General features: G+C 44.3%; 59 protein-coding genes and 3 tRNA genes (2 of these 62 only partly in view). 36 read left to right on the top strand and 26 right to left on the bottom strand.

Going from position 1 to position 56,190, the window contains the following annotated elements; translation table 11 throughout:
- Both LEP1GSC058_RS16405 and LEP1GSC058_RS16400 read left to right on the top strand, forming a co-directional pair.
- Positions 1-33: the 3' end of a PP2C family protein-serine/threonine phosphatase gene (locus LEP1GSC058_RS16405; RefSeq protein ID WP_016550102.1), read on the top strand. The gene continues 2,010 nt to the left of window position 1, outside the view; 33 of the gene's 2,043 nt are visible here — the last part of the coding sequence; the start codon falls outside the window, past its left edge; it ends in the stop codon at positions 31-33.
- Between the two features lie 115 nt (positions 34-148).
- Positions 149-1,381 carry a TCR/Tet family MFS transporter gene (locus LEP1GSC058_RS16400; RefSeq protein ID WP_016550545.1) on the top strand — a complete coding sequence of 411 codons (1,233 nt, stop codon included), beginning with the start codon at positions 149-151 and terminating at the stop codon, positions 1,379-1,381.
- Positions 1,382-1,437: 56 nt separating this feature from the next.
- Here the strand turns inward: LEP1GSC058_RS16400 and LEP1GSC058_RS16395 are convergent, their stop codons facing one another.
- On the bottom strand, positions 1,438-2,088 hold the full coding sequence (locus LEP1GSC058_RS16395; protein ID WP_016549779.1) for a hypothetical protein: 651 nt from the start codon (positions 2,086-2,088) through the stop codon (positions 1,438-1,440).
- A 144-nt stretch (positions 2,089-2,232) separates the two neighbouring features.
- Here LEP1GSC058_RS16395 and LEP1GSC058_RS16390 point away from each other — a divergent pair, with 144 nt between their 5' ends.
- The 10 genes from LEP1GSC058_RS16390 (at position 2,233) to LEP1GSC058_RS16345 (ending at position 12,306) form a co-directional block, all read left to right on the top strand.
- Entirely contained in the window at positions 2,233-3,237 is a 1,005-nt protein-coding gene (locus LEP1GSC058_RS16390) for a hypothetical protein (protein ID WP_016550361.1), read from the top strand.
- A 394-nt stretch (positions 3,238-3,631) separates the two neighbouring features.
- Entirely contained in the window at positions 3,632-5,032 is a 1,401-nt protein-coding gene (locus LEP1GSC058_RS16385) for an imelysin family protein (RefSeq protein ID WP_016550561.1), read from the top strand.
- 50 nt (positions 5,033-5,082) lie between these two features.
- The gene (locus LEP1GSC058_RS16380; protein ID WP_016550411.1) at positions 5,083-6,678 is read left to right on the top strand and encodes a di-heme oxidoreductase family protein; all 1,596 of its coding nucleotides are present in this window, start codon (positions 5,083-5,085) and stop codon (positions 6,676-6,678) included.
- 114 nt (positions 6,679-6,792) lie between these two features.
- Complete coding sequence (locus LEP1GSC058_RS16375) at positions 6,793-7,923, top strand: imelysin family protein (protein ID WP_016550942.1); 1,131 nt, start codon at positions 6,793-6,795, stop codon at positions 7,921-7,923.
- Between the two features lie 108 nt (positions 7,924-8,031).
- Positions 8,032-8,448 (top strand): MAPEG family protein, encoded by a 417-nt coding sequence (locus LEP1GSC058_RS16370; protein WP_039948474.1) that lies wholly within the window; start codon positions 8,032-8,034, stop codon positions 8,446-8,448.
- A gap of 211 nt (positions 8,449-8,659) precedes the next feature.
- Positions 8,660-9,382, top strand: coding sequence for a phosphate signaling complex PhoU family protein (locus LEP1GSC058_RS16365; RefSeq protein ID WP_039948472.1), 723 nt, complete (start codon positions 8,660-8,662; stop codon positions 9,380-9,382).
- A gap of 174 nt (positions 9,383-9,556) precedes the next feature.
- The gene (locus LEP1GSC058_RS16360; RefSeq protein WP_016550591.1) at positions 9,557-10,036 is read left to right on the top strand and encodes a group II truncated hemoglobin; all 480 of its coding nucleotides are present in this window, start codon (positions 9,557-9,559) and stop codon (positions 10,034-10,036) included.
- Position 10,037: 1 nt separating this feature from the next.
- The gene (locus LEP1GSC058_RS16355) at positions 10,038-11,048 is read left to right on the top strand and encodes a bestrophin family protein (RefSeq protein ID WP_016549605.1); all 1,011 of its coding nucleotides are present in this window, start codon (positions 10,038-10,040) and stop codon (positions 11,046-11,048) included.
- Between the two features lie 133 nt (positions 11,049-11,181).
- The gene (locus LEP1GSC058_RS16350) at positions 11,182-11,811 is read left to right on the top strand and encodes a CDGSH iron-sulfur domain-containing protein (protein WP_039948470.1); all 630 of its coding nucleotides are present in this window, start codon (positions 11,182-11,184) and stop codon (positions 11,809-11,811) included.
- Between the two features lie 129 nt (positions 11,812-11,940).
- Positions 11,941-12,306, top strand: coding sequence for a winged helix-turn-helix transcriptional regulator (locus LEP1GSC058_RS16345; RefSeq protein WP_039948468.1), 366 nt, complete (start codon positions 11,941-11,943; stop codon positions 12,304-12,306).
- Between the two features lie 27 nt (positions 12,307-12,333).
- Here the strand turns inward: LEP1GSC058_RS16345 and LEP1GSC058_RS16340 are convergent, their stop codons facing one another.
- Entirely contained in the window at positions 12,334-13,002 is a 669-nt protein-coding gene (locus LEP1GSC058_RS16340) for a hypothetical protein (protein ID WP_016550569.1), read from the bottom strand.
- A complete protein-coding gene (locus LEP1GSC058_RS16335) occupies positions 12,999-13,700 on the bottom strand; it encodes an alpha/beta hydrolase (protein ID WP_016550094.1) in 702 nt (233 codons plus the stop codon). The genes LEP1GSC058_RS16340 and LEP1GSC058_RS16335 overlap by 4 nt, the downstream gene beginning before the upstream one ends.
- Positions 13,701-14,051: 351 nt before the next feature.
- On the opposite strand from LEP1GSC058_RS16335, the gene LEP1GSC058_RS16325 reads away from it, so the two are divergent.
- The 6 genes from LEP1GSC058_RS16325 to LEP1GSC058_RS16300 all read left to right on the top strand — a co-directional run bounded on the left by LEP1GSC058_RS16325 (position 14,052) and on the right by LEP1GSC058_RS16300 (position 17,680).
- The gene (locus LEP1GSC058_RS16325) at positions 14,052-14,819 is read left to right on the top strand and encodes a glucose 1-dehydrogenase (RefSeq protein WP_010571944.1); all 768 of its coding nucleotides are present in this window, start codon (positions 14,052-14,054) and stop codon (positions 14,817-14,819) included.
- A 4-nt stretch (positions 14,820-14,823) separates the two neighbouring features.
- Entirely contained in the window at positions 14,824-15,987 is a 1,164-nt protein-coding gene (locus tag LEP1GSC058_RS16320) for a thiolase domain-containing protein (RefSeq protein ID WP_016549550.1), read from the top strand.
- 2 nt (positions 15,988-15,989) lie between these two features.
- Positions 15,990-16,349 carry a Zn-ribbon domain-containing OB-fold protein gene (locus LEP1GSC058_RS16315; protein ID WP_016550321.1) on the top strand — a complete coding sequence of 120 codons (360 nt, stop codon included), beginning with the start codon at positions 15,990-15,992 and terminating at the stop codon, positions 16,347-16,349.
- 183 nt (positions 16,350-16,532) lie between these two features.
- On the top strand, positions 16,533-16,946 hold the full coding sequence (locus LEP1GSC058_RS16310; RefSeq protein WP_039948730.1) for a c-type cytochrome: 414 nt from the start codon (positions 16,533-16,535) through the stop codon (positions 16,944-16,946).
- Between the two features lie 89 nt (positions 16,947-17,035).
- Positions 17,036-17,245 (top strand): hypothetical protein, encoded by a 210-nt coding sequence (locus tag LEP1GSC058_RS16305; RefSeq protein ID WP_016550786.1) that lies wholly within the window; start codon positions 17,036-17,038, stop codon positions 17,243-17,245.
- 96 nt (positions 17,246-17,341) lie between these two features.
- Positions 17,342-17,680: an STAS domain-containing protein gene (locus LEP1GSC058_RS16300; protein WP_010571939.1), complete on the top strand. Its 339-nt coding sequence runs from the start codon at positions 17,342-17,344 to the stop codon at positions 17,678-17,680.
- Between the two features lie 57 nt (positions 17,681-17,737).
- Here the strand turns inward: LEP1GSC058_RS16300 and kdsB are convergent, their stop codons facing one another.
- From kdsB to LEP1GSC058_RS16265, 7 genes are read right to left on the bottom strand one after another with little or no spacing between them, the layout of a single operon-like run.
- Positions 17,738-18,478, bottom strand: a complete 741-nt coding sequence (gene kdsB / locus LEP1GSC058_RS16295) for a 3-deoxy-manno-octulosonate cytidylyltransferase (protein WP_039948466.1) — start codon at positions 18,476-18,478, stop codon at positions 17,738-17,740.
- Positions 18,478-19,002 (bottom strand): flagellar basal body-associated FliL family protein, encoded by a 525-nt coding sequence (locus LEP1GSC058_RS16290; protein WP_010571937.1) that lies wholly within the window; start codon positions 19,000-19,002, stop codon positions 18,478-18,480. The genes kdsB and LEP1GSC058_RS16290 overlap by 1 nt, the downstream gene beginning before the upstream one ends.
- A 23-nt stretch (positions 19,003-19,025) precedes the next feature.
- Positions 19,026-19,853, bottom strand: a complete 828-nt coding sequence (motB, locus tag LEP1GSC058_RS16285) for a flagellar motor protein MotB (RefSeq protein WP_016549624.1) — start codon at positions 19,851-19,853, stop codon at positions 19,026-19,028.
- Between the two features lie 33 nt (positions 19,854-19,886).
- The gene (locus LEP1GSC058_RS16280; protein WP_010571936.1) at positions 19,887-20,669 is read right to left on the bottom strand and encodes a motility protein A; all 783 of its coding nucleotides are present in this window, start codon (positions 20,667-20,669) and stop codon (positions 19,887-19,889) included.
- A 6-nt stretch (positions 20,670-20,675) separates the two neighbouring features.
- Positions 20,676-20,900, bottom strand: coding sequence for a flagellar FlbD family protein (locus LEP1GSC058_RS16275; RefSeq protein WP_016549421.1), 225 nt, complete (start codon positions 20,898-20,900; stop codon positions 20,676-20,678).
- Positions 20,897-22,000, bottom strand: coding sequence for a glycosyltransferase (locus LEP1GSC058_RS16270; RefSeq protein ID WP_016551035.1), 1,104 nt, complete (start codon positions 21,998-22,000; stop codon positions 20,897-20,899). The genes LEP1GSC058_RS16275 and LEP1GSC058_RS16270 overlap by 4 nt, the downstream gene beginning before the upstream one ends.
- 47 nt (positions 22,001-22,047) lie before the next feature.
- The gene (locus LEP1GSC058_RS16265) at positions 22,048-22,851 is read right to left on the bottom strand and encodes an MlaD family protein (protein WP_039948729.1); all 804 of its coding nucleotides are present in this window, start codon (positions 22,849-22,851) and stop codon (positions 22,048-22,050) included.
- Positions 22,852-22,999: 148 nt separating this feature from the next.
- On the opposite strand from LEP1GSC058_RS16265, the gene LEP1GSC058_RS16260 reads away from it, so the two are divergent.
- The 3 genes from LEP1GSC058_RS16260 to ftsZ are packed head-to-tail and all read left to right on the top strand — an operon-like array spanning position 23,000 to position 26,227.
- Complete coding sequence (locus LEP1GSC058_RS16260; RefSeq protein WP_039948465.1) at positions 23,000-23,743, top strand: cell division protein FtsQ/DivIB; 744 nt, start codon at positions 23,000-23,002, stop codon at positions 23,741-23,743.
- 4 nt (positions 23,744-23,747) lie between these two features.
- Complete coding sequence (ftsA, locus tag LEP1GSC058_RS16255) at positions 23,748-24,974, top strand: cell division protein FtsA (protein WP_016550655.1); 1,227 nt, start codon at positions 23,748-23,750, stop codon at positions 24,972-24,974.
- A gap of 47 nt (positions 24,975-25,021) precedes the next feature.
- Positions 25,022-26,227, top strand: coding sequence for a cell division protein FtsZ (gene ftsZ / locus LEP1GSC058_RS16250; RefSeq protein WP_016550040.1), 1,206 nt, complete (start codon positions 25,022-25,024; stop codon positions 26,225-26,227).
- Positions 26,228-26,235: 8 nt separating this feature from the next.
- Here ftsZ and LEP1GSC058_RS16245 read toward each other — a convergent pair whose 3' ends face one another.
- The 4 genes from LEP1GSC058_RS16245 to LEP1GSC058_RS16230 all read right to left on the bottom strand — a co-directional run bounded on the left by LEP1GSC058_RS16245 (position 26,236) and on the right by LEP1GSC058_RS16230 (position 29,807).
- A complete protein-coding gene (locus LEP1GSC058_RS16245) occupies positions 26,236-27,306 on the bottom strand; it encodes a lipoprotein LipL41 (protein ID WP_016549536.1) in 1,071 nt (356 codons plus the stop codon).
- 159 nt (positions 27,307-27,465) lie between these two features.
- Entirely contained in the window at positions 27,466-28,320 is an 855-nt protein-coding gene (locus tag LEP1GSC058_RS16240) for a membrane protein (protein ID WP_016549532.1), read from the bottom strand.
- 23 nt (positions 28,321-28,343) lie between these two features.
- The gene (locus LEP1GSC058_RS16235) at positions 28,344-28,880 is read right to left on the bottom strand and encodes a hypothetical protein (protein ID WP_016550182.1); all 537 of its coding nucleotides are present in this window, start codon (positions 28,878-28,880) and stop codon (positions 28,344-28,346) included.
- Positions 28,881-29,138: 258 nt separating this feature from the next.
- Positions 29,139-29,807: a low molecular weight phosphatase family protein gene (locus LEP1GSC058_RS16230; protein ID WP_016550419.1), complete on the bottom strand. Its 669-nt coding sequence runs from the start codon at positions 29,805-29,807 to the stop codon at positions 29,139-29,141.
- A 127-nt stretch (positions 29,808-29,934) separates the two neighbouring features.
- Between LEP1GSC058_RS16230 and LEP1GSC058_RS16225 the strand changes: the two genes are divergently transcribed.
- Positions 29,935-31,086, top strand: a complete 1,152-nt coding sequence (locus LEP1GSC058_RS16225) for an IS481 family transposase (protein WP_016551039.1) — start codon at positions 29,935-29,937, stop codon at positions 31,084-31,086.
- Positions 31,087-31,344: 258 nt separating this feature from the next.
- Positions 31,345-32,175 (top strand): SDR family NAD(P)-dependent oxidoreductase, encoded by an 831-nt coding sequence (locus tag LEP1GSC058_RS16220; RefSeq protein ID WP_016549610.1) that lies wholly within the window; start codon positions 31,345-31,347, stop codon positions 32,173-32,175.
- Here LEP1GSC058_RS16220 and LEP1GSC058_RS16215 read toward each other — a convergent pair.
- From LEP1GSC058_RS16215 to LEP1GSC058_RS16190, 6 genes are all read right to left on the bottom strand, one after another.
- The gene (locus tag LEP1GSC058_RS16215; RefSeq protein WP_016549882.1) at positions 32,172-32,924 is read right to left on the bottom strand and encodes an amidohydrolase family protein; all 753 of its coding nucleotides are present in this window, start codon (positions 32,922-32,924) and stop codon (positions 32,172-32,174) included. The genes LEP1GSC058_RS16220 and LEP1GSC058_RS16215 overlap by 4 nt on opposite strands.
- Positions 32,925-33,094: 170 nt before the next feature.
- The gene (locus tag LEP1GSC058_RS16210) at positions 33,095-33,523 is read right to left on the bottom strand and encodes a DUF3995 domain-containing protein (protein ID WP_051133805.1); all 429 of its coding nucleotides are present in this window, start codon (positions 33,521-33,523) and stop codon (positions 33,095-33,097) included.
- 107 nt (positions 33,524-33,630) lie between these two features.
- Complete coding sequence (gene bla, locus LEP1GSC058_RS16205; protein WP_016550565.1) at positions 33,631-34,338, bottom strand: subclass B1 metallo-beta-lactamase; 708 nt, start codon at positions 34,336-34,338, stop codon at positions 33,631-33,633.
- Entirely contained in the window at positions 34,335-34,691 is a 357-nt protein-coding gene (locus LEP1GSC058_RS16200) for an MORN repeat-containing protein (protein ID WP_016550543.1), read from the bottom strand. Before LEP1GSC058_RS16200 ends, bla begins: the two co-directional genes overlap by 4 nt.
- Before the next feature lie 95 nt (positions 34,692-34,786).
- A complete protein-coding gene (locus LEP1GSC058_RS16195) occupies positions 34,787-35,245 on the bottom strand; it encodes a hypothetical protein (protein ID WP_016550618.1) in 459 nt (152 codons plus the stop codon).
- 88 nt (positions 35,246-35,333) lie between these two features.
- Complete coding sequence (locus tag LEP1GSC058_RS16190) at positions 35,334-36,497, bottom strand: Acg family FMN-binding oxidoreductase (protein WP_016549848.1); 1,164 nt, start codon at positions 36,495-36,497, stop codon at positions 35,334-35,336.
- A 138-nt stretch (positions 36,498-36,635) separates the two neighbouring features.
- On the opposite strand from LEP1GSC058_RS16190, the gene sppA reads away from it, so the two are divergent.
- From sppA to LEP1GSC058_RS16145, 8 genes are all read left to right on the top strand, one after another.
- Entirely contained in the window at positions 36,636-37,598 is a 963-nt protein-coding gene (gene sppA, locus LEP1GSC058_RS16185; RefSeq protein ID WP_016550958.1) for a signal peptide peptidase SppA, read from the top strand.
- A 6-nt stretch (positions 37,599-37,604) separates the two neighbouring features.
- The gene (locus LEP1GSC058_RS16180) at positions 37,605-38,207 is read left to right on the top strand and encodes a hypothetical protein (RefSeq protein ID WP_016550973.1); all 603 of its coding nucleotides are present in this window, start codon (positions 37,605-37,607) and stop codon (positions 38,205-38,207) included.
- A gap of 27 nt (positions 38,208-38,234) precedes the next feature.
- Positions 38,235-38,987, top strand: a complete 753-nt coding sequence (surE, locus tag LEP1GSC058_RS16175) for a 5'/3'-nucleotidase SurE (protein WP_016549333.1) — start codon at positions 38,235-38,237, stop codon at positions 38,985-38,987.
- 7 nt (positions 38,988-38,994) lie between these two features.
- On the top strand, positions 38,995-39,711 hold the full coding sequence (locus LEP1GSC058_RS16170; protein ID WP_016550314.1) for a tetratricopeptide repeat protein: 717 nt from the start codon (positions 38,995-38,997) through the stop codon (positions 39,709-39,711).
- A gap of 35 nt (positions 39,712-39,746) precedes the next feature.
- Positions 39,747-39,818: transfer RNA gene (locus tag LEP1GSC058_RS16165), tRNA-Pro, on the top strand.
- A gap of 16 nt (positions 39,819-39,834) precedes the next feature.
- Positions 39,835-39,908 (top strand) — tRNA-Arg (locus LEP1GSC058_RS16160).
- Between the two features lie 6 nt (positions 39,909-39,914).
- A tRNA-His gene (locus tag LEP1GSC058_RS16155) sits at positions 39,915-39,990 on the top strand.
- A 671-nt stretch (positions 39,991-40,661) separates the two neighbouring features.
- The gene (locus LEP1GSC058_RS16145) at positions 40,662-41,081 is read left to right on the top strand and encodes a DUF1801 domain-containing protein (protein ID WP_016549593.1); all 420 of its coding nucleotides are present in this window, start codon (positions 40,662-40,664) and stop codon (positions 41,079-41,081) included.
- A 170-nt stretch (positions 41,082-41,251) separates the two neighbouring features.
- Here the strand turns inward: LEP1GSC058_RS16145 and LEP1GSC058_RS16140 are convergent, their stop codons facing one another.
- On the bottom strand, positions 41,252-42,493 hold the full coding sequence (locus LEP1GSC058_RS16140; RefSeq protein WP_016551048.1) for an LA_0442/LA_0875 N-terminal domain-containing protein: 1,242 nt from the start codon (positions 42,491-42,493) through the stop codon (positions 41,252-41,254).
- A gap of 702 nt (positions 42,494-43,195) precedes the next feature.
- Positions 43,196-43,795 (bottom strand): hypothetical protein, encoded by a 600-nt coding sequence (locus tag LEP1GSC058_RS16135; RefSeq protein ID WP_016549789.1) that lies wholly within the window; start codon positions 43,793-43,795, stop codon positions 43,196-43,198.
- Between the two features lie 161 nt (positions 43,796-43,956).
- Between LEP1GSC058_RS16135 and LEP1GSC058_RS16130 the strand changes: the two genes are divergently transcribed.
- Both LEP1GSC058_RS16130 and trxA read left to right on the top strand, forming a co-directional pair.
- Complete coding sequence (locus LEP1GSC058_RS16130; RefSeq protein WP_016550752.1) at positions 43,957-44,868, top strand: TIGR01777 family oxidoreductase; 912 nt, start codon at positions 43,957-43,959, stop codon at positions 44,866-44,868.
- 70 nt (positions 44,869-44,938) lie between these two features.
- Complete coding sequence (gene trxA / locus LEP1GSC058_RS16125; protein ID WP_039948726.1) at positions 44,939-45,256, top strand: thioredoxin; 318 nt, start codon at positions 44,939-44,941, stop codon at positions 45,254-45,256.
- 112 nt (positions 45,257-45,368) lie between these two features.
- Here trxA and LEP1GSC058_RS16120 read toward each other — a convergent pair whose 3' ends face one another.
- The 4 genes from LEP1GSC058_RS16120 to metG form a co-directional block, all read right to left on the bottom strand.
- A complete protein-coding gene (locus LEP1GSC058_RS16120; protein WP_016550191.1) occupies positions 45,369-47,096 on the bottom strand; it encodes an acyl-CoA dehydrogenase family protein in 1,728 nt (575 codons plus the stop codon).
- Between the two features lie 231 nt (positions 47,097-47,327).
- Positions 47,328-49,049, bottom strand: a complete 1,722-nt coding sequence (locus tag LEP1GSC058_RS16115) for an alpha-glucosidase (protein ID WP_016550350.1) — start codon at positions 49,047-49,049, stop codon at positions 47,328-47,330.
- Between the two features lie 2 nt (positions 49,050-49,051).
- Positions 49,052-51,685: a [protein-PII] uridylyltransferase family protein gene (locus tag LEP1GSC058_RS16110; protein WP_039948460.1), complete on the bottom strand. Its 2,634-nt coding sequence runs from the start codon at positions 51,683-51,685 to the stop codon at positions 49,052-49,054.
- A gap of 5 nt (positions 51,686-51,690) precedes the next feature.
- A complete protein-coding gene (metG, locus tag LEP1GSC058_RS16105; RefSeq protein ID WP_016550161.1) occupies positions 51,691-53,730 on the bottom strand; it encodes a methionine--tRNA ligase in 2,040 nt (679 codons plus the stop codon).
- Positions 53,731-53,845: 115 nt separating this feature from the next.
- On the opposite strand from metG, the gene LEP1GSC058_RS16100 reads away from it, so the two are divergent.
- The 3 genes in view from LEP1GSC058_RS16100 to LEP1GSC058_RS16090 are tightly spaced (at most 22 nt apart) and all read left to right on the top strand, a layout consistent with a single transcriptional unit that may run on beyond the window.
- Entirely contained in the window at positions 53,846-54,355 is a 510-nt protein-coding gene (locus LEP1GSC058_RS16100) for a tellurite resistance TerB family protein (protein ID WP_016549561.1), read from the top strand.
- A 22-nt stretch (positions 54,356-54,377) separates the two neighbouring features.
- Entirely contained in the window at positions 54,378-55,316 is a 939-nt protein-coding gene (locus LEP1GSC058_RS16095) for a hypothetical protein (RefSeq protein WP_016550579.1), read from the top strand.
- Positions 55,317-55,327: 11 nt separating this feature from the next.
- Positions 55,328-56,190, top strand: partial view of a helix-turn-helix domain-containing protein gene (locus LEP1GSC058_RS16090; protein ID WP_016549446.1) — the 5' portion only. It continues 232 nt past the right edge of the window; 863 of the gene's 1,095 nt are visible here — the first part of the coding sequence; it begins with the start codon at positions 55,328-55,330; the stop codon falls past the right edge of the window.

Raw genomic sequence — 56,190 nt, 5'->3', positions numbered from 1 at the left:
GATATCAGTCTAATCGCAGTCGAAAGGGTGTAGCATTTTCGAAAATAGAATAAATGGCTTTACGAAAAACGAAAGCGAAATTCTCCTTATGACGGCATTTGCCAACCGTCGATCGAATTAATCTCAAACAAACTTTAAGGATCCTTTCATGACAGTCGCCAAAACGGGTGCCCTACGCTTTATTCTCATCACTCTACTGATCGATTTCACCGGATTCGGGATTATAATTCCAGTGGTCCCAAAACTCATCGAACAATTAATCGGTGGAGATCTAAGTCAGGCCTCTCTTCACGGAGGTTGGCTGACATTCGCATACGCGTTTACACAATTTATTTTTGCACCTATTTTAGGCGGCCTAAGCGATCGTTTCGGAAGACGACCCGTTTTACTTGCCTCCCTCTTAGGATTAGGAATCGATTATGTATTTTTGGCTTTAGCTCCGAACATTTGGTGGTTGTTTATCGGGAGAATCATAGCGGGACTTACCGGAGCTAGTTTCAGTACTGCGACGGCTTATATTGCCGATATCAGCACGCCCGACAAACGTTCCCAAAATTTCGGCTTAATCGGAGCGGCCTTCGGAATCGGTTTCATTATCGGCCCCGTTATCGGAGGGATTTTTAGTAAGTTCGGGCCGAGAGCCCCGTTCTTAGTCGCAGCCGCATTATCTCTTTTGAATTGGATTTACGGATATTTCGTACTGCCCGAGTCTTTGTCGAAAGAAAACAGAAGAAAATTCGAATGGAAACGGGCAAACCCAATCGGCTCTCTGTTTCAAGTGAATAAACTCCCCGGAGCGCTATCAGGATTATTACTTTCCATCGCCCTTCTATTCATCGCAAACCATTCTTCCGAATCGACCTGGACATATTTTACGATGGAGAAATTCCAATGGAATGAGGAGTTGGTAGGATACTCGCTTGGAGTCGTAGGAATCACGATCGTATTCGTACAAGGCGTTTTGCTTAGGGTTATCATTCCTAAGTTAGGTCAAAAGAACGCAGCCTACTTGGGAATCTTTGTCCGAATTTTCGTCAGCATTCTATTTGCCATATCCACACAAGGGTGGATGATGTACGCGTTGTTGGTCCCGTTCGCATTCAGCTTTCTCGCGACACCGGCGATTCAAGGTTACGTTTCCAACCATATACCGGCTAACGCGCAGGGCGAGCTACAGGGAATGATGGGAAGTATTATGAGTCTCACTTCCATCATAGGTCCGGTCGTCATGACGAACCTCTTTTCTTATTTTACGAAATCCGATTCGATCTTTTATTTTCCGGGAGCTCCGTTTATCATGAGCTCTTGTCTGGCGGTCGTGAGCGGCATCATCTGCGTGGCATGCTTCCGGGCGGAAAAAAGAAGAATTACGACAAGCTAATTCGTTTATTATTTCTAAATGTTGCGAACCGGGTGGTTCGACCTATTTAGAAATTATTAATCTTCTTCGTCCTCTTCCAGTCCTAAATAAAATAGTGCCCAGAGAGTATCGAAAAGAATCTGCATCAGAAGAGCGAATCGCTCTTCTTGATCTTCGATCGATTTATAATCTTCCAGGAGAAAGAAAACGAACGGTTCCAGTATGCTTCTTTCTTCTTCGTCGGAAATCGCCTTCAAACTATCCAAACTAAAGCTTTCGTCTACGGGAATTTCATACAAAGCGAGTCGAGTATTCAAAATCCGAATAGCAACTCCGATAAGATCGGAATCCGCCATCGTCTGAATCCCTGCGTCCTTTAGGCCGGCTAAGATTCCGGAAATTGCCTCGTCAGTCACGGCTTCCGCGCGCTCTTCATCTTCTTCGTTATAAGCTTCCGAAATCGCGACTAAGATTTCCGTAGATTGATCTAGAACGTTTGAGAGAGCTTCGTCAAAACGATACTCGTCTTCTTCCGTTAGTTCTCTCGTAAATCCGGCATCCAAATCGTCATAAAAAGATTCGGGATCGTCCGCCTCGCATGCCGCCGACGCGAACGTTCTGACTACGAGCCAAAACGGAGATTTCTCATGACCGATGCGGCGAATTTCTCCAGCGTAACCGGCTACTGCATTCTGCCAAGCTTCGGGGGAATAACGGGCGATTTCCATAATAAAACTACCCTACCTAATTCTTCGCCCCCGTCGAGTCGGAAATTCGAATAAGCTTCAAGAATTCTTAATCGATAATCGGCATAAATGAAGCGATCAGTATTCTGCTTGCGCGGTACGTAATTTCACATACCTTCAATCAGCATGAATCAAATTCGAACAAACTTTGACCAGCCGCGGTTTAATAGGGAATCTAAAAGCGGGCATTATGAAAGTTGGTTTGTACGAGCCAATCACCCCCATCGCCCATTAGCCATCTGGATTCGATATACGATATTCTCCCCTAGACAGCCTCTTCAATCCGCATTAGGAGAACTTTGGGCGATTTATTTTGACGGGGAATCCAATTCACATTCGAGTTTCAAATCCGAATTTCCTATTCAAGAATGCGAATTTAATGCGGATCCGTTCATTGTCAGAATCGGAGCGTCTTATCTCACAAAAGAAAGAGCGATAGGGCAAGCCGATTCGAAAGATCGGTCCCAAAAAATAGAATGGGACTTATCATTGAGTGAAGGAAGTTCTCCAGTATTCTTATTTCCCGAAAAATACTACGAGTCGAACTTTCCGAAAGCGAAAGTCTTAGTGGGTCGGCCCTTAGCCGTATTTAACGGAGTTTTAAAATTGCAAGGTAAGGAACTCCCTATAGAGAATTGGAAAGGCTCTCATAATCATAATTGGGGAAGCAGACATACGGATCGGTATGCCTGGGGACAGGTTTGCGGATTCGACGGTGAACCCGATTCGTTCTTAGAATTAGCGACTGCAAAACTGAAATTAGGCCCTTTTTGGACTCCGGGAATTACTCCTATCGTTCTTCGATTTAGAAATCTTGAATATAAATTAAACGACCCGCTAAAGTCTCTTTTTAGAGCTTCCTATTCCTACTTCGATTGGAAATTCTCCGCTTCGTCTTCCGAAATTAAAATCGAAGGAAGGATTCACGCAAATCGATCCGACTTCGCTTGCTTACGATACAATAATCCTCCGGGTGGTTGGAAATACTGTTTGAATACGAAACTAGGCAGGGCCGAACTTTTTGTCACTAGGCGCGGAGAAACGTCTCCTTTACGACTTTTCTCCTCTCGCTCTGCCGCGTTCGAAATTTTGACTGACGACTCGTCCCATGGCCTCGCGCCGGAAGTTTAAGCTTCGCAGAATCTTCTGAGCTTTGATAAAACTTTGCAAGTACCTAGGCTAAAAAATTGGATTGACAGTTTAATTGGCTAAATATTTCTGAGAATCATCCTCATTATCAAAAAAAGGACAAATGAACTCCCCCTTTGCTCCATAAGGATTCGCTAACAGAAGGATACAATTCGGCGAAAAGAGCGGAATCTTTATATGTCTGCCATTCTCGATAAGGAAGGTTAAAGGTAAAATTTTCTTGACATTTTTTGAGATTGATTCTCATCTGCATTATCAGGCCGGTTCCCAGCGGAGTCCGGAGGGAGTCATCCCACAGTTCAACTCTGGCCCCGTTAGGTGACGCCTCTCGGGGATTTTTCCGGAGAAATTTGAAATTATTTTAGGAGCGAAATTTATGCGTCGGACAATTAACTCTGGGTTCCCGATTCTATTCATCGGAATTCTTTTATCCTGCACGAACGGAAAGAAAGGCGATTCTTCCATGGCCTTAGCCGCGATTTTAGGTAACCAGCCTTCCGCCTCGAGACAGCAAGTCGTGAGTCGCTACGCCGACTTGGCTTACGAATCTTATAATAAAAATTACCAAGACTTAACCGTTCTTCAAACTGCGGTAAATACCTTCGTGACGACTCCGAGCGCGGCAAACCTAATCGCCGCTAAGAGCGCTTGGATCAAAGCCAGGGCTTCCTACTTACTTACCGAAGCGTTTCGATTTGCCGGAGGGCCGATCGACGTGGCCAGCATCTCAAGCATCAGCTGGCAAGGTTGCGGGGCAGGAACTAATTATGTCGGCGATACGACTTATGCTTGCGAGAGTCTCATCAACTCATGGCCGTTAGACGAAATAGCAATCGATAATTATGTTCAGGGCGGAAACAACACGACGAGTTTTGCCTCGATTTTAGCTAGAAACGGAGATATTTCCATCGGATCACCCGGGAATACCGACGATACGACCATTATTCTAACGGGATGGCATGCGATCGAATACCTCCTCTGGGGACAGGATAATTCCGGAAGTCCTCAGACTTACAATCAAGTAGCGGGGCTTGCCGATTACACTTGCTTTACAGGTTCTCCGACCACTTGCAATAGCAATGGACAAGGCGGAAATAACGGCGGAACCGGAAGCAACCGCGGGAATTATCTAAAAACCGTCACAGACGCGTTAGTCGGTCATTTAAAATTAGTCAGGGACGCATGGGGAACTTCGAGCGCTCCGGGCCCGTATCGACAAGCGTTTCTAGCGGACCCGAACGCATCGCTCACTCAGGTATTTCGAGGGTTAGGAAAGTTTATCGCCGGGGAATGGGGAGGAGATCGGTTAAAAGGAATTTACGCTCATGATCAGGAAGACGAACACTCTTGCTTTAGCGACAATACTAAATCCGACTTTTACTACGACGCCCAAAGCGTTTTGAATCTTTGGAGCGGAAGTTATACATTAGTAAAAAATAATCCTTCCAGCACCGGACCGGGATTGTCCGCATTATTAGGAATCTTAGGTCAAGGAAATATAAACGCCGAAATCACACAAGCGAGAGACACATTCTGCGTCAACAACGTAGAGAGTATCGCCGATCCGAATTATACTTCTGCCTGCCCATCCGGATCAATAACCGGGCGCTATGACCAGATCATAATGAATGGATTCAACGGTTTTCCGGGATCTCAAAGCCCGGATTATCAAACTCTTCAGAACGCTCAAGTATTGATCGGCGACCGATTGAAGAAGGATTTTGTTACGGCTGCGACGGCTCTGGGAATTACGATCACAGACTTTACCAATAAGTGATATTTAACCGAACTGAAACAAAAGCATAACCTGATACTTAAAGAAAAAAAATGAACTGTAATTTTAAATCACTCCCTTCGGTCAAATCCGAGAAATTTTTACCTAAGCTGACCCGGCTTTCTACGGGAATCGCGGCCGTTATTCTGCTGCTTGTTCCGCCTTTCTGTTCCTGCAAACACGAATCGAAAAACAACGCAGCCGAAATGGCCTTTATTTTGTTGAATCTAAATCAGGACCCAGGCGAGGCATATTCCGGAGGTTGGACAACCGTATTTGACAATACGGTCAACGCGTTTAGCCTACCTGCTTTCAATCTTCGGATAGACGGTTCGACTCAATTCAACGCAGGGCACGCGTTCTTTAATACGAATTGGTCTCAAGAAGGAAATAGCGCTCTTTCCGGGAAAGGGCCCACGTTCAACGCAAGCTCCTGCCAAGCCTGCCACAAAAAAGATGGGAGAGGAGCTCCTCCGAATAACGGCGCTTCTCCTCCGACTTACGGGGGTTCTTTCGATATTGCCGTTAGTATGTTGTTGAGGTTGTCCAAAGACGGCGCTAACTCCACGACTGGAGGTCCGATTCCGACCGACAATTACGGGCTTCAATTGAATCAGCAAGGAATTTCAAGTTTTACAAATCTTCATCCCACGTCGCACACTGTGGCTGCAACTCCTGAAGAAGGACACGCATCCGTAACTTATAATTCTGTCGCCGCACCCGTTTGCGCGACCTGCTCAGGTACCACTTATACGGACGGAACTTCCGTTACACTTTCACAACCATCGTATTCGTTTTCCGGTTGGAATTTCGGAGATCCCACGAGCGCCGCGGGCGGATTCCATTATTCTCCTAGAGTAGCTCCGATGATTGCCGGATTAGGATTACTGGAAGCGATACCTGAAAGTACGATTCTATCCTGGGCGGATCCAAACGATGCGGACGGAGACGGAATTTCAGGAAAACCTAATTATGTTTGGGATACTGCCGCGGGAAAAAAAGCGTTAGGTCGTTTCGGTTGGAAAGCGAATCAACCTAGCTTGTCTCAGCAGAATCAGGATGCATTTCTCGGAGATATCGGCATAACAAGTCCTTTAAACCCTACGGATAATTGTCCGACGATTCAAACAATTTGTTTGGATGCCGCAAACGGATCGGGCGACCCGGAGATCACTTCCAGCATCGTTGATCCGATAAATTTTTACGGGCAACTCGTTGGTGCTCCCGGTCGACGATCCGTTAACGATACCCAAGTCGTACATGGAAAACAGTTGTTTATTTCCATCGGTTGTGCCTCTTGTCACAAGCCTTTAACGGTGACAGGCGTCGTACCCGATTTTCCGGAAAACTCATCCCAATACATAAAGCCTTATACGGACTTGCTTCTGCACGATATGGGATCCGGCTTAGCCGACGGACGATCCGACTTTGACGCGACCGGAAACGAATGGAGAACTCCGCCGCTTTGGGGGCTAGGTTTAATTCAAAATGTCAACGGACACCAAAGACTACTCCACGATGGAAGAGCCAACGGGCCGGAAGAGGCAATCTTATGGCACGGAGGAGAGGCGGCAGGCGCAAGATCGAATTTTCAACTGCTGTCCGCATCCGATAGAAACGATTTACTTAAATTCCTAAATTCACTTTAAAGCAGGGCAACAATGAAATATCATTCTAATTTCAATTCAACGGCCTCGACAATATTATTTGCGGGCTTCTCAACGTTCTGTTCATTTTCTTGCCAACCGAATAAAGGAACGGATATGACGACCGTCGCGTTCTTACTAGCTGCGCAACCGTCCTATACGGAATTCCTAACCTATTCGGGAAACAATCTTATCCTACCTACGCTGCAAGACCTGGAGAATAAGACTTTAAGTCTAACGACCTCGGCGCAAAACTATTGTTCGGATCCGACCAACGCAACTAAGCTCTCGAATCTGCAACAAGCTTGGAAAACCGCGAGAAGTTCATTAAAAAAATCTGAAGTTTTTTATTTCGGTCCTGCCGAAAACCCACCCGGATACTATTTCACTAATTTAGACGGATTCGAAAAATTACAGCGACCCAAATGGAACAATATCTCGGCAGTGCTTACCAATACTGCAAGCTTTCCCACTATAAATGAAAGTAACGTATTAACGTACAGTACGGTTCGCAGAGGCTTCGAAGCGTTAGAAATGTTGATCTTCAGTTCGGACGGGAATGACGCGAATATTTCAAGTTCCGCGAATATCCTTGCCGCGAACGGTTCTAATGCCGGTTATCAACGTAGATTGGATTATATTCAAGCCCTCGCGCAGGTTATCTATGATGATGCAAGAAATTTAAACAGCCAGTGGAAATCGACCGGCGGAAATTTTATCGGGAACTATGTCGGCGGTAGCGGTTATTTTCAATCCTCGAAAGAAGCTTTCGACACATACGTTACGAAAATTGCAAGCTTGGCGGAGGTAACGCGAGATCAAAAAACGGGAACCCCTGCCGGTTTAAGTTTAAGTTCCGCAGGCACAGCTCATTCGAACTTAACGGAAGCGATTTTTTCTAGAAACGCATACCAAGACTTGTTGGATAATGTTTACGGTATCGAATTTGCCTATGTCGGAAATACGGGGGATTCCCAAGCGAAGTCGCTTTCCGTAATGGTCCAAGCCCAAAATTCCTCCGTAGACGCGAATATCAAGAATGCGATTGCAGACTTAAAAACGACTTTGCAGGCAAAAACCGCCGGAGCCTCCGACCTGTACGCCGACATCGGCGCGGGGTCTTCCACAATTAACGCGCAAGTTTCCCCGCTTTGGATAAAATTGAAAACTCTGAGAACTCTTACCGGAACCGATTTACTTTCGGTGTTAGGAGTACCCGCTATGCCGTCTAATGCGGACGGAGATTAGCGATCATTTCGAATCGCTACTGAAAGAACAAACATAGTGATTTTCGTCATGATGACGACGTTAAATTATTCTTGCCAGCGAAGCGACTTCACTTTCTATTAACGGACTATGTACAGTTCCTTACACGCTCTCTTATCATTTACGAGCTGGACCTTGCTTTTAGGTTTCGGAATTATTCTATTTCGAGTAACCCTAGTGCTTACAGGAAAGAAGAAATCGAACGAGTTTCCTGCGTGGATCCAACACGGAAGCGACTTCTACTGGAGATTATATCGGGCCCATTTAAATTGTTTAGAGAATCTACCTATCTTTGCGGTTCTAGTTTTTGCAGGGGCAATATTGGATCCTAATCCGGCCATGTTTGATTTATTCGCATGGACCGCATTCGCATCTAGAATTCTCCAAACATCCGCACACCTAAGTGGGGGCGGCGAATGGCCCGTAAATATCCGATTTACAGGATTCTTACTTCAATACGCTTCTTTTGTTTCGATGCTCTACCTTCTTATACAGAGCCTACCATAGGCCTCGCTCGATTACATTAGATTCTTGTAAGACATGGAGATACAACTGTGCCGGCGCTACTGAGATTTTTCTCGTTACGCCGATATAAACGTAGTAGAAACGGGATCTACGCTTCGATATCCGAGAGATATGTTACAAAGTTCTTCTAAGGAAAAAATCATCTTGACCTTGATCGAAATTACGACTACATTCTGACTGGTTCGCTTATCAGATGGCTTCTAAATTCGATTATCTCAGACGCAACTTGTACGCTATGGCCGAATTATGTCTGGAGCAGATTTTAGTTTTTGGCGATGCGATCGAACAGGAAAATCCGGATCTAGCAAAGCAAGTGATAGAACGCGACGACTTGATTGATAGTTTAGAAAAACAGAATGATAACCTTTCGCAGAATGCGATTTTAGAGGCTGTTGCTAATCGTAATTTATTGGGAATGGACCAAGTAGACGGCGAAGTCGTGTTAAAGAAAGACCCGCTTCGATTTGCTCTGTCCGCAATCAGAATTAACCGCAATTTGGAAAGAATGGGGGACCAGATCGTAAACTGCGCTACGTGCTACAGAAGAGGATTGCTACCGAAGGGATTTTTTCGTCAGGAGGAAATCCTTGATAAAATGCTCTCCCGAGTCGTAACTCTTGTCGGAATGGCAGTAGAATCTCTTGTCGAGGAAAAGAACCGATTCTATGGTTCGGTTCATACTGTCGAAGAAGAATTGAACAACCTTTGTAACGGCGCCTTTCTAAAATTCGTGATGGACCCTAGGCTGGACAAAAACCAATTCGCCGATTTATACAGAATAATCTTAGGAATCGAACGAGCCGGCGACTATGCGGTAAACATCGCCGAAGAGCTCGTGCGCCTTAACACCGGAATGGATATACGTCATCTATCCGATCCGGTCCAGGTCACCGAGAAAGTAAAAACACCGTCGTAAAAAAGTAATCCCTTCTCCGCAAATTTCTCCTTTTTTCCCTAATAGAAATCGACTTATTCCTGTTGACGAATACCGAAACCGGGGCTCGATGTTCATATAAATTGATCCTTTCTTAACGCGGGCTTACTTATCGGTAAGTCCGTTTTACGAAACTTAACATTTATTTAAACTACTATGAATGAAAAAAAGAAAATCCCGTCCTTATATGAATGGGCCGGCGGATTGCCGGCTTTCGAGAAACTAACGAAACTTTTCTATCAGAAAGTTTTACAGGATGATTTATTAGAGCCCGTCTTTAAGCATATGTCTCCGGAGCACCAACAGAGAGTGGCGCATTTTATCGCCGAAGTTTTCGGAGGTCCAAAAATTTACAGTTCGAAAGAGGGAAGTCATTACGAAATGATTCAAAAGCATCTTTCGAAGCGTTTAACGGAAGATCAAAGAAAGCAATGGATACGATTGCTCTTAGAAACCGCAGACGAGATTGATCTTCCCAGCGATCCCGAATTTAGATCTGCGTTCGTCGCTTATATAGAATGGGGAACAAGAATCGCGGTAAATAACTCGAACACCGACGAACTGCTTATGAATCCGAACGAGCCGATGCCGAAATGGGGATGGGGAGAACCTGGCGGCCCTTATTTACCGGAGTAAAATGTATACTGCTCGTTCCATAAAGCCCGCAATCATGTTCCACTATGCCTGGAAAATGCTTTTAATTTATGCCTCCATCTCCGGCTCCGTTTACTTACTAGTGAAATGCTTCGGATTCGAAACTGCCGGTCTTCCTTTCTTGCCGATCAGTCTGATCGGAATGGTCGTAGCGTTTTTCCTAGGATTCAAGAATAACTCCTCCTACGATCGTCTCTGGGAAGCGCAACAGACATGGGGCCGAATCGTAAATAACAGTCGCAACTGGGCTTCGACGGTTTTGCATCACATACGCAATCAGCTTCCCGAAAATTCCTCGCAGGAAGCCGAGCTCCATCTAATCAGGAAAGAGCTGGTCTATCGGCAAATTGCTTTTACGAACGCATTGCGATACCAATTACGGATGTCTAATACGCGTAGCAAGACGGATACCTCGCGAAAGCTTGTCACGCAATCGCATCTTGAAACGAAAAAGAGTATGAGGGACGAATTAATCCCCTTTTTAGATGAATCTGAAATTTCATTCCTTGAAACAAAAACGAACGTAGCCGCGCATATACTGAACCGGCAATACGCCCGATTAACGGAACTGAATGATTTAGGAATTTTAGAAACGACGGCGAAATTCGAGATGGCCCAAGTAATCACGGAGAACTACCGATGCCAAGGAGAATGTGAAAGTATTAAATTATTTCCGTTACCTCGACAATATTCGTATTTTAGTAAAGTATTCGTCTGGATTTTTATACTTCTGCTTCCGTTCGGCCTTTTGAGTGAATTTGAAAAAGCGAGTGATACCGTTGTATGGCTTATGATTCCCTCGCATATTCTCATTTCCTGGGTTTTTATGGTGACCGAACAGATCGGCGATGATAGTGAAAATCCTTTTGAAAACGCTATTAACGATATCCCTATGACGGCGATCTGTAGAAATATTGAAATTGACTTACGCGAATTTTTGGGTGAAACTGAATTACCTTCGAAATTAGAACCGGTAAATAATATTTTGCTGTGAGATCGAATTTTCGGCGGGATGTTCTCGTTTAAAAATATATTTTAAATAGATAATATACTGCTTCGGTAAATCGGATTTTTTTAGGAAGCGCGGAATTTATCCAAGATAATTTAAAAGCAAGAGGCTGATCCCTATGGACACGATAAAAGGCAAAAGTGTAACTATCTTTTTCGACGGGAAAAAATGCATCCACTCTCGTAATTGTGTATTGAGTCGACCCGACGTATTCGTTCCTAACGTCGATGGAGATTGGATTTACCCCGATCGAGCCTCGGAGGAGGAAATCAAACAATTGGCCCTCAATTGTCCTTCGGGAGCGATTAAATTCGAAACAAATTCAAGTACATCCGAAACCGCGCCTATCGTAAATGTAGTTCGCGTTCGTGAAAACGGGCCGCTCGCATTTAACGCCGATATGGATATTGTCGGACATGGATTGGAGTTTAGAGCCACTCTTTGCCGATGCGGAGCGTCTAAGAATAAACCGTTCTGCGATAGCAGTCATACTACCATCCAATTCATGGCGACCGGAGAACCCGCCGCTGCGTTAGAGCCGAAAACGCTTGTCACCCGAAATGGTAAGCTATTGATCACTCCTACTAAAAATGGTCCTTTGAAAATACAAGGAAATCTTGAAATTTGCACCGGCACGGGTCATATGATCGATCGTATCGAAGAAGCATACTTGTGTAGATGCGGCGGCTCTTCCAATAAGCCGTATTGCGACGGAACGCATAAGAAAATTAAATTTTTGTCGGAGTAATTAATTTTCCGAGTTCAGCGAAGTCCCATAAATCAATGCAGTCTATATATGGATTGCATCCGACTCGCAATCACGATAACGATTTAAAGAGAAATCAAACTTTTTCATATTGCAAACACGGTCAGAGTCATGATTGAGCTAAATAATAAAACCTTTACTTGTCCGGTAGACGTATCTCTCAGTTTTTTCACCGGAAAATGGAAGATATTGATACTATCTCATCTCTATCACTTCAAACATAAAAGTTACAAAGATATAAAGATCAACTTGCCGGGAATTTCGGAAAAAGTCTTGGTTCAACAATTAAAGGAATTGGAAGGAAACAAACTTTTAAATCGAGATGTTATTTCCGAAAGACCGTTACGGGTGGAGTATTCTCTGACCGACTTCGGCCGATCGTTGGCGCCGTTATTCGAATTTTTAAGCGAATGGGGAATCGATTACTTAAAGAAAAACGGAATCGATTATATCCAGGATCAACATCTCTATAAATAAGCCGACATTGATCGAAGTTTGACCGACTTAGGGTATTTTCTCCCCTTCTTCCAGATAGCTTGCAAGTTCTTCTTTCAATCCGAGAGGCAATTGAAGCCCGGAACTCTCGATTCTTTCATTGTATTTGTTAAACGAAAAACGATGTCTCGACGTGCCTAGATATGATTGTAAAGCTTCCGAGCCCCACTCTAAGATTTCCTTAATATACTCTTCGTTTTCTTCCAATTTTTCGCAATACGGGATAAAGAGCGGCCTATTGACGGGGCGACCTATCGTTCTATAAAAGAGAAGTCGTCGTAAAACCTCGTGTTCCTTTAAATGTCCCGATTCAAGAGCTTTTTCCACCATTCTCAAATTGATACAATCCAAGAACTCCACTTTTAGATTTTCGTCTTTTAAGCGTTTACGAAGACTCGTTTTAATCTCTTCCGCTTCGTATAAAAAGTTGGGGCAATATTCCGGACATTCGTCCTTATGAAGATCGCAATAATGTAGAAGAATACAATCGACATCCGAAGACGGCTCAACGATGCCAAAATTGATCGAACCAAGGATCTCCACACCCGTTCGAAATCCTTTATCTTCCAGCTCCTTCAACGCGATCCGAAAAGCCTGCATCCGTTTCAGGGCTTCCTTAGTATCGTAGTTCCGATACTTATTTTTGAGCGCGATATACTTTTCGATCAAATAAGTCATTGCATGAGATCTTTTAAATAACGGTTCATAGCGAGGAGTACTACCTCCGGGATTTCATGTCCACCAGGAAACGCCAACAACTCTCCCTCCCAGCCCGCTTCTTTTAATAAAGTTTCCAGTTTCTTTGCCGCAGGGTAACCTAGGACGGGGTCCATTCGACCATGGCTTTGAAAAAAAGGATAACCTGGAGTCTTTTTGGCTAACCGAGACCATTCCGGTTCATCGATTAGAGTGCCGGAAAGTATAACTAAGCCTTTCGGTTTTGTTTCGGCTCGGAGAGTGATATCGGTCGCGAGCATCGAACCTTGACTAAACCCTCCTATAACGATTCGATCCATCGGAACATTCAGAGCCTCGATCATTTGCACGGCCTTTTCTCTCGCTTCAGCCAACCCTTGCGGATAACGATCCGAAAAATCACGATACCCCCCGGCCATCATTGCCCGTTGCAACGCTTCCATATCGATCGGAAACCAGGCCCTTCCGTTATAGCCTGGCATTAAGGGAATTTCCAGGATACCGTCCGGAAAAATAAAATTCGTTCCTATAGGAACATCCATATAAGAGTAAAGCGGAAGAAGATCGTAAGCGTTCGCACCATAACCGTGAAAGAAAATCACGTACGGACCGTTTGGATCGCCTTTGATCCGAGCCGCCTTCAGAGGACCGATCTGTTCTAACGGAATATTGAGAGACATCTTTTCCGTTTTGAACGATACACTCCGTGATGGCAATAGGTTTTAAACGTTCAAAAATATAAGTGAATAGAGTTACGACAAATCTATTAGCGAATCGGGAGTTTCTTTCCATTCATTCATTTTGAAAAACGAATCGAAATAATCCACACCGATAAAGATGAATGAATGCGAACAAATGTTCAAATCGACCGAACAGCGTTTTATCGAAAAATTAGAATTGGAATTTTCCTTGTCGGCAGGACGGTATAAAATGAAGTTTAGCCAGAACAATCGTTCTATTAAGAAAGAAAAACGGTTTCATAACCTTTCCGGGAACGGATCTAATTCGAAACTATTAAGAGGAATCCAATAATGGCAAAACAATTCGAAGGCAAAGTCGCATTAATTACCGGAGCTGCTTCTCCAAGAGGATTAGGAAGAGCGATTGCAAATACGATCGCGAAAGAAGGCGGAGATATCGTTGTCGCCGATTTAAATAAGGAGCATATAGAGCAAGCTGCCGCTGAGATCGCTAAAGAATTCGGGGTAAAAGCGATCGGAGTCGCTGCAAACGTTACCAAACCGGAAGATTGCGATGCAGTCATCGCGGCCGTGAAAGACAAATTCGGCAAATTGGACTTCTTAGTAAATAATGCCGGAGTTTTAAAAGACAATTTATTCATTCGTATGACTGAGCAAGAATTCGATTTCGTCATGGACGTAAATGCAAAAGGCGTTTTCCTTATGACTAAGTCCGCTTCAAAATTGCTTCTGAAAGCGCCTTCAGCGAGGATCGTAAATATTTCTTCATTGTCAGGCCTAACCGGACAACCCGGCCAAGCAAACTATTCCTCTTCTAAGGCCGCCGTTATTGCATTAACGAAAGTCGCTGCAAGAGAATTCTCCGGTCGCGGTGTATTGGTAAATGCGGTATGCCCCGGCTATGTTCAAACGGATATGACATCCTCCCTTTCCGAAGAGGTTCAAAAGAAACTAACGGACCCTTCGTTCATTCCGTTAAAGAGGCCGGGAACGCAGCAAGAAATCGCGAACGCGGTAGAATTCTTCCTGTCGGATAAGGCGTCGTACATCACCGGAACGTATCTCCGTGTGGACGGCGGCGCAGGGATAGGTTTATAATCGCATGAGAGAAGTCGCGATCGTAGGAGCATACGAGACGCTCCATGGAAATCATAAAGACAGAACGCTTAGGGATTTGGTAACCGAAGCGGGCAACGGAGCCATTAAGGACTCGGGAATCGATCGGAAGGAAATTCAAGCCGTCTATGTGGGAAATTATGCGGGTAATGAATTCAACTCTCAGAATACGATGGGTTCTTACGCAGCCAACTTACTAGGATTAGGCGATAGGCCGGCGATAAGAACCGAAGGCGCTTGTGCTTCCGGTGGAATCGCAATGAGGCAGGGATTTCTTGCGGTCGCGTCGGGGTTGTACGATACCGTTCTAGTTTTGGGAGTAGAAAAGATGAACGGCCTGGACCCTGAAACTACTATGGAAATCGTCGCGCGTGGACAGGACCAAGACGTGGAAGGCGGATACTGTATTTCGGGGCCGTCGGGTTTTGCACTCAATGCGACCCGACACATGCACGAATTCGGTACGACTAAGGAAATGTTATCAAAGGTCGCAGAAAAAAATTACTTTCACGGGAGCTTAAACCCTTTCGCTCATAAACAAAAAGAAATTTCGTTTAATAATATCATGAGAGCGAGAATGGTCACAACTCCATTCGGGTTTCATGATGTCTCCTTAGTGACGGACGCGTCCGCCGCCGTAATTATTACGACAAAAGAAAAAGCGAAATCGTTGAGAAAGGATTACATTTTAGTAAAAGGATCAGGAATCGGCGGAGATTACTTTAATGTGGCTTTAAAGAAAGATTCGGTAAGTTTTCCGGCCTCGCTTCAAGCCGCTGCAGAGGCGTTCAAGATGTCGGGTTTGGAAAGAAAAGATATCGATGTTCTGGAATGCCATGACTGTTTTACGATCACCGAGATCATCAATATAGAGGATCTGGGCTTCGTGGAAAAGGGAAAAGGCGGTCCGTTTACTATGGATGGACATACTCGTCTTGGCGGAAAATTACCGGTCAATACTTCCGGCGGCTTGAAAGCAAAGGGCCATCCTGTCGGCGCCACCGGAGTCGGACAAGTCGTAGAAATGACATTCCAATTAAGGAACCAAGCCGAAAAACGGCAGGTCGCAAATGCGCGAACCGCACTCACTCACGTTTTGGGCGGTCCTGGCGCCGTCAGTATTGTGCATATTCTGCAGAGAGGCGAGTAGAAATGGAGACTATAGAACTAAACGTACTCAAAGGAAAGAAATGTACTTCTTGCGGATTTGAAATGACTGAACCGGCAGTCGCTTGCACTCGCTGCGGAAGTGATTCCTTACAGGAAAAAGTCTTTAGCGGAAAGGGAAAAATCTACACCTACACGGTCGTTCATGTAGGTTTCGGTCATCTAGCTTCGCGAGCTCCGTATGTCCTTGCCGTCATCGATCTAGAGGAAGGCGCAAAAACGATGTGCATCTTGGAAGGTCAATCGGAAGGAAAACCCGTCACAGAATCCGTTACGATCGATATGCCTGTCATATTCGATAGGATGGAACCAAAAACAGGATCCATCTTTAAACCTATCCAATGAACCAATGCTACCGGATTCGATAAAGGAATGCGGTCGCAAATTTCTTTGAGATCGTTCTTCCGCCTTGGAAAATTATTTTCTCATTGATATAGGTCAAGTTTCTCGGACGTTTCTGTGACAAAAAAATTCCTTTGCTTTCCAATCCTAACGGAGAAAGATGGAACCATGAAAAAGGAGAAGTCCATGAAAAATCGGGCTCTATTAATTTCCGCCTCTGCGACCGTCCTCGCTTTGGCTCTGGTTCTGAACTGTGGTGATAAAAACGAATCCAAAAAAGAAGCGGCTGCGCCTGCTGCTACCGCGGCTCCTGCCCTTACTCCTGAATTGGAGCAGGGAAAAGAAATTTTTGCAGCAAACTGTGCATCTTGCCACGGTGAAAAAGGCGCCGGAGACGGACTCGCAGCAGCGAACCTTAATCCTAAACCGCGTAATTATAAGGCTCCTGCGAAAGAATGGAAGAACGGACCGACCGAAGCCGGTATTCTAAAAACGTTAAATAACGGAATTCCAGGCGGTACGATGGTGGCCTTTAAGTATCTAGGCGACGATAAACTTAAATTAGTCGCAAAATACGTAATCCACCTCGCACAAAACTAATCCCTAAAAGGGTGGGGGTTCCCCACCCTTTTCTCCGCTGTACGGGCTTTTCTTCTGGAACTTTTCCGCCCTCCTCTAATGCTGGAAATGTGAACGGATCAGAAGCGCCTCATTGTCGAACCTGCGGAACTACTCGAAATTCTCCCTTTGTAAAAGAGCTCAAAACCTATTCAAAATCCGCGTGGTTCTTGATTCTATTCGGTATTTCCTCTAAACCTAAAGAAGTCGCCTTCCAGTGCACTAAGTGCGGGGAAATATTCGACAAACTTTCTCCGCAGGAGCTAGAACATTACACCTAATCTTGCTCGGCAAAATGGCAGTCCAGCCTTTCAAAAACCCTTTGAAACGGGGTTGACTCGGGTTTCAAGAGAGGGTCTTTGTGATAAATAAGGCATATGTCTGACGAATTCAAAATAACCGTGGACTTGGAGCCGTCTGTACCGGTATTACATATCTCAGGCGAGATCACTTCCGATGCCGACGAAGATATCATCAATAAATATCATTCTATTCCGGAATTGCGTAGAGCTCGAGTAATTCTGAATTTTCACGGAACATCTTACATCAATTCTGCGGGACTTGCTACGTTGATAAGTTTGATTACGAAGGCTGCGGAATCTTCTGCAAAGATTGAATTTGCCGGTTTAAACGATCATTTCCGTAAAGTAATGGATATAGTCGGATTGACGGACTTCGTACTGATCCATAATACCCTGCAAGAAGCTTTAGGTTAAGGAATCGATTTCATCTTAGAGGGCGAAGCGGTTAAATTCGCAAGCGATCGTTCGATTCTATATCAGGCCTTTGGCTTGAAAATCTTGAATTACTAATTTTAAATCATTCGGAGTGTCCACGCTTAATGCAGCTCGCTCCGTTATATGTACTCCGATCGAATATCCCGCTTCCAACGCACGCAATTGTTCCAAGGATTCCGATTCCTCTAAAGGACTAGCGGGAAGATCGGGGTAACTTAATAAGAAATCACGATCGTATGCGTAGATTCCAAGATGTCGGAACGCCGGAACGTTTTTCTTAAACTGGCTCGGAATCGGTGAACGGGAAAAATACAAAGCTTTACCCTTCGCATCCATCACTACTTTAACCCTATTCGGATCGTTGATTTCATTGGGATCCATCGGCACGGCAGCAGTAGTCATGGCCCAATCTTTTCGGTCTATTTTCAGCCGTGCCACGCCGTCTATCAAGTTGGCCTCTATACCCGGCTCGTCACCTTGTATATTTACGACGACGCCGAAGTTTGGAAACCGTAATGCGACCTCTCGGATTCTATCCGTTCCGGACGGATGGTCCGGAGACGTCATTACTGCGTTGCCTCCGCTATCCAAAACTGTCATAAGAATTCTCTCGTCGTCGGTCGCTACGACTAACTCATCCACTAAAGAAGACTTTAGAGAATTCTTATATGTCCAGAGAATCATGGGGAAATCCCCTATCTGAACGAGGGGCTTTCCCGGGAACCTTGAACTTCCGAACCTTGCCGGGATGACTCCTAGTACTTTGGGATTTGTCATTAGTTCACGATAAATTCCGTAAAGTAGACTTCCTGAATCTTTCCTTCCGAAAGTATGTGGTTAATTTGAGCTTTGATTTCTTCACGAAGATCCAATTGATCTTCCACGTCGATTAAATCGTCCTTAGTTTTGCGACCGACGATCAAGTTCACCAAATCCCGCATTTGAGCGATTCGTTCCGCCAATTCATTCGTTATCTTCGTATCGTCTTTTGCGACGCCGAAAGAGAGTTTCATTTTGACGAAGTGCGTTTCACCCTTATCGGCCGTATTAATCCTGAATTCTTCTTGGAAAGCAAACGTGACTAAAGGAGGAGGAGGCTTAACCAAGGAAACGTTCTTCATCTCCCTAAACGTACTCGTAGCAGCTTGTTTGGCGACAAACATAGACACAAGTACGACGATGATAATTCCAAAGACGGCTCCCGCAATATAGATGAGCCATTTTATAAGTGGAGAAGAACCGGCTCCGCCGTCCGCGGCGGGGACGCCGCCTTCTTCTTCGTCTATTTCGGGATCACCCATGGGTTACTTCTCCTTTTTCTCTTTTAGAATCCACTTTCGGTGGAAGTTTCCGAGCCGGGAACGCGGCTCTTTGGAAGACCGTAATTCGATTCATGCGGTCCTCTCTTCGTGGATTTATCGGTTAAGATTACGATATCTATCCTTCGATTGAAGGCTTTTGCTTCCGGTGTTCCTTCGTATTCTACGGCTAAAGGCCGATAAGATCCGAAACTTACGGCTTGAAACCAACTCGGATCCAACCTACCGACACCGACTAAATAATCGGTGGAATTTATCGCTCTAGCGCCGGCGAGGTCCCAATTATTCAAATAGGCACGTTCTTCTCGATTCGGATTTGCGCCCGGCACCACCGCATCCGCGTCGCAATGTCCTTCGACCCGTACGAAGCGTTCTAAATTTTTTATTAACCCGCTCGCTTTCTTCAGCGTTGATTTAATCGGATCATTAAGAATCGCCGAACCTGGTCCGAAATAATCCGCGCCCACCAAGCTTATCACTAGTCCGCGTTCGTCTTCCGTTACGCGGACCTTGCCGGCTTCGATCTCGGGCTTAAATAACTCGGTCGCAGTCTTCTTAGATTTGGAAAGAGCCTTACCGGTAGTCATCGATGGAAGACTTTCGATATTCATCCCCATCTCTTCCAGCTTACCTTTGGACAGGGTCTGTCCTCCGTCAAAGAAGCCGGTCGTCGTTTTAAACGCCGAAAGAATGATCTGCATTTCGATCGCGTTCGTCTTACCGGTTTTATAAAGCATGATAAAGAAACATAGGAGAAGTGTCACCATGTCCCCGTACGTAAGCATGTATTCGGGGATGTTCTGAATGCATTCTGGACATTTTTGCTGCGCCATAAGTCTTCCAACCGTACGGGATTCGTTCCCGGATTAATCCCCTTCTTCCTTCAAGACACCGCGTTCGGACGGAGGGAGGAAGCTGGCAAGTTTGTCTTTAACGATCCTAGGGTTGTCTCCGGATTGAATGGAAAGAGTTCCCTCAATCATAATTTGCTTTATTAATAATTCATCTTCCGATTTACGAATTAATTTTTTCATAATGGGAATGGCGAACATATTCGCTCCCATTGAACCGTAAAGAGTAGTGATCAAAGCCGCGGCCATACCCGTTCCGATTGCGCTCGGATCTCCGGAGCCGAGGTTCTTGAGCATCTGCACAAGTCCGATCAAGGTTCCGATCATCCCGAATGCGGGAGCGAGAGCGCCCCAGTTTTCCCACCAAGCTTTTCCTTGGGAGTGGCGGGTGGCGATATTTCCCATTTCGGTTTCCATAATATTTCGAACCAACTCCGGGTCCGTTCCGTCGACGACTAAGGTAATTCCTTTGCGCAGGAATTCCTCCGGCAACTCGTTAACGTCGTCTTCGAGAGCGAGTAGACCTTCTCGTCTTGCTTTCTCGGAAAAGGAAACCAGAGTCTTAATCAGTTCCACCAGATCGCTCTTTTCTTCACGAAACGCCTTACGGGTAATTTTACCTACGTCGAGAGTCGACTGCCAAGGAACCGCCATGATCGTACAGGCAGTAGCGCCTCCGAACGTAATCAAGACTGAGGGAATATCCACGATATCTATCGGGTTCAACCCTGCGGAAAGAATACCGAAGGCCACAACGACTAAAGCGGAACCCAAACCGATGAGTGATGCTATATCCATGATCGCTTAATCTACCTTCTTAAATTGGTCGGGAGTAGAGCCTATCGGGAAGACTAATACTCTCTTTTTGAACTCTATAATCTTTTCGATCACTTGCGGAACGCTCTCTTGAACCACATATTTTCGATCATTCGAAAGAGTGATCGTAGTATCGGGATTAGCCTCGATACATTCTATATGAGAAGCGTTCAGGACGAATTCCGTCCCCTTTAAACGGTGCAGGGTAATCAATTGCCCTTCCTCGAGCTGGAGTTCTTGTTTATAGAATCGACCGCCTTCGAAATTTGGATAATGAATTTTTCCTCCGTAAATCGATTCACGGAGGTTTGAAAATTTTTCGGGTTCCATTCGATAGAATCCGATTCGATCAAGGAGGAATTTAGCGCTTCCACCGTCTGTTCTTTAAAAAATACCCCGGTTTTCCCGCCAATTACGGTTTCCAAGGCGCCGCCTTTGCCGTATGCAATCACAGGCGTGCCATATCCTTGAGCTTCCACAGGAGCGATCCCGAAATCTTCCATCCCTGGAAAAACGAAGACTTTTGCTTTAGACAAATACTCGATTACTTCCGAACGAGGACGATGCGGAAGTATTTCCACATTCGGAGGAAGAAGTTTAACTAGATTCTTATATTCTTGGCCGCTTCCGAGAATCTTTAATCGCCGACCGTTCTTCCGGTAAGCTTCGATGGCCAGATCTATCCTTTTATAAGGAGCAAAGGCGGAAACGATCAAATCGAAGTCCTCTTTTTGAATTTTCTTTACTTTAAATCCTTCCGGAAGACAGGGAGGATGGACGATCGTAGAATCTCGCCGATAGAATTTTTTAATTCGCCGTCCGACAAACGCTGAATTCGCCAAGAAAGAATCCACCCTATTTGCCGAAGCCGCGTCCCACATTCTAAGATAATTCGATACCGCTTGGAACGCTAAGAATTTGAGTCCTTTGCGAGCGGGAAAATAATCGTAATATAGATCCCAAACATAGCGCATCGGGGAATGCACGTAACTGATATGAATCGCATCCGGATCCGGAATCACTCCCTTGGCCACGCAATGCGAAGAAGAGAATACCAAGTCATAACCGCGAAGATCAAAAGATTCTATTGCGGTCGGAAACAGAGGAAGATACCACCGATACCTGGATTTAAACGGAAGTCTATCGGTGAAAGCAGTCGTAATTTTACGAGTTTCGATTCTTTCATTGAGTTTACCCGGTTCGTAAAACAGGGTAAATAGGTCGGCATTCGGAAATATCTTCAGAAGAGAGTCTAAAACGACCTCCCCTCCGCGCATTCCATTTAGCCAATCATGAATGACGGCGACTTTCATATCCTCCCAATCGGCAAGAAACGGCGAATCGCCACGGTTTTTTCAACCTATAGTCGGTTGAGATAGAAATCGGAGGATATGCTGCCGATCAGAGTGGTCCTACGATACAAGTTAATTGAAAATGGAATTAGAGACGAGCGTTCCAATTTACGATATCCTTCCGTATAGCGTCGGGTATCGTCTCCGAATAAACGCATGTCCACCATCGTCTCGGCGATATTATCGTGAATATCGTTATCGTTTAATATTCTAGGGATACTACCTTTACTACCCTTTAGTTTTTCGGAGACTTCCAACAAGTTCCGAAATGTGACATGAATATCGTTTTGATTTTCCCGAATGATTCCCGTCGAAGCTGCAAAGAAATCATCGTAATATTTTGCAGATGGCGCAAAATCGGGAGCATTTTCCTTTTCTTCCCTATACGTCGGCTTAAAAAATCCCATATTCGGATCCCTTTCCGCACTGCCGGGATCGATATCGATCGTCCTACCGGACAGAACGGTTGCCGTCCGAAAACTGATATTGTAATTTGCATATAATGTTATCGGGTCCGCGAGTCGTATCGTAATTTCGACAGCTTTCTTACGAAGAGGATCTAAAAACCTCTTATCGGGAACTTCTTCAATCGGAACCACGTCCACATCCCGAACCAAACCCTTTTCAACCCCGAGAATGCTCACGGAGGTGCCCGGCCGAATTCCTTGAGACTTTGGATAATAGATCTTGAGAGTGTAAGGATAGATATCTTTCGTTCCGGCTCTCTCTAGAACGGAATGATAGAGCAGCAAGGTGAATACGAAAAAGAATGCTAATCCCAAATGTACGGGAGACGGTCTCGGAAATTTCATCGATTCGGAAAGGTTCTCATCTAGAGTATGTCGGTATTCCGGAGATAGCAACTAAAACCTAATCGGAAAACCGAAAATCAAACGGGAATATGCGATTTTTCCCGATAGAATTTAGTAGGAAGTAAGAAAAAGCCCCGTAGAAAGCCGTATGAGACATAATCTAATTGACTTTCTGAAAGATTCCATTCAAAAAAGAACAAGTTGGTGGCTCCTGGCCTTTTTGATTCTGCTTATTAGCAGTATTGGATGGGGATTCAGAAAGGGGACCCTTCCCCAGGAGTTGAACAAACTTATCCTGACCGGACACGAGACGCTCAAGACGGAAGAAATCGTTCAAATCATGGGAATTCAACCGGGAACTTCTTTCGAAAATTACGACCTGAGTCTCATGGAAAGTCGCCTAACGTCTCATCCTCGAATCAAAAAAGCCAGACTTGAAAAAAAGTCGGAAGATCAACTATTGGTCGAAATTACCGAACGAAAACCGGTCTACCTAGTTAATTCGGACGGTCATCTATTCGAGATAGATTCCGAATTGAAAGTTCTATCCAAGGACGACGTGCGAACCCCCGGATTAACGGTCCTCTCGGGAACCTTTCCTCGGGAAGGCGGATTCGTGAGCGGCGCCGCGTTCAGAGATTTGTATACTTCGGTTGAGAACGCGTTTCGCGCGTACCCTGCCCTGAAAACGAGAGTCTCCGAAGTATCGCTTCATGAGGACGGGGAGATCTTCGTTTATACCGATGCCCCTATCCCGGTAAGAGTACAGGTTGGAACTCTATTCCAAATCGAACAAGTTCGTAAATTATATGCAGTCCTAGCGTATCTCGAAAAAGAAAAAGTCAAACCACGATTAGTGGATATCCGCGGAGAGGACGCGGTCTATCATTAAACGAATGGAAGCTTCGGAAAGAACAATCGTATCGTTGGATTTAGGAACTTCGCTTACCAAAGTAGTTGTCGGTCGTCCTGTTTCGGAGTACGAAACCGAAATCATCGGCACCGGTTCTTTCCCGTCTTCCGGGATCAAGAACGGAGCGATCGTAAACATAGAGGCGACGACTCGTTCCATAGTGGAAGCGGTCAGCGAAGCGGAATTGATGTGCGGACAGGAAATCACATCCGTGGTAGTGAACGTCACCGGAAAGTCCGTAAGAGCGGATAATTCCAAAGGGGTCGTGGCGATCACTAATCGCGATAGAGCCGTAACGGAACCGGACGTGGTTCGAGTCATAGAAGCCGCGCAAGCGATACGAGTTCCCGCGGACCAGGAAATCATACACGTATTGTCCAAGGAATTTTCCGTGGACGATCAAACCTCCATCAAAGATCCGATCGGAATGACCGGAGTCAGACTAGAGGCGGAAGTTCACATCGTCACTGCAGGAATTACAGCCCTTCATAATTTAGAAAAGTGTGTTGAAGCTGCCGGATTAGTGGAAGATGCCCGCGTTCTTTCCAGTCTTGCGTCCTCCGAAGCAGTATTAACTTCGGGCGAAAAGGATCTGGGGACGGCGGTATTGGATATCGGAGCAGGCATTTGCGATTTGATCATTTACATAGACGGAGGAATCGCTTACTCGGCGATCATTCCGTTCGGCGGCTATAACGTAACCTCCGATCTTTCGATAGGTCTAAAAACAACCATTGAAACCGCAGAGCTATTAAAAAAACGTTATGGACACTGTACTCTCGAAGAGATGGATCCCACTGAAACCGTGGAAATCCCACCGATTAGCGGACGTCCTGCCCGATCCGTTTTACGGGAAGAATTGGTGAATATTATCGAACCACGCATGAGAGAAATATTCGAAATGGTGGATGCGGAATTGGTGAAGTCGGGAAAAAAATCATTTCTCGCAGGCGGAGCGATTCTTACGGGCGGTGGAAGTCTTCTGGAAGGAATCGAATCTTTGGCAGAAGATGTCTTTCATTTAACGGTCACTCGAGCTCGACCCGCCGGACTCTCAGGTCTTGCCGAGAGAGTTTCCTCACCCGAATTTTCCACCGCAGTGGGGCTCATTAAATATGCGTCTCGCTTAGGGGAGATGGAACAGAAATCCCAAGATCGTACCGAGTCCTGGAGCAAAAAACTCCGCAGATGGATCGAAGAGAATTTATAGATTTCCGGAAATCCCGGATCGTTTGCAAGACCTAAGGAAGGTGAAATATGTTGCGTTTCGAAGAAGAAGCAGATAAGACAAGTCCGGCCATAATTAAAGTCCTCGGTATAGGCGGAGGCGGTATGAATGCGGTCGCGCGTATGGCTCATTCTAGTCTGCGAGGAGTGGAATACGTCATCATGAATACCGACGAGCAGGTATTGCGCCGCTCGGATATAGAAAATCGAATCACTCTCGGTTCCAAAATCACCAGAGGAATGGGGGCAGGCGGAGATCCTGAACTTGGAGCAAAAGCAGCGGAGGAAGATCGAGACAGAATCCAATCGATAATCCAAGGCGCCGATATGGTCTTCGTTACCGCGGGAATGGGGGGCGGAACAGGAACCGGCGCGGCTCCGATCGTAGCGAAGATAGCGAAAGAAATGAAATGCCTCGTTGTCGGGGTGGTAACGATTCCTTTTTCCTTCGAAGGTCGACGCAGAATGGAATTAGCCAAACGCGGCATCGATCAATTGCGAAACTATGTGGACACTCTCATTTTAGTAAATAATGAATCGATTTTTCAAGTCGTGGACCGGGATACTCCGATCGACCAGGCTTTCCGAGTCATTGACGATATTCTGTTGAACGCAGTCAGAGGTATCAGCGATATCGTAAACAATCCGGGTATTATCAATGTGGATTTTGCCGATGTGAAAGTCATAATGAGAGATACCGGCGACGCAGTCATGGGAGTGGGCGAAGGAAGCGGCGAAAAGAAAGTTTCCGAGGCCGTGAATTACGCGATCGATAATGCGCTTTTAGATTCGCGTTCAATCGCAGGCGCAACGTCTCTCTTGATCAATGTAACCGGAGGAACGGATCTTACGATTTCGGATTGGAACGAAGTGTCGCAGATCATCACGTCGCAAGTTGATCCTAACGCGAATATTATCGTGGGTTTAACCGAAGACCCTGAATTGGAAAAAAGGATTCGAGTAACGGTAATTGCAACCGGATTTAATAAACGTCCGGCAAGTTTGCCGACGAATTCAAGCGCGAAATATCCGACGGGTCAACTGCAAAGAAAGGTCGTCGGCTTGACGGAACAAGCTCCCGTAGAAGAGCAGCGTCCGTCCTATTATCGTACGGAGCCCGAGCGAATTACGGATACGGAAACCTACCGATCTCTAAAGACTCGCTCCGGACAATCCTCGGCTCGCGAAGATTATGATATTCCGGCTTTCATGCGAAGAAACGAAAAAGGAAAATAGATTAGAGATTATTCTTCGATCGCTTCTGCCGCGGAGGAAGCGATCTTACTTAAATCTTTTAGATAACTTTTTTTGTTGCTTCCGAGTTTGACTGCGGATTCGTATAATTCCGCCGCTTTTTCAAAATCTCCCTGAGAGAAGTAGTAAGTCGCGAGATTAGCCTTTGCAGCCCAGCTTTTTCCGGCGGATTTCGCATCGGCTTTTTCCCAGGCTAATTTTGCTCGATTAAAACTAGGAGTATCCCCTTTAATCTCCTCGTATCCTTCCGAAAGATAGGAAGCTATCTCCTGGTCGTCATCGTCGGTAAAAATTCGGATGCTCTTCGTTTCCAATTTCGGAGCTAGCCTGACTTCCATTTCCGGAATCACTTCCGTTAACGCTTGAGATAAAGATTCCAACATCGCCGGGCAGGACGTAGCCCCGGCTCCATTATAGATCGTTGTAGGCTTGGAGATAACGGCCTTTTTCGATTCTCCAGTATCGACTCGCACTAAAGTCGCTTCAATCGGCAAAAGTAACTTTCGAACGCCCGTAGGCTTCATTACCGGATCGTTATTCTGTCGAATCGGAGCTGGAGAATGTCCACGTCTCTTGTTAGAATTAGCGTTGGCAGCGGCTTGTAAAAGCAACATCCCAATAGCCCTATAGTCGGCGCGCATTTCCAAACTACATTCGTAAACCGGTTTTCCGACGCTGATATAAAGAATCGCCTCCGCTCCGAGTAATTCACCTAATTTGGATCGACCATTCGTTATTCCGGTGAGAGATAAACTCGCTTCGTCTATAATGTCCGTTCGTTTGCTTAGATCGACCATCTTAAAGTAAGAATCTTCAGAAAAAGCCTGGAAAATCTTTGCAGGAACAATTCGAATAAAAGCTTGGCTAATATCCGCGTCTTGACCCCAAACATCGGCGCTCGGGGACTCGACAGCCAACGCAACGACTCGGACCCCTTTCAGAAAATGTCGAAGTTCCCGGCCTTCTTTTGTCTGAGGAAACGATGGGTATTCGACCGAAACCCTCTGGCAAGAGAGCCAAAGAATCGCTCCAAGCAAGAATCCAAATAGTATTCCTCTCATTTTATGTCCGACCTAATTTCCTTCAGAATTGTACATCGATAGCGAGCGCCTTCCACATAATTTTTAGAACAAAAATGAATTCGAAAAAAATCTTTCGAACGCTCCCCATCTTCGCAATCGGGTGTTATTCATCTGTTGCAAGAATTCCGCGCTTCGTTCCTAATTCTCCGGGAGCGAACTACTCCGGTCGCTATTTTTATTCTTCCAAAATACCGAGGCAACCCAGACGGAAAGATACATGAGTAACCCATACATAAGAATCGTAAGCAAAGTTTCCGATAACCGAACGTGAAGTTCGGCCAATAATAATGCCAAAGAAAGACTTCGAACACCCGACACGACCGAAACGGAGGCTCGAACGGAAAGATCCGTCCAAAAGAAGAGGAAGGAAGCAGCTAAAGAAACGACAATAATTGCAAATCCTTCGATCCAGACTAAAGGACCAAGAGTGATCGCTTTTTCACCGTATTGAAAAATAAGCAGAACTACCGAAAGTAAAAGTGCCCCAGTACTGATTCGTTCTACAAAAGGTAAGGAATGCACCGCTAATTTCGGTAGGTAGGCGCGGCCGACTAAACCGATCAAAAGAGGTAAGCCTTGTAAAAAAAAGCCGATTGCCAATAGTTTTAAAAAAAGCTCCCATTCAAATGTGGGACCTCCTCTAAATAAGGAAAAAAGGAAAGGAGTCAAAATCGTATTCGCGCCGTTTAACAATGCAATGAGAAGTCCGCCGACTGCCGGGTTTCCGCCGGCTCTTAATACGAATAACCCTCCGGACGCTCCGCCCGGCGAAGAGGCACATAGAAATAATCCGATCAATGTCGCTTCCGATAAATCCAAACATCTTGATGAAAAAACGGCGAAAGCCGGTAAAAGTCCGAAATTAACTAGGAAAGCCATTCCGATCGTAGGTAAAGATTCTCGGACGGAACCGAGTTCGCCTCGATGAATCTTTAGCCCCAAACCCAGCATCGAAGAAAGGGAAAGGAGTATCAAAATTACTTTAATCAACATAAAATAAATTCAAGATAGTTCGACTACCCTTCCAATATTTTTCTGAATTCGCTTTTTTCTTTTTTTACTTGAGAAACGAAAGTTGAGATCGAGAAGAAAAAGGCGAATCCTAAAAAGAAGAACGGTAGAATCGAAGCGCGATCCGAAGAAATATTACTCTGTACGAGAAGGCCGAAGGAAACGACTACCGCCAGAGCTGCAGGAACGGTAAGGAAAGAACCCAAATTAGCATATAAATTAAATTTAATGATGGAATCGGATTTTTCCAATTTGCCATAGGACCAAAGCCAACTTCTTGTCTTTTGAAGACTGGCGGCATTTTGAAAGAGAATCTTTTCTTCCAATTGTTTCGTAAAATAACCGATCGATTCTAATTTTCGAACCGCTGAATCCAGATCGACGTTTACAGGGAAATTTCCTTTCATTATGCGCGGGAAAGGATTTGTCATATCGGAAAATTGAAATTCCTCCTTCCTCTTTCTATCCCGAAGCGAATATAAGAATATGAGAACGAAAACCGAAAACGGAATCGATACGATAATACTAGAATTTAAATCCACTTTCTTTTCCCTCGACAGACAACAGTAAGACTTAAAGGATCGGAATCCATTACAATAACAGAATGTTTGAATTGCATCGCAAGGCATCTTTCGGAGTTCTCGGAACCGAGCAATCCTCACCTTTCTTACAATTTTCGACACGGGTTGAGTCGAAGGTTTTGGTCGCTATGATCCGAGTTAATTGCAAGTTTCTACGATCCTTCGGTTCATAATAATTTAAAATGCCAAAAGGCCCTTCGCAAGTTATAGCAATGAGATTTAAATTTTACTCTTTACGAATTGAAACGTAAAGAGTAATTCCCGGGCGATTCTTTCGCAGGTTTCCACATATTTAGAAATAACCTCCGGAGAATCGTCTGCGGACTTTGGATCCTCAAAAGGTAAACTAATTCGCGCCTCCGCTCCCGCAACATAAGGACAGGCCTCATCAGCAGATGAACAAACCATGATTACGATAAAATCCCGGTGCGGATTTGGAGGATCGGAAAATTTCTTGGAAAACGCAATTAGAGCCGGTGTGCCGTCTGCCCAGCGAATGGAATACTTCGGGTTTCTGGGAGGACCCTCGTTTTCTATGCGAAACCCGATACTTTCCAAAGCAGCAATTGAATTCGGATGAAATGCGGAAATTTCAGTTCCGCCCGAAAAGGCCTTGATACTCGGAATGCCAAGAAATTGCGGAATGGCTGCTCCAAAAATCTGAGATATTTGACTCCGCCTGGAATTCTGGGTACATACAAATAGAATCGTTGCCTTACTTCTCTTTTCAAAGGATTCCAAAATCGATTCGGCGAATTGCGTCAGAATTTTCTTTCGCTCCGGCAAAATACTGTCCGTTTCAGTTTGCCTAGCTTCTAAGAAATTTCTAAGATTCTGAAATAATGGCGACATGGAAGAGGATTCTAAGGGCTTCGCTTCCCCAAGCAAGCTAGTTTCTTTGAGTTGAGTTAGATTATTTTGGCTATCCCCACCCGGTACAAACCGGAGACATCGGTAACAGAATAGACCTGTGACATAGGTAACACTGAAATTTAGGCAAAGGGAGGAAAATCCTTTGCCGTGGAAAGAGGTGTCCCCTATGGACGAGAAAGTAAAATTTATTGCCGCAGTATGCGACGGAACGGTTTCCATAAGTTCTCTTTGTGAAACATTTGGAATAAGTAGAAAGACGGGATACAAGTGGCTTGAACGGTATCGGAAGGAAGGCCCTGAAGGTCTTTTGGAGAGAAGTAGGGTTCCGCACACAAACCCGAACCGAGTAGGTTTTGCGGAAGAGCGGTTGATTCTTGCAGTTCGTAAGCAGCACCCTACTTGGGGACCTCGCAAATTGCTTGTAGTACTTGAGGGAAGTCATCCGGAAATTATTTGGCCTGCAGCGAGCACGATCGGCAGTATTCTTAAGAAAAGAGGTTTAGTAAAGCCCCGTAAGAAGAGAGGAGGAATGGTTCGTTTTTCGGAACCTTTCCGAGGTTATGATCATCCGAATGCGGTTTGGTGTGCTGATTTCAAAGGTGATTTTAAAATGCGAGACGGAATCCGTTGTTATCCCTTAACAATATCCGACGGTTACAGTCGGTTTCTTCTAAGTTGCAAAGGGCTATCAGGCACAAGGACTTACGAAACAAAGAAGGAATTTGAGAAGTGTTTTCGAGAATACGGCCTTCCGAATGCGATTAGAACGGATAATGGAATTCCGTTTGCTGCCGGGTCGGGAATTTCCCTATTATCAATGTGGTGGATCAAATTAGGTATTTTTCCGGAAAGGATTCATCCGGGAAAACCACAAGAGAACGGAAGGCATGAAAGAATGCATAGGACTTTGAAGGCAGAAGCGGTTTATCCGATTCGTTCTAATATGAGACAGCAGCAAAAGGCATTCGATCGTTTTAGAGCGGAATATAACCATGATCGTCCCCATGAGGCGTTAGGTCAAAAGCCGCCTGCGAAGATCTATAAACCTTCCATAAGATCCTATCCGAATCGTCTATCCGAGATATTTTATCCGGATCATTTTGAAATTCGTAAAGTCGATGACGGTAATTTTTATTGGAAAAATCAAAGATTCTTTATTACGAAGAGTTTAGGTGGAGAGAATATCGGCCTTGAACCTGTCGACGACGGTATATGGGCCATTTATTTCAGCTTTGTGAAAATAGGTTATTTGAATGAGAACACAAAGAAAATATCTAGGACTTTGAAAGTGTAACCCATGTCTCCGGTCTAAAGTGTTACCTATGTTCCAGGACGTACACCCGGCTTGGGTGGGGGCCGGTCGGTGGAGTATAGCGGCGCGTATAACACTTTATCCTTTTTTTCACAACACTTTTATTTGAGATTAGTCGTGTATGAGCTCACACATAAATTTTATAGTGTATATGATTGACAGCCGACAATATTTCCTATGCAGAATTCCGGTCGATAGCGATCACAGTTCGTTCAAGTTCGCGAATTGATTTATATTAAAATGAAATCTCATACTTTTACACAAAAGGCTCAGCAAAAAACTGTCCTGATCACGGGTGGGTCTTCCGGAATCGGCAAAGAACTTGCTCTCCATTTCCATATTGCAGGCTATCGGGTTTTGATCGTCGGTCTTTATAAAAAAGAATTAACTCAGGCTCGACAAGATTTGTATGCGAACTCACCGGGTGGGTCAATCGACATACTCGAATGGGATCTAACTTCGACTGATACTTCGAAAAAAATTCTAGCTTGGACAAAATCGTTGGGAGTAAAAATCGATATTTTGATCAATAATGCGGGATTTGGGCTTTGGGGTGAAGCGACCGATCTTCCTGCGGCAAAAGTCGAATCGATGCTGCTATTAAACGTAAACGCGATTACTTCCCTTACCTCTACGTTCGGAAAACAAATGAAAGAAGATGGTCATGGGACTATCATGAATGTTGCCTCCACAGCTTCTCTTCAGGCCCTTCCTTTCATGGCCGCCTATGCGGCAAGTAAATCATATGTCGTTCGATTTTCGGAAGCGATAGCGGAAGAATTGGCACCGCACGGAATTAAGGTCTGCATACTTTATCCCGGTACGACTCGTACTAATTTTCTTAACGTGGCAGGAATTCAAAAAAACGATAAAAAAGGATCGCTAGGTAATATGGCGTATAGGGTTGCGATGGATCCGAAGGAAGTTGCAAGAATCGGATTCGAAGGCGTACTAGCAGGGAAGAAGAAAATCGTTCCAGGTACATTAAATAAATTGCATTATCTTTCTACGAAAATTTTCCCGAACTGGGTGGTCAGGAAAATCGCGGCAAGAATTTTCGGCAAGGCTTAGGATGAAATCCCGTAAAACTTTCTAGCATTCTTTGAAAGAACTTTAGCGAGTAAATCGCCTTCGAACGTATCTCGAATCAAATTCAAATCTTTTTCGGTAAAGGGAACTGCCGCGCGGGTAGACGGAAGATCGGTGCCGAAAAGCAAACTTTCCGGATTCGCGTCCGCGATGTTTCGCAATGCGGATTGTACATCGAAATCAACTCGTCCGAAACCGGTTGCTTTAATTCTTACCCCTTTTGTTGCCAATTTCAAAATTGTAGGAAGTCCCTCTTTAGAAAGACCCATGTGATCTATAGAAACTTTCGGCAAAGAAAGCAGAACCCCTTCTAAAAAGTCGTCTATCTCTTTCGCGTCTATATAAAGTTCGACGTGCCAACCCGCCAAATCGTATACTCGGGCACCCATTTCCTTAATTTTAGATAACTCCTCGGATCCCCCTCGCCTTACATTGAATCGAATCGCTCTTACCCCTGCCTCCGCAAGTAGACATATCTCTTGATCGGATGCGGTTGCAGGTAATTGGGTAACGCCTACAAATTTTTTTCCGAGAACGCTTAATGCATGCAATAAATATGTTTGATCGAATACCTGAAACGATCCCGATATTACTGCTCCTCCACTAATTCCAAGCGGATAAGCTTTGGATTTGTAATCGGCAATAGTAAAAGGTTCCGGTAAAAATCCGTGATTCGGAACTAACGGGAATTGCGGATCAATGATATGGAAATGGGCATCGAATAAGGACATGACTTAGTATAACTCTTCGAAGAATAATGGTCAAGAGTTAAGCACAAGATAAATCGAATATGCGTAATTTAAAGTAAAAGTATAATAGAAATCGATAATTTATTCGATCCTATAATAGGACGCATTCAGCTGAGGCATCAGTCGGAGCCGAATGTAATATCAGAAATCATTTATTGAGTAATCGCCAAATAAGAAGTTAAAATTCCTATTCCGAGGCAAAGCGGCGAATATATGCGAGTATCCCAGTATGCGAACTTAGTCCCCCTAACCTTTTTAAAGAAACCCACATAACGGAAATCACCGAATGCTCTCAGAAAAAAAATCGCCGATATTGCCGCTACACACCATCGATAGATTTTACGTTCGATCGGAGTTTGAAAGAATCCGGAAAAAGCCAAAATAACGGCGGCCATCGACCAAAAAACCAATACCATTAGAAATGTGATACCGACTCCGGGTATAAAAGCGGGTCGACCTTCCAATTCTAGCTGAGGCACGACCGAATCTGACCCCCAATTACCACCGAAGACCCAGTACAAGTGAATACATCCAAGGGACAGGAAAATTGCTGTTAGGCTAAGAGAAATAAAATCCGGCATATTGAAAGCTTACACCCGAGCTTTAATAATATCGAGAATTTTTCCATTTAGTTACCGTTTAGAGAAGGCTTTAATGAAGAAAGAATACCGTATAGCCGGGTTCGAAATCAGTGGCCGGATAATAATTCTAAGGTTCTTCTAAACGCTTCCGGACCGCCCCAAGCTTCATGTCCCGGTATTACAAATTTCGCGTTGGAATAGGACTTTTCTAAGGACCGTATCATTTTGGGCCATTCGACTAAATTCGCATCTTTGATATTTCCGAGGCTTTTCGTTTGCGGACTCTTAACTAAGCATCCGCCAAAGAGGACCTTCGATAAGGGAAACCAAACTACGATATTATCTTCACTATGACCATGGCCTGGATAAAGAATTTTGAATACGAGATCGTCCATCCGAAAATCCATTTCATCCTTCAATAGTCGATCCGGAACGGGTAAGTTAAGCGATTTCATTTTCTGAATCGTTCTTCGATTTGCGTAACTCGGAATATTCCTATTCTTTAACTCTTGAATACCTCCCGTTCGATCGTCATGGAAGTGGGTAAGAATAGCAAAACGGACAGGCATTTTTAAATTCTCTTTAATCCACTGTAAAACCTGGACCGTCTGTTCGTTTCCCCAAGCGGTATCGATAAGAATTGCGCCCGATTTCGTCGAAATAATTAAACCATTGGAAGGAAAAGACACGTTATCGATTTTATGATATGAAGTATGAACGTAAAAATCCTCGGTAAGCGGAGTCACTCTGATTTTCGGATCATCGGCACCCAATTGCAAGGGCAGTAACAACGTGATAGCTACGATAATTTTCATTTTACCGTATTTCCAGCGTTCCATTGTCCTTTATACAGAACGGCTCCTTCCAAATCATAAAGTATGCCTTCTCCATCGGGTTTATTCGATTTCCAAGAACCGACATATCGATTTCCGTTCATGTAAATATAGGTCCCAGTTCCTTCCTTATTACCGCGAATCCATTCGCCATCATAGGATTCTCCCGATTCCAAAACAAGTTTGCCATTACCATCGGCGAGGCCGTTCTTAAAATTACCTTCATATCTATATTGGCCGGATAAGTATTTAATTCCGAAACCGTCCTTGCAGTTTCCTTTTAGACAATTAGGAGAAAGATAATAGTAAGCCCCCGCCGCGACTATGAAGATCATGAGAAATGAAAAATATCCCTTTTGCATACGATAAAACTAGCAAACGTCGAATACTTTAATATCGGAAAGAAGAATCATCCATATAGTTGTCCGAGTCAAAGTCGACTAGCTTTATAAATTTTATACGGAGCTACCACCAATGAAAACAAAGGAATCGCTATCAATAATGCAAAGGAGCGCGAAAATAATCCGTTAAACGTTTCCCTAGCCGCAATCAAGTTCGGCTTCCCTATATATAAATCCTGCTGCAATATATCGCACAGACCATAATTCCCGAAAGTGGAAAAATATAGGTAAACGGGAACGTAGGCGATATAAAAATATATTCCAAGAAGGGCCGGAATCGAGCCTAACCAAAGACTTAAAATTCCGCTAGTTGCCGTCCCGAAAGAAATAGCTAAGAGGCAAAAGACGGTAATCACACAGGCAATTTCAGTGAAAAATAAATACATCGACTCGTCCCCGTTTACGCAGGTTCCGGCTTCTGCTAAAGGCAGGGTAATCGGAATCAAAATCGAAAAGAATACGCCCGTCCAAAATACAATTTTCCTCATTCTCTCCTCATCAAGTTACCGCAACAAATGATCGATCCGCTGATCAGACTCGAAAATGTTTCAGCAAAGTTTATACGCTTTTTATAAATTATCCGGCGATCATATTTTTCAAATTTCTTCTCGGGCTAAAAAACTCGTAATCGCTTTTTCCGATTCGAACTAGCATTTGGATTTTCTCCCCTTTCTTTAAACGCATTTCGTTTTCGAACCGTACTCTAAGAGCATCCATTTCAGAATATTCCTGAAGAATCTGACTCAAAGGATGAATCACGAATCCGTATTTGGTGGCCGCCAATTGCAGTCTCACGTAATCTCGTCCCACGAGAATCCAATCCAAAATCCGATTCTGGGACGTCTTCAAATAGATAAAACCTTTCGAACTATTCACTTGTTCGACGAACATATCAAGGCCGGCCTTCCGGTTGCTTTCGGAATGCCAGCTATCTTTACCGGGCTTTAGAAAAAAATTTCTTACGGCGAAATATTTAACTCCAGAAAGTCCGGAGCCCCGTAATGATAAACCGTCTCGCTTCGAATTGATCTCATCGTCGTTGTAGCGGAACCAAATTCTGGATTCTTCATACGTATTGTACGTATTCGTTTCGATTCCCATTGCCGAAATCGTCGATTTTTTCAGTTCTGCAGATTCCTTTTCATTCACGAAAAAGGCTTGCGAGAATCGTAATTTAGCATCGATTAGAAGGTTTGAAAAATCGTTCTCGCTTAGCGGATCGCCGAAATAAACGCTTCGATTCGTCGCGCGTTTCGGAATATAATCCGCGAGAGGATCGACGGAAACATTCGACGATTTTTCCAAGCTTATTTTTGCGATCGGTTTTTTTCCTATATCGGAGGTCGTATATTTACCGTTCGGAAAAATAGTAAATTCCGCTTTGTAACCAAATTGACTTGCTCCGATTGCCAACGTTTCCAAGAAGGTGCCCTGCCCGATGTGAATTTGTCTAGCGGGCGGATCGGTGTCTTTTAATAACCTACGTTCATCGACATATAAATTCGCTGATTGATCGTCTAAGATTTCGAATTTCCAGGGTTGAACATTATGCGGATTAGGGGCCGTTATTCCGATATTAAGCGCTTTTAAAATCGGATTATTAAAACCCATCGCTTCCGAATTCTTAAACGGATTATTTCCTTCTAACCCGAAGTTTCGATCCGAGAGAGAAGAACAATAGCACAAGAATTCGGGAACAGTCAAAACAATTCCCAGGCCGATTGATTTACGAAGAAACATCTTACGAGAAAGCCGAGTCATTCCCAGAATTTAAGGCTTGAATCGAAATGGTCAAATCAATATCTCCGCCACTGCCGATCCAAGAATCCGATAGCTAATTCATTGACAATCCGCCGGTACTAAGTTTCCATCTAATTCGTGGATCGAAATCGTCTTGCCTTAGCCGTAACATTCGTCGTAACCGTCCTGGCCTTATTTGTAGGCTTAATTAATCTCGTATCTAGTATCAGCCCATCGAAACTTACTCGAATCGACGGCGGAGGAGGATTCGGAACCGAACGAATCGGAGCCGCTTTGATTAAGATAGAAGGCGAAATTCATTCCGGACATTCCGGTTATGATAGCGCTGGAGCTCAAACGATACTCCAGCAACTCCGCTCGATAGAAGAAGATCCTAATATCGTCGGTATCCTAGTGGAAATAAATTCTCCCGGAGGAAGCGTAGGAGCTTCACAGGAAATTTATCGAGAATTGATGTATCTCCGTAAGGAAAAGAATAAGAAGGTCGTCGTCTCGATGAAAGACATTGCGGCTTCCGGAGGTTATTATATAGCCGCCGCTGCCGATAAAATCTTCGCCTTGGGCGGGACTTTGACCGGATCGATCGGAGTCATAGCTATTGCTCCCAATATTAAAGGATTGTTGGATCGATATGGAGTTAAAGTAAGAACCTTTAAGGAAGGAAAATATAAGGATTCATTGTCCTTATTTCGGGACAATACTGCGGAAGAGGACGCGATGATCCAGAAAATGCTCTCCGACACGTATGAGGAATTTATTGAAGACGTTTCCAAAGGGAGAAATCAGACCGTAAAGTTCGTTCAATCGTTAGCGGAAGGAAGGATTTATTCCGGACAGGATGCGTTTCGCAATAAGCTTATCGATGATATCGGCGGTCGTCGAGAAGCAGTAGTGGAACTTTCGAAATTATGCAATTACGACGGGACAATCCCTCTGTACGAAGAGGAACCGAACCCTCTAGATCGGTTCTTCCAATTATTTCAGGCAAAAACGGGAGTTTTCTCGGGCGAAAAAGCGCTTTTAGAAGAATTAAAACGATCTCCGGTCTTGGTTTTATACCCGCAAGCTATGGCTTGGTAAAAATCTATGCTTAAAGTATATTATACAAAATTTATAGATTTACTTGATGCGACTTTATTCGAGCCGTTTCGGTTGGAAAATACGTTATTAAGCTGGGATCCCAGATTTTTGAAAATCGTAACAAGTCTTATATTGATCCTTTCTTCGTTAAGTGTAGCGACCGGATTTATCTTAGTTTGTCCGCCCTATACTCATCGAAGCGCGGGGCTTTTGATTACAAGTTTTTTAGGCCATTTGGCGTTTTTCTCTCTTCTTCCGTATCCGCTTGCTTTCATTCTCGACGGGCTCGCTCAAAGAAAGGATAGAAAGAGTAATTCGAAAGTGATGTTCATTTTCGCGCAATTATCGATTTCGATATTCCTCTCCTTGGGAGCTTGGGCCATTCTCTTCGCTCAACTTGGATTGTCGGGAGGAATAGGTATTATCGTTTTATATCTGATTCATTACGGTCTTTTTATAGTCGCTTTAATTCGAGGAACGATGTATCTTTACGAACTTAAATTTCGGGACGCACTTTCATTCAACCTAAGCACGTTCCTCGTTTCATTTTTCTTTCCGCTAACGATGTATTTCGCGTTAGGCTCATCTTTCGGACCAGCCTTTCAGTAGGAGAAAAACGCAAACCCTATCGCACGCATGAATATTCTAATAACGAACGATGATGGAATTTCTTCCAACGGGATTTTAGCCCTAGAAAAGATTTTGGGCGAAGATCATACGACATACTTAATCGCACCTTTAAAAGAGAAATCGGCCAAATCGATGGCCTTAAGCATCTATGACTCTCTTCGTGTGGAGAAGATCAACGATAATCATTACATCGTGGATGGCTATCCTGTCGACTGTGTGAATATCGGAATTCACGGAAAAATTTTCCCACCCATAGATATCGTGATCTCAGGGATCAATCGAGGCGTTAATATGGGTCACGATATCCATTATTCAGGAACGGTCGGAGCGGCAAGACATGGAGCGATTCATAAGATCCTAAGTTTAGCGGTCAGTTCCGGTAACCTGAACAAATCCCATGATTATATTCGAGAAGCCGAACTGGTGCGCGATATACTTAAAGCTTGGAAAGACGTCTTAGTCCCTGAAATCGTCTATAATATTAACATTCCCGCGGAATTCGAACATTCTTTGGCTGCAATCGAAGTCGTTCGATTGGGAAAGCGAACGTATGTGGATACGTATCATAATAATCTAATTGTTAACGGAATCTCCGAATTTTATTTGGGTGGATCCGACTTAGGTTATATTCAAGAAACAGGAACCGATTTCGATGCATTCTATCGAAATAAGGTTTCGCTTACTCCGTTGAGTTTGGATCAAACCGATTTGGAACAATTGCGGGATTTTAAAAATAAAATTCGACTCCCATTGCAATAGCCGACACATGGAAAAGAAGAATCCGTCTCGAAAAATTCCGAATAAAAGGAAGATCTTCACGGAGATCTTAAAGGAAAATTATACGTTCGCGCTAACTCTTATTGATCGAGAACTTTCGGAACACGGAAAAGATCCTGAACTGCTTTATAATTTCGCCGTATGTTGCTCCAGAACGGGAAATCATAAGAAGTGTGTCTCCGTTTTAGAAGACCTTCTGGAAGAATTTCCGCGATTCGGCGAAAGAGACAATGCATTCAGGATGATTATATTTTCCTTAATATCGATCGGAAAATATAAGGAAGCTCTTGCAAAGACCGAAGAAAGGTTGAAGCTTGCGGTCGATGATATTATTTTACTTTCTTTGAAAGCGTCCGCTCAGGAAAAGTCCGGTGATATAAAATCCTCGATCGAAACACATTTAAGAATTCTGCGATTGCGTCCGGATCATAAGAATAGCTTAAATTCACTCGCTTACCTATTGATCTCGGGGAGGGAAACGAGCCCGGAGGAACTTCGAACTGCGACGGAAAGCGTAAAACGTTTAATTCAGTTAGAGCCGGATAATCCGGCCTACTTGGATTCTTTCGGCGTTCTTCTTGATAAAACGGGAAAAAAGGAAGAGGCCAAAAAGGCCTTTGAAAAGGCGTTACAAAAGGCTCCTGCTGAAGATATAATTCTCGAACATCTTAAAAAAGTATCTAAAAGCCCGGAACAAGGAGCTTGACACCTCGCCTCCCCACTAAATCATGGACCACGATCCGGGATGTAGCGCAGTGGTAGCGCATCTGTTTTGGGAACAGAGGGTCGCTGGTTCAAATCCAGTCATCCCGAAGCCTTTTGGGATTTTGACTCGATAGCTCAGCTGGATAGAGCAACTGCCTTCTAAGCAGTCGGTCGGGGGTTCGAATCCCTCTCGGGTCACACATGGTGAGCGTAGCTCAGTTGGTAGAGCTCCAGATTGTGGTTCTGGCTGTCGCGGGTTCGAGCCCCGTCGTTCACCCCAAGATTTCCAACCAATATTAAAAATTCCAAGTAACGAAGATCTTCAAGGGGCTCGAAGCTTTTGAGCGAAAGCATTTGCAGCGACCCATAGGGAGCGTCGCAAATGCAACCTGAGTCCACGATGGACGAAGGCGCGAAAAAGACGCCGTGGAGCTTAGTTTGCCACGATGGCAAACTGCGTAACGGCGAGCCCCGTCGTTCACCCCAAGATTTCCAACCAATATTAAAAATTCCAAGTAACGAAGATCTTCAAGGGGCTCGAAGCGAGAACTTGAAAGCAACCATAGCGACCCATAGGGAGCGTAATGGTTGCGACCGAAGCACAGGATGTGCTGAGGCAAGTTCGAGACGCCGTGGAGCTTAGTTTGCCACGACGGCAAACTGCGTAACGGCGAGCCCCGTCGTTCACCCCAAGATTTCCAACCGATATTAAAAATTCCAATTAACGAAGATCTTCAAGGGGCTCGAAGCTTTTGAGCGAAAGCATTTGCAGCGACCCATAGGGAGCGTAATGGTTGCGACCGAAGCACAGGATGTGCTGAGGCAAGTTCGAGACGCCGTGGAGCTTAGTTTGCCACGACGGCAAACTGCGGCTAATTATTTCTTGATTCATTCTAAGGTTGGTCGATCTTCAGGTGCTTCAATAAATTGAAACTCGCACGAGGTTTTGCCATGGCCGAATCTAAAACAAAGCCCGGAATGGAAAGCGTTTCGGATTTTCTTAAAAAAATAAACGATAAAAATGTTCGGGAAAGTTGCACCAAGATTAACGAAATCATGAAACAGGTAACTAAGGAAAAAGCCGTATTATGGGGAAGCGGCATGGTCGGTTTCGGAAAATATCATTATGTGTATGAAAGCGGCCGAGAAGGAGACATGTTTCTTGTCGGGTTTTCTCCCAGAAAAAGCAATATAACAATATATATCATGCCTGGATTTGAAGAATATAAAGACCTACTAAGCAAACTTGGAAAATGCAAAACGGGAAAAGGCTGCCTGTATATAAAAACAATCCGGGACGTGAACACTGACGTTTTGGAAGAACTAATTAGGAAATCCTTCCATCGTATGAGGGAGAAATATCCGAAATAAGTAGGACTCGCTCTTGATCGTTTGCCGTAATTCCCAAATTATATCGGATAAGATAAAAAGGAAATTTCCGTCGGCGCTCTATGCATTTCCTTATATTCGCTTAACTATATAATAATTTTTTAAAATTCCATTTTAACGCAATAGAATTTATTCCAAATTAACCGGACGAATCAGTTGGTTCGAACCGTGATCCCAGTATAATATCCCCGAATTTCATCGTTATGGCTGGATCCGAATTCTATATTATTCAAATTATTTTGAAACATCACGCTATACGGAATCGCTATCGAATAGCCATGAACTCTAGTAAAGGTGGAAAATGTTCGATTATAACCGAAGGAGAGATAAATGTCGCCGAATACACGGATTGAAAGTCCAATATCATACTCGTAACCGATGTATCGAGCTCTTACCCCGTCCGGGCCGTAAGCTTTTACATAAGACGGCGGAAAAAGAGTAATCGCCTCCGCTTCGAAGATCTGCTTGCCTTCCGAATGAAAATATTTTCCTTTGACATCGATTCGAAACCTATCCCAGATATCGAAACGAGTTAGAATTTCAGCTTGAGGGCCGTATGTCCGATTTTCGACGTTCGTGTATGAGAGCCCGACCTGAGTGGACTGCTTCGTGTCGATAGCTCGCAGTCCTCCTCCCGCTCCCAGAGTCCACCACGATGTCGGGTTCCAGAATTTAAAAATATCGGCTTGGTAATCCGTTCTGGTCAAAGGAGGAAAATTCAAGTGCGTAGGAATAATAAGAGAGGAAATCGGATAAAGATAAGTATACGCATTGTACGTGGAGTCCGTGAGAATAATTTGATAATAGGACAGATCAAAACCGATTTTATATTTTTTGTTCCAATACATAAAACCGAAAACAGGTAAAACTTTCTCCCTGGAGCTTAGATCCGAGAAGCCGACATTATAGTTGGTCGTATTCTTTATATAGTCGTATTCTTGCGGGTTGAACGTATAGTCGGCTCTTTTGACGGTGAATTCCAGAATATGATTCGACTTCTCTTGGAATTGTTTTTGGTCCGTCTCTCCTTTCTTCCGCTCCGCGTCCAATTTTTGCTTTAAATCCGCAATTTCACGATCCTTTAAAGCTAATTCGTCGATGGTGTTAGGCTCGGTCGGATTTTCCTGATTTGCGGAAAGTTTTCTTTCCTCTTCTATAATTTTATCCGCTTCCTTTCTACTTATCTTATTGTATAAAACTTTCAGAATCGAACTTTTTTCGATTACTTTGTCTCCTTGCCTTGTTTTCAGGGTCAGTCTCTTTACGTCTTGACTCTTGACATTTCCGGTAAGCATCGTACCGTCTCTCAAAAGAATCGTCTCAGCGGACAAAGAATACAGATTAAGGATCAGAATTAAAAAGGAAAGAAAGCAAATATTCAATTTTATGTTCATAACGTTTTAGTGAAGTTAGACGAAAAAAAGGATCGACCGATTTCTTCGTTTATGCGATCGGAACCAAAACCAAGCCCATCATCGTTCGTTTCATTTTTAATCCCTCGATTCATTAATTTAGATAACAAGTAATATTAAGCGACTTTACTGTAAGAGGGACGCATAAATTTCATAAAATAAAAAAATTTTTCGATCGGACATAAATTTCGGACTCGAAAATTCGAAGGATTAGGAATCTCGAATCAAATATTTATTTCCAGAGAACTCCGTCTTTCGCTTCCAATACGCAAATATCGTAATAAATCGCCGACATAATTGTCCGAAAGTGTCCATTTTAATCTTTATCCGAAAAATTAGGACAATAAGTCGGGTATTTTCCTTCGACCAAGTTTTGGCGGACTATTGAGCGGAACTCTCTAGAGCATGCTAGCCCGGAAAGAATCAGTCATAATAAGACTTAGAATGTGTTTAAATGAAAATGGATAAAAGCCCTGGTGAAGCCGCCGAACACGAGAAAAACTTCCGAACTAAGCGGATATCATCAATCCGACTAAGTCAATTTGCCGCGCGAGGGATGTGCAGGACGCGAAGCGGCCACGAGCCGGCGGCGAGGGCCGGAGCGAAGCGTAGTCCGTAGCAGCCCGACCCCGACACACCGTTCCGTTTCGGTCGAGTCGAAGGCGGGGCGCGCCCAAACCTTTATTATAGAATTTGAATTTCCTTTAAACAGGCATCCGGTCCCATTCCTTGAAACGTGCCTTCCACTGCCCAGATAATAATCCCTTTCGGATAATCTTTCGCAGGAACCGGATCGAATTTTTTCGTGAGAGGAAAATGAATTTCTTCCGATTTGCCGAAATCGAGAGTTTGGGAAACGTAGACAATATCATCGGGCAGGCGGGATTCCTTGTCGACATTGATCGCTTCCCGCAAAAATATTTTGAACTTTAATTTCGGCGCTTTCTTTGAACAGGCTTTAACGATAATTTCCTTCCAATCCGAAGGAATATAAACTCCGTTCCGCAATCTATGGGAAAGTCTAAGTTCAGCGTCGAAGTCCATCGCACGAGAGGAAGGTCGCAATTTTTTCCACTCTGTCGAATCCTTGCCGTCCGCTAGGTGAAACGCTTGAGACGAGCGATCCTCCAAATAGGAGTCAGTGAAATCAAAACGTAAAAAAGGAGGTTCGTTTTTGTATTCCTCGATCTTACGTTCTGTCGTCGAAAATAGATAGAAGTTTGCTACGAGCAATGCCGCAGGAAATGTAAACGCGATTAATTTTGGCAAAGATTTAAGTCTCATTCCCGATCTCTAAGTTCAGGTTAAGCGAGATTCCGCTCAGAGCAAGAAGGATTTCCTTTGTTCTTGTCGGATCGGAACGGATGTCAAATTATGCTCCACAACGTCTCAGGAAAAAAATTTTTATTTTTGCCTGAAATACGATCTAAGGACGGAACAAACCTATGCGTATCGGTATTTCCGGCGGCACCGGACTCATCGGATCTTTACTTGCACTTCGTCTTCGCGCAGAAGGATACCAAGTGCGTCTTTTTAGTCGAAGCGGAAAACTTCCGTATCGATTGCAAAGGACTTCCGAATGGGACGTTCGCATCGGTCCTCTGCCTACCCGAATCGATCTGGAAGGGGTCGATGTACTGATCAATTTAGCGGGAGAACCGATTGCAGGAACCCGTTGGACGGAAGAGTATAAGGAAAAAATTCGAACCTCGCGAGTCGATTATACTAGGGATCTGGTTTCGATTCTATCTTCCTTGGGCGAAGCCGGACCTAAGGCTTTATTTAACGCATCCGCAATCGGTATTTACGGTTCCTTCGAATCTTCGACACCTCCTTTTGACGAATCCACTCCGGCCGCACAAGACGAATTAGGAAATCTTTGCCAAGCCTGGGAAAAGGAAGCTATGGAGGCGGAAAAATCAGGAATCCGCACCGTACTTTTAAGAACCGGAGTCGTCCTTTCGACGGAAGGCGGCGCTTTGGCAGCCATGCTTCCTGCGTTCCGTCTTTTTGCGGGCGGGCCCATCGGATCCGGAAACCAGATTCTTTCCTGGATTCACATAGAAGACCTTCTCTCTATCGTGCTATTCCTGCTAAAACGACCGGAAGCGGTCGGGCCTTTCAACTTAGTTTCTCCCGAGCCGATATCGAACGAGCAATTTAGTAAGGTATTAGGCAGAACATTAAATCGTCCTTCGTTTACCCGGATTCCTACTTTCGCTCTCAAACTTGCCTTCGGCGACGGAGCACAAGTGGCGACGCATGGACAAAGGGTGATCCCCAAACGTTTAGTGGATTTAGGCTATAAGTTTAGATACCCGAATTTAGAGGCGGCTTTGAGAAGTTTACTCGGGTAAATTTCGCTTTCGGTTTTTGACAAAGTCGAAAAATCGTTTTCCACTTAGAACCTTTCTAAGTCTAACAAATATGGAAAACACTTTACCAGGTTCATTTGAAGAACTCCTCAAAACCCATGATAAGCCCATATTGGTAGACTTTTGGGCAACCTGGTGCGGCCCCTGTAAGATGGTCGCGCCCGAACTGGAGAAATTTGCCCAATCGCATAAGGGGAAAGTTACTGTAGTAAAAGTCGATATCGACGAACAGCCGGATATCGCGCAGAAATACGGGATCTTATCCGTTCCGACCCTGATGCTTTTTAAAGCAGGCCAAATTTCGGAAAAAGTGGTCGGCGCAATTCCGCAAGCTCAGATGGAAAAAGTCTTCGGACCTAAGCTTGTGTAAATCGATTTCGTCCGATTGCAAATTTAAACAATCGGCCGAAAATTCCGCATATGAGAGGCACCGCTCCGATCGAAGAAAAGAACGGAGCCTCTGAATTGTCCGGTATCAACGTTCACCACTCGACGATCTTAGTTATTTCCTCCGATGCTAAGCGAAACTTTTCAAAGTCTCCTTTAGCTTCCGGGAGAGTTCTAAATAGATAACCGGCCAACCCTTTCGCAAACGAATCGAATAATGAATTTTTAATGCCTTGAGTTCGATCGTGAACGGCTTGTTCCAAAAATTCGGAAAGCGCCAGAGCTCCAAATGCGAGATCGGATAAATCGAGTCTGTATGTTTCCTTCCATTCTCTCGGCTTCTCCTCTAGATTCTTCGCCCATTTGGAAAGCAAATCTTCTCCGAACTTTGCCAACTCCTGCAATTCAGGGATCGCTTTTGCCGATGTGAAATTCTTTCCGATTTCCGCCACGAAGGAATCCCGGATTTTAGCCCGATTCATCGCTCCTAACGCGTGGTCGGTAATAATAAGATGAGTTCCTTCCCAAGTTTCGTTGATAATGCAATCGTTATGAAGTCTCGGAAGACAAGTATAGTCTCCGATAATCCCGGAACCCCCCAAGGCCATTATTGCCCTGTGCGTAATCTGTGAAGAAAGGGAAGACGATTTGTATTTCATTAACGGAGTGGAGAGTTGTTCGGCGAGAATTCCTTTCGAGCTCCAATCGATCCCCCGGTAAATCAGAAAAACGACGGCGGCGTACAAAGTCCGAAGTTCGGCAAGCTCTCTCGAATAAGCCGAAAATTCCTTGATTTTTTTTCCGTAAGCGGTTCTGAACCTGGAATATTCCAAAGCTTCCATAAAAGCTCTTCTAGACATTCCTGCGGCGGCTATGGACACATGTACTCTGGAAGTTCGGATAACGTAGCGGATTAAGTTTGCTATGCCGTGAGCAGGACGGCCTAACGTCTCCGCTTCGACGTCTTCGTAGACGATCTCTACGGTCAACTTTCCCTTGGATCCGATGATATCCTTTTTTCGCAGGATATGGTGACCGTTTAATTCCCCATTATCCTTAATTCTAGGAACTAAAAATAACCCGATAGTTTCCGTTCCTTCCAATTTTGCAGTCGTAACCCAAAGATCCCCCGGATTGGAACAGAACCATTTTTCCCCGTTTAAAATCCACTTTCCATTTTCTCCCTTCCGGGCAATCGTTCTATTGGCAGCTACGTTACTTCCGCCGACCCTTTCAGTGACGTATTGTCCCGCCATAAAATGGGAAGAGGATCCTTTCCCCGCGACCAACGGAAGATATTTTTTCTTTTGCTCTTCGGTGCCGATCGCTTTCAGGACGTTAATCATGCCGTCCGTCATTGCCAGCGGACAGGTCATTCCGCCCTCTCCGTTTTGATTGGCTAAATACGCCAAGGAAGATCGATGCAAATCCGTGAACGGAAATTTCCATTCATCATGAAAATCTAAATTTACAATTCCGTAATCATAGGATATTTTCCGGGAAAGTTTTTGTTCGGGAGAATAAACGACTAAATCGACTCGATTTCCGGCGCGATCGTATTTTACGATTTCCCCGTATTTGCCTTCCTTATGAGAAGCTTCCGTAAGTTCATCCAAAGTTCCGCCGACAAGTTCGCCATAACCGCGCAAATGATCGATCATGGCCTTTTTGTGAGCGGGATCATAGCCTACCGAGTAGCGTTCAATAACCCTCTGTAATACTTTATCAAGATCGTAAAAGTTTTTGCCGCGATTTCCTTTATAAGAAGACACATCATAAGGCGCAAGCCCTGGGTTTTCCGCAAGACGAAGTGGATAGTCCATAGTTGATTTCCAAACAATCGAAATATTTCTAACTCCTATCTTACGACGAGAACTCGTATATGCACTCTTTTTTTAAGGATTAGTCGTGGGTCATTATGCCATTGTGAACGATGTTAGATAAAACTAACGGTTCGAAGGTCCCGATTCGAAATGAAATCGTCTTTTGAAAGAATCTAATTGGAAAAAATGAGTCCACCGACGAAAACAAATAATTTCGACGGAAAGCTAACTTTAATATTCCAGCACTAAGCCTTCGTAAGGAGCCACGGCAAAAACTACCGGTATCTCCATTTTTTCAGGTTTACGATGCGTAGAGATAAGAACGTGGGCCGTACGATTCGCGTTAGCGACGATCTTTTTGGATTCATTCTCGAAATTAAGGATTACTAAACATTTCTTCTTTTCGTATTCGCGAGTGTATTGTAAAACGCCGGGCGGCGAATCGTAATCCAATGAAATATTCCCTTTTCGCAATATTTCATTTCCTTTACGAAGCCATATTAGCTTTCTATAAAAGTTCAAAAGGCTTTCGACACTTCTGGATTGAGTTTCTACGTTAATCGTTTCATACTGGGAAAAAACGGGCAGCCATGGATCTGCGATACCGAATCCGCCGTTTTTATCGGAGGACCAGCACATCGGCAGCCTACAATTATCGCGACTCGGATAAAAAGGCCAATAACGCTTTCCGACGGGATCTTGGATTCTGTCTTTGGGAACTCTTTCATCCATCATCCCGAGTTCTTCTCCGTAATATAGAAACGGAGTTCCACGTAACGTTAAGAGCATTAACGCCGCAATTTTCGCGCGAGAGATTGTTTCGGATCCCTTGGAATATCTCGTTATGTGTCGACGAAAGTCGTGATTGCTTAGAGTATAATTCGGCCAACCTCTATCACGCAAACACCTTTCCCATTCCTTAATCACGTCCCGAAATCTTTCCGCTTTCCAGGGAGTATGAAAGAACGCAAAGTTGAATGCCATGTGCAACTCATCCCCCTTGTCTCCGTAATAAGAAGCGGGTAGAACACTGGTTCCCGGAGGTTCCATCATCACTTCGCCCACGGACATTCTGTCTCCGTAGGAATTTAACAATTTACGGAGATCCTTTAGGATGCCGTGCATCTCGGGCCGATCCCGGTCGTAAAGGTGGTCCTGCTGGTCGAACGGCCTTGCAATCCATCTCTTACGAGGATTACTTCGAAATTCGGAATCTTTAACGAATAGATTTACGACATCCAATCGAAAACCGTCTACCCCGAGATCCAACCAATTCTTGACCATTTCGAAAATCGCTTTTTTGACTTCAGGATTTCGCCAATTCAAATCCGGCTGTTCGGTTAAAAAAGAATGATAATAGTATTGCTCTGTCTCCGGATCAAAAGCCCAGGCTTTACCGCCGAAAGTTCCCATCCAATTATTGGGTGGACCTCCATTAACGGGGTCTTTCCATATATACCAATCCCGCTTCGGATTATTTTTCGAAGATCTAGATTCGATAAACCATGGATGAAGATGCGACGTATGATTCGCTACAAGATCCATAATGATTCGGATCTTTCTCTTATGAGCTTCCTTTAAAAGACGTTTGAATGTTTCCAGGTTCCCGAAAACGGGATCTATATTATCGTAGTCGGAGATATCATATCCGAAATCGTACATCGGAGAAGGATAAATCGGAGACAACCAAATGGCGTCGATTCCCAATGAATTCGGAGTTCCGTCGTTTAGATAATTTAGCTTTTGGATAATCCCTTCTAAGTCGCCGATACCGTCTCCGTTCGCATCGCGGAAACTTCTAGGGTATATCTGATAAATGACCGCGTTCTTCCACCAATCCGGATCTTTTTTCTTTGCGCGGGGGGCTTTCTTGCCTTTTTTTGGCGTACTCGGGTTTTCCATTTTTCTAATAGAAACTGTAGAAGAACTGCGGGCCGAATCCATACGGACCATTTTTAAAACACGAGTTCCCCTGTCACTCTTTCCGTTGCCTGAATTCCCAAGATCCGAGCCTCTAGCGAGGAAAGAAATTCCGCGTCCTTTACTTGCTCTCCGTTCTGAGTCTGAAGATAAAACGAGTCGTACGCATAGTCAGCAGACGTGGAAACACGTAAATATGACACTTTCAATCCGAATTCAAACACTTTTCGTAATATTCTATATACTAAACCGACCATATCCGGCATCCGGACTTCCATAATCGTAACGTCCGATAAATCCTCGTTGGAAAAGCGTACCGACCGATTAACGATGCTTTCAGGAATGGCCTTACGAGGATTCCATTCCGTCGGTTCGAAGGCGATGCTATCGCGTTGCAATTTTCCCGTCGCCATTAAGCGAAGCTTACCCTCCATCCTGGAAATTTTTTCCGGAGAAATATTGCCGCTGCCTTGGGAATCCGTTACCTGTAAAATATGAATTTGAAATTCGCTCGAAGTATAACTTTGCATTCCGACCAGACTTAATCCTTCCGAAGACACCGAACAACATAAATCTAATAGAATTTCCGGCAACTCCCGACTAACGACTTCGACCGAAACGAAAGCGGGGTCTCTTTCGGATGCGAATAAAAGTTTTTCCGTCGATTCCTGACTTAAGGTTGCGATTGTCTTAAAATGTTTCAGTATCTTACGGTTCGAAACCGTCTTCAGATAACTATGGGGAATAACGGAATAAGCAAAGGAAGCGACGCTTCTGGAAATCCCGGGATCTTGCCCTTCCTTTTCCGTCAAATACGCCACCAAATCTTTCGAAAGCACGATCCTTTCGGCTTCCTCCTGAATTTCTTCTTGAGGAACCCCCTTCGCTTTTAAGTAAGACATGGTATTCCGAAAAAGATCGCTGAGGATCGCCTTTTTCCAATTCGTAAGGACGTTATTACCTACCGATTTTGTATCGATGATGGTCAGAATATAGAGCAATCTGAGTCTTTCCGGCGTACCTACGGTTCTTGCAAAGCTTCGAATTAAAGCCGGATCGGAAATATCCCTCTTGGAAGAAAGTTCCGACATAGAGATATGTTTTTCGACTAAGAATCTGCAAAGATCCGTGTCTTCCTCCGAAAGCCCGAGCCGATCTCCCACGGACACGGCCAATTCCGCTCCGTATTCGGAATGATCTCCTTCTTTGACCTTACCCGCATCGTGAAGAAGAATTGCTAAAGATAGAATTTCGGTCTTTACGCATTCCTTATATACTTGGAGAATTTCCGAGTCTTCAAACTCGCCGTTGTCAAGACGATCCAGTTCGTGCAATATGAGAAGCGTATGCTCATCGACCGTATATTCATGATGATAGCTGAATAGGGCAAAATTAGTGCAGGCTCCGAACTCCGGAACTAGCGCGCCGAGAACTTGACATTCGTGCATCAACTTAAGCACTCTGCCTCTATCCTTCGGCAGTCTAAGGATCTTTAAGAATTCCGCATTCACTTCCGCCGAATACCTAAAATCGTCGTCCAAAAAAGGAGATGCGAACCTAATTTCGTTTAACAAAGTTCCTGAAACGAGTAAGCCCGTTTCCTGAATCATTCGAAACGTAAGTATGACGTCCTCGTATAAAGTATGCGGATCGGCGAATAAGTTCCCTTCCATCGGAGGAAACACTGCATTGCGAACCTTAGAAAAGGAAAGTCCTTCGTACGCGATCGATTCCGCCGGCCCCGGTTTTCTTCGTTCGATTACGAAATCCAAATAACTACGCATTACGAAAAAAACGTTCTTTTGGTGTCCGTATAATTCGTTCATGAATTTTTCTACGGTTTGCAGATTTTCTTTTTTTCCATAACCTAAATATTCGGCCACTTCGGGTTGCAGATTTAAATCCAATCTATCGTGCTTACGACCCGTCACGACATGCAATGCGATCCTAGTTCGGAGTAAAAAATCGTAGGCTTCCTCTAAAAGTTGCGCTTCTCCCCTTTGAAAAACCGGAAGTAGGGCCAGAGCTCCTAAAGACGGAATCGGATTCAGGGATTTCTCGTGCCAATAAACGCATTGGATATCTCGTAAACCGCATATATCGGTTTTCAGATGCGGTTCGGAAAGAAGGATCGGTTTGTCTTCGCGTAAGAATCGATCAGAAAGCTGAAGCTCTTTAGCGACGTTATAAGTTTCGATATATTTCGGGGGAAGCTTTTCTAAAAACTCCGTCTTGTATTTTTGATAAATCTCCCGGGAGCCGATCAAGAAACGGCTGTCTAAAATTGCGTGAAAACTGGACATATCATCCAAATATCGAAACGATTCCTTGATAGTCCGACAAATATGTCCGACTTCCTTGCCGGAGTTGTAAAGATACGTGTTTATCGACGAGATGATTTCGGACAGCTTGGCTTCCGAAATTCCATTATGAAGATATAATATATCCACGTCGGAGTGCGGGGAAATTTCCATTCTTCCATATCCGCCTAATGCGATTAAGGCGATTTTTTCCCCGCGACCCAGAATGCTGACCGCTTTCTCGAATCTGCTTCGTAAAAACGAATCGATTATAAATGTGAGTTGCCTTGAAACCAGCTTGCCCGAGACGGACCGGCTTTTTTCCAAGAGTCTCTGGAAACTATATGTAATGTCTAATTCTAAGGGCATAATCCCTATTTAAGTCGGTCGCCCGGCTTCGCATCTCTATGTGGGACAAAGAGCGTCAGACTGTCCCCTTCGCCGGCCGCAAGTAACATCGCTTCGGAAAGACCGAATTTCATTTTTCTCGGTTTTAGATTGGCGACGGCTACTACCTTTAGACCCTGCAATGTCTCCGGTTGGTACGACGCTTTAATTCCGGCAAAGACGTTCTTGAACCCCATCGGCCCCAGGTCCAACTTGACCTGAACCAGCTTATCCGCACCTTCTACAGGTCCCGCTTCCGCGATTAATCCGACTCTAAGGTCGACTTTTCCCAACTCTTCGATCGAAATTTCCGAGATATTCGCGATGCCATCCGTCTTAGAATTCGTCGTATTCGGAGATGAAGCCGTTTCAACGGCGGGAGTTTTATTTTCTTCTATCATAACCTGAATTGCCTTTTCTTCCACTCGCTTTGTTATCATTTCGTAAGGAGCAATCTTAATCTCTTCCTGATCCGAATACAAATCCGCGAAGGCAGGATTATCGTTCAGTCCCAAAAGTTTATGTACTTTTGCGGATATATTCGGAACGACCGGAAACAGATATATGGCAAGAATTCGTGCCGCATTCAACCCGACAGTCACCGTCTCTCTGGCTTTTTCGGGATCTTCTTTGATTTGGGCCCAAGGCGCCAGATCATTAACGTATTTATTGGCAATGTCTCCCAATCGGGAACATTCTCTCATTACTCTGCCGTAATTTCTAGACTCGTACCATTCTTGAATCTTTTTATCCGATGAACAAAGTTCTTCCAGAACCTTTTTGCCGTCCTGCGAAAGTTTGCCCAACTTTCTATCTAGTTTATCTAATATAGAAGTCGAAACCCGCGATACTAAATTTACGAAATTCCCGACTAGATCGGAATTGACCTTTGCAGTATAATCGTCGAAAGAAAGATCGAGATCGTCCATACCCGGACCTAGCTTTCCGGCCAAATAAAAGCGAAGATGCTCCGGATCTAAATGTTTTAAATAATCCTCGGCTCGAATAAACGTCCCTCTTGACTTGGACATTTTTTCCCCGTTGACTGTGATAAAACCATGGACGTGAACTAGAGAAGGGGATCTATATCCTCCGCCTTCGAGTGTGGCAGGCCAAAAGAGCGTGTGAAAGTAAAGTATGTCCTTGCCGATAAAATGCGCTATCTCCGATTCTCCGTTCTTCCAAAAAGAATCGAACTTACTCCGATCTCCTTTGAAAAAATTTAAACTAGAGGCCATGTATCCGATCGGAGCGTCCAACCAGACATAGAAATACTTTTCTGTTTCCCCCGGGATTTGAAATCCGAAATACGGCCCATCACGGGAAATGTCCCAATCTTGAAGTCCGGTCTCGAACCATTCCTTCAATTTTTTTCGGACGCCGTCGGCAACGTGGTTCCCGTTTTCGATCCAATTCGATAGATACTTCGAAAAATCCCCGAGCTTGAAGAATATATGTTTCGAATTTCGAGTAACCGGCGGAGTTCCGCAAAGAGAACAATGAGAATCCTTTAAATCTTTGGGGGAATACGTAGCGCCGCAAACTTCGCAGCTATCTCCGTACTGATCCGTCGAACCGCAATTCGGACAAGTTCCTTTAATAAAACGATCCGGAAGAAACATCTTATCATGGTCGCAATAAGCCTGCTCGATTTCCCGTTCTGCGATATGCCCGTTCGCCTTTAAAGAAAGGTAAATTTCTTCCGAAAGAACGCGATTTTCTTCGGAATTTGTAGTATAATAATTATCGTATTCGACTAAAAAACCGTTCAGGTCTCGATAGTGTTCCTTACGAACACGGTCGATCAATTGTTCCGGGGCGATGCCTTCTTTTCTAGCGGCGAGCATGATCGGAGTTCCATGCGTGTCGTCCGCGCAAAAGAAATAACACTCGTTCCCGCTCGCTTTCTGAAAGCGGACATAAACGTCTGTTTGGACAGCTTCTAAAACATGGCCTAAATGAATCGGTCCGTTCGCGTAAGGCAGGGCGGAAGTAACAAGTATCCGGCGTTTCCGATCAGTTCTCACGTAGTCAAGATGCGAAAAATTCCCGCAAAAGCAACATGGATTTTCATTGCAAATCGTCCGCGTACAGTAAAATACTTCGGAAATACGCAAAGCGTTCGGAGAAGGAAGGCAAAAAATGGAGAGGGTTTCATCCTTAGCGAGTAAGGTTCTGCCTGGCCACGAATTTTATGAAAAATTCCAGAAAGGCCTGGACCCAGAGTCGGAAATTTTCCAATTAAAGATGAATTATGCCAAGGTGTTGGTCAGCCTCTGGTCCTATGCTTGTCACGCCGACGGAAACTTTCATAAGAGAGAAGGAAATTTAGTCGGCCAAATGGTCAAAGCGATGTTTGATAAAGATTGCATCTTCGACTCGCATCAAGATAGTAAAGACGAAATCGTAGAAGAACTATCCGAAATTTTTGAATCGCCTCTCCCGATAAAAATGATTAAGGATTTTTCAGAAGGAAACCCCGTCCTGGCGGCTAACTTTTACGAGGATGCTGTTTGCATTATCGCGACCGACGGATCCTTCACGGATAGGGAAAAAGAATTCTTAAACGATCTCGCTAAAGAATTAGAGATATCGCAGATGGATAAAAAAAATATCGATAATAAATACTCGGATACGAGCGATAAAGACTAAGTAAAAGTCTCGTTCGACTTTAATGTCCTCATATTTTATCGTTCTACTTTTTGTTTATTTCGGTATTCAAATTCTTCTTTCCGGTCCCGTTCTTCAATTAATCGTAAATATTATTTCTTTTCGACTCTTTAAATTTGGATGGCTCACGCCCGGTGTATTGCTTCCGGGTCTCTGGGTCTGGGCGAGAAGCTTTACGATATACTTTCCGGGCGAATTAGGAACGGATATCGTTCATGCGAAGGGAAGTTTTCTCAAATTTAGAATCTCTCTAGCGAGACTGCTAAAGGGAAAACTGATTCTTATCGGCGTTAATATCCGTTCCTTTCACATGGATTACACGAACAGAGTGGACTCGCGAAAGAAAACGCCGTATCTTCCTCGGCGCGGTCGAATTCAAATTAAGTTCGAAAAAGTAATTCATTCAAGCATCGACATAGAAGATCGAACGTTAACCCCCGTTTTCAATATCCAGATTCGCGATATAAGAATCGAAAACGGATTGTTAGACGTCGGTTCTCCTTTAGAAATTCTTTTTCGGAGCAGAATGGGAACTTGTCGTTTAGGGCGGGAAGGATTGTTGCGGATCGGAACATTACGTAACGGAGACCGAGGATATTTAAATCTTTCCGGGATTACCTGGGGGGAGCTTGCCGGGTTAGAAATTATCCCGTTGCCTCTTTTTAAAAAGCAGGTTCATCTATCCGTCGAATTTAGACATATTGACGAGAATCATACCGATTTCGAAGGAACACTCGTGCATTCCTCCACATCTCCTGAGGACTATTCCGAAAGTTATCCTTTCCGATTCGGAATAGATTGGAAGGAATTCAACTTGCCATTCGATGTCGCATTAAGAAAATTAATTATGGAATTATTCCTCCAAACAAAGCTGGAAAGCCTAATGGCTCGCACTTTGCAGACGATTGCAAAAGGAATACGTCTGTTTTTAGGAAAAGAATAAAGTTTTTATAAATGACTCTTCTCGTCTGGCTTGCTAACGGTTTTATTTTGTTCGGAGGCTTTTTAGCAGTTCTGTTAGCGGTTAACGAAATATTTTCACATTCAAAGAGAGCTTACCGTTTTTTATTCTCTTTGACTTTGGTCTCCGTCGCTTGTATGCAGTTGCTAAGCGCATTCGGTTTGGAAATTGCGACGGATAATTCCGTTAATCTCCTTCCTCTTGCTAACATCCATATTCCGTTTCTTTTTCTTCCGGCGCCTCTGGCTTACTTGACGATAAAAACGGTTTCCGAAGAGAATTTCTCGATTAAAAGACATACGATATTAATCGGTTTCGTGATCTTTACCGCAGTTCTATTCTACGTCATTTATAATTCGCCGATCCTCGGGTTAGAGCGATTCCCTTTTAATACGATTATTGCATTTGGCGACAAATCGATCCTACAGAAATGGATCTCGCAAACACCGTATTTTTTTGCGGGGATTTACTCTCTGGCATTTGCCGCGAAAATATTCGGGGCCTTAAGACAAATTCAAGACTTTCGCGTAAAGATCCTGCTCGGAATTTTCCTCTTGGATACTCTCATAGTATCCGCTTTAGTAATCTTAGGTTCGATTTTCGAGACGTTCTTTTTTAGATTAGCGCTACTTGCAATTTCCTTCGTACTATGCTTGATTTTCGTCGCTCGAAACAGATACCCGAATCTTTCCGAAAGTATAAGTAAAGAATTGGCCAAAGTCAGATATGTCAGGTCTCGACTGGCGGGAATCGATTCGGATTCGTTGATCGGAAGATTAAACGCATTACTAGAAAATGAAAAAATATATAAGAACGATAATTTATCTCTGGCAGGAATTGCTAAAGAACTTTCCCT

The organism is Leptospira fainei serovar Hurstbridge str. BUT 6 (assembly GCF_000306235.2).
GTDB classification, from domain to species: domain Bacteria; phylum Spirochaetota; class Leptospiria; order Leptospirales; family Leptospiraceae; genus Leptospira_B; species Leptospira_B fainei.
This window is presented reverse-complemented; position numbering and strand designations above follow the sequence as displayed.

Excerpts from the sequence above, each read along its gene's own strand:
- LEP1GSC058_RS16270 (WP_016551035.1), bottom strand. The coding sequence starts at position 22,000 with ATGAAAGTCGCCGTCATTCATGATTGGCTAAATGGAATGCGCGGAGGG.
- LEP1GSC058_RS16335 (WP_016550094.1), bottom strand. The coding sequence starts at position 13,700 with ATGTCTCTCAATATTCCGTTAGAACAGATCGGTCCTCTGAAGGCGGCT.
- LEP1GSC058_RS16115 (WP_016550350.1), bottom strand. The coding sequence starts at position 49,049 with ATGGTCCGTATGGATTCGGCCCGCAGTTCTTCTACAGTTTCTATTAGA.
- surE (WP_016549333.1), top strand. The coding sequence starts at position 38,235 with ATGAATATTCTAATAACGAACGATGATGGAATTTCTTCCAACGGGATT.
- LEP1GSC058_RS16135 (WP_016549789.1), bottom strand. The coding sequence starts at position 43,795 with ATGAGACTTAAATCTTTGCCAAAATTAATCGCGTTTACATTTCCTGCG.
- LEP1GSC058_RS16245 (WP_016549536.1), bottom strand. The coding sequence starts at position 27,306 with ATGAGAGGAATACTATTTGGATTCTTGCTTGGAGCGATTCTTTGGCTC.
- LEP1GSC058_RS16390 (WP_016550361.1), top strand. The coding sequence starts at position 2,233 with ATGAATCAAATTCGAACAAACTTTGACCAGCCGCGGTTTAATAGGGAA.
- LEP1GSC058_RS16395 (WP_016549779.1), bottom strand. The coding sequence starts at position 2,088 with ATGGAAATCGCCCGTTATTCCCCCGAAGCTTGGCAGAATGCAGTAGCC.
- LEP1GSC058_RS16210 (WP_051133805.1), bottom strand. The coding sequence starts at position 33,523 with ATGCCGGATTTTATTTCTCTTAGCCTAACAGCAATTTTCCTGTCCCTT.
- LEP1GSC058_RS16195 (WP_016550618.1), bottom strand. The coding sequence starts at position 35,245 with ATGAGGAAAATTGTATTTTGGACGGGCGTATTCTTTTCGATTTTGATT.
- LEP1GSC058_RS16140 (WP_016551048.1), bottom strand. The coding sequence starts at position 42,493 with ATGAACATAAAATTGAATATTTGCTTTCTTTCCTTTTTAATTCTGATC.
- LEP1GSC058_RS16215 (WP_016549882.1), bottom strand. The coding sequence starts at position 32,924 with ATGTCCTTATTCGATGCCCATTTCCATATCATTGATCCGCAATTCCCG.
- LEP1GSC058_RS16100 (WP_016549561.1), top strand. The coding sequence starts at position 53,846 with ATGGAGAGGGTTTCATCCTTAGCGAGTAAGGTTCTGCCTGGCCACGAA.
- kdsB (WP_039948466.1), bottom strand. The coding sequence starts at position 18,478 with ATGACAAATCCCAAAGTACTAGGAGTCATCCCGGCAAGGTTCGGAAGT.
- LEP1GSC058_RS16130 (WP_016550752.1), top strand. The coding sequence starts at position 43,957 with ATGCGTATCGGTATTTCCGGCGGCACCGGACTCATCGGATCTTTACTT.
- LEP1GSC058_RS16170 (WP_016550314.1), top strand. The coding sequence starts at position 38,995 with ATGGAAAAGAAGAATCCGTCTCGAAAAATTCCGAATAAAAGGAAGATC.
- LEP1GSC058_RS16260 (WP_039948465.1), top strand. The coding sequence starts at position 23,000 with ATGAGACATAATCTAATTGACTTTCTGAAAGATTCCATTCAAAAAAGA.
- LEP1GSC058_RS16180 (WP_016550973.1), top strand. The coding sequence starts at position 37,605 with ATGCTTAAAGTATATTATACAAAATTTATAGATTTACTTGATGCGACT.
- trxA (WP_039948726.1), top strand. The coding sequence starts at position 44,939 with ATGGAAAACACTTTACCAGGTTCATTTGAAGAACTCCTCAAAACCCAT.
- LEP1GSC058_RS16400 (WP_016550545.1), top strand. The coding sequence starts at position 149 with ATGACAGTCGCCAAAACGGGTGCCCTACGCTTTATTCTCATCACTCTA.
- LEP1GSC058_RS16310 (WP_039948730.1), top strand. The coding sequence starts at position 16,533 with ATGAAAAATCGGGCTCTATTAATTTCCGCCTCTGCGACCGTCCTCGCT.
- LEP1GSC058_RS16200 (WP_016550543.1), bottom strand. The coding sequence starts at position 34,691 with ATGATCTTCATAGTCGCGGCGGGGGCTTACTATTATCTTTCTCCTAAT.
- LEP1GSC058_RS16320 (WP_016549550.1), top strand. The coding sequence starts at position 14,824 with ATGAGAGAAGTCGCGATCGTAGGAGCATACGAGACGCTCCATGGAAAT.
- LEP1GSC058_RS16375 (WP_016550942.1), top strand. The coding sequence starts at position 6,793 with ATGACGACCGTCGCGTTCTTACTAGCTGCGCAACCGTCCTATACGGAA.
- ftsZ (WP_016550040.1), top strand. The coding sequence starts at position 25,022 with ATGTTGCGTTTCGAAGAAGAAGCAGATAAGACAAGTCCGGCCATAATT.
- LEP1GSC058_RS16290 (WP_010571937.1), bottom strand. The coding sequence starts at position 19,002 with ATGGGTGATCCCGAAATAGACGAAGAAGAAGGCGGCGTCCCCGCCGCG.
- LEP1GSC058_RS16300 (WP_010571939.1), top strand. The coding sequence starts at position 17,342 with ATGTCTGACGAATTCAAAATAACCGTGGACTTGGAGCCGTCTGTACCG.
- LEP1GSC058_RS16145 (WP_016549593.1), top strand. The coding sequence starts at position 40,662 with ATGGCCGAATCTAAAACAAAGCCCGGAATGGAAAGCGTTTCGGATTTT.
- LEP1GSC058_RS16315 (WP_016550321.1), top strand. The coding sequence starts at position 15,990 with ATGGAGACTATAGAACTAAACGTACTCAAAGGAAAGAAATGTACTTCT.
- LEP1GSC058_RS16345 (WP_039948468.1), top strand. The coding sequence starts at position 11,941 with ATGATTGAGCTAAATAATAAAACCTTTACTTGTCCGGTAGACGTATCT.
- LEP1GSC058_RS16190 (WP_016549848.1), bottom strand. The coding sequence starts at position 36,497 with ATGTTTCTTCGTAAATCAATCGGCCTGGGAATTGTTTTGACTGTTCCC.
- bla (WP_016550565.1), bottom strand. The coding sequence starts at position 34,338 with ATGAAAATTATCGTAGCTATCACGTTGTTACTGCCCTTGCAATTGGGT.
- LEP1GSC058_RS16095 (WP_016550579.1), top strand. The coding sequence starts at position 54,378 with ATGTCCTCATATTTTATCGTTCTACTTTTTGTTTATTTCGGTATTCAA.
- LEP1GSC058_RS16355 (WP_016549605.1), top strand. The coding sequence starts at position 10,038 with ATGTATACTGCTCGTTCCATAAAGCCCGCAATCATGTTCCACTATGCC.
- motB (WP_016549624.1), bottom strand. The coding sequence starts at position 19,853 with ATGGCGCAGCAAAAATGTCCAGAATGCATTCAGAACATCCCCGAATAC.
- LEP1GSC058_RS16110 (WP_039948460.1), bottom strand. The coding sequence starts at position 51,685 with ATGCCCTTAGAATTAGACATTACATATAGTTTCCAGAGACTCTTGGAA.
- LEP1GSC058_RS16385 (WP_016550561.1), top strand. The coding sequence starts at position 3,632 with ATGCGTCGGACAATTAACTCTGGGTTCCCGATTCTATTCATCGGAATT.
- LEP1GSC058_RS16360 (WP_016550591.1), top strand. The coding sequence starts at position 9,557 with ATGAATGAAAAAAAGAAAATCCCGTCCTTATATGAATGGGCCGGCGGA.
- LEP1GSC058_RS16220 (WP_016549610.1), top strand. The coding sequence starts at position 31,345 with ATGAAATCTCATACTTTTACACAAAAGGCTCAGCAAAAAACTGTCCTG.
- LEP1GSC058_RS16340 (WP_016550569.1), bottom strand. The coding sequence starts at position 13,002 with ATGACTTATTTGATCGAAAAGTATATCGCGCTCAAAAATAAGTATCGG.
- LEP1GSC058_RS16325 (WP_010571944.1), top strand. The coding sequence starts at position 14,052 with ATGGCAAAACAATTCGAAGGCAAAGTCGCATTAATTACCGGAGCTGCT.
- LEP1GSC058_RS16380 (WP_016550411.1), top strand. The coding sequence starts at position 5,083 with ATGAACTGTAATTTTAAATCACTCCCTTCGGTCAAATCCGAGAAATTT.
- LEP1GSC058_RS16280 (WP_010571936.1), bottom strand. The coding sequence starts at position 20,669 with ATGGATATAGCATCACTCATCGGTTTGGGTTCCGCTTTAGTCGTTGTG.
- LEP1GSC058_RS16120 (WP_016550191.1), bottom strand. The coding sequence starts at position 47,096 with ATGGACTATCCACTTCGTCTTGCGGAAAACCCAGGGCTTGCGCCTTAT.
- LEP1GSC058_RS16365 (WP_039948472.1), top strand. The coding sequence starts at position 8,660 with ATGGCTTCTAAATTCGATTATCTCAGACGCAACTTGTACGCTATGGCC.
- LEP1GSC058_RS16240 (WP_016549532.1), bottom strand. The coding sequence starts at position 28,320 with ATGTTGATTAAAGTAATTTTGATACTCCTTTCCCTTTCTTCGATGCTG.
- LEP1GSC058_RS16350 (WP_039948470.1), top strand. The coding sequence starts at position 11,182 with ATGGACACGATAAAAGGCAAAAGTGTAACTATCTTTTTCGACGGGAAA.
- LEP1GSC058_RS16370 (WP_039948474.1), top strand. The coding sequence starts at position 8,032 with ATGTACAGTTCCTTACACGCTCTCTTATCATTTACGAGCTGGACCTTG.
- ftsA (WP_016550655.1), top strand. The coding sequence starts at position 23,748 with ATGGAAGCTTCGGAAAGAACAATCGTATCGTTGGATTTAGGAACTTCG.
- LEP1GSC058_RS16265 (WP_039948729.1), bottom strand. The coding sequence starts at position 22,851 with ATGAAATTTCCGAGACCGTCTCCCGTACATTTGGGATTAGCATTCTTT.